This window comes from Stutzerimonas sp. LR2, assembly GCF_055755175.1.
The window spans coordinates 57,256-108,575 of sequence record NZ_JBVTRR010000007.1 but is presented as its reverse complement, the minus strand read 5'-3'; the positions used below and the strand labels follow the sequence as shown (position 1 = coordinate 108,575).

General features: G+C 62.8%; 60 protein-coding genes and 1 pseudogene (1 of these 61 running past the window's edge). 22 read left to right on the top strand and 39 right to left on the bottom strand.

The features are described from left to right. Positions 1 to 84 precede the first annotated feature (84 nt). Both ACVRRC_RS21365 and ACVRRC_RS21360 read right to left on the bottom strand, forming a co-directional pair. A pseudogene (locus tag ACVRRC_RS21365) lies at positions 85 to 315 on the bottom strand (Y-family DNA polymerase); the annotation flags it as partial. Beyond that, positions 303 to 728, bottom strand: coding sequence for a LexA family protein (locus ACVRRC_RS21360; protein WP_279647579.1), 426 nt, complete (start codon positions 726 to 728; stop codon positions 303 to 305). The gene ACVRRC_RS21360 and the pseudogene ACVRRC_RS21365, both read right to left, overlap by 13 nt. Before the next feature lie 100 nt (positions 729 to 828). Between ACVRRC_RS21360 and ACVRRC_RS21355 the strand changes: the two genes are divergently transcribed. Next, complete coding sequence (locus tag ACVRRC_RS21355) at positions 829 to 1,539, top strand: SOS response-associated peptidase family protein (RefSeq protein ID WP_472997523.1); 711 nt, start codon at positions 829 to 831, stop codon at positions 1,537 to 1,539. A gap of 66 nt (positions 1,540 to 1,605) precedes the next feature. After that, the gene (locus ACVRRC_RS21350; RefSeq protein ID WP_279639950.1) at positions 1,606 to 2,019 is read left to right on the top strand and encodes a hypothetical protein; all 414 of its coding nucleotides are present in this window, start codon (positions 1,606 to 1,608) and stop codon (positions 2,017 to 2,019) included. 10 nt (positions 2,020 to 2,029) lie between these two features. Here the strand turns inward: ACVRRC_RS21350 and ACVRRC_RS21345 are convergent, their stop codons facing one another. From ACVRRC_RS21345 to ACVRRC_RS21335, 3 genes are all read right to left on the bottom strand, one after another. Next, on the bottom strand, positions 2,030 to 2,824 hold the full coding sequence (locus ACVRRC_RS21345) for a DNA adenine methylase (protein ID WP_472997522.1): 795 nt from the start codon (positions 2,822 to 2,824) through the stop codon (positions 2,030 to 2,032). A 174-nt stretch (positions 2,825 to 2,998) separates the two neighbouring features. Continuing rightward, positions 2,999 to 3,484 carry a DUF2514 family protein gene (locus tag ACVRRC_RS21340; RefSeq protein WP_472997521.1) on the bottom strand — a complete coding sequence of 162 codons (486 nt, stop codon included), beginning with the start codon at positions 3,482 to 3,484 and terminating at the stop codon, positions 2,999 to 3,001. Then, the gene (locus tag ACVRRC_RS21335) at positions 3,481 to 3,966 is read right to left on the bottom strand and encodes a TIGR02594 family protein (RefSeq protein ID WP_472997520.1); all 486 of its coding nucleotides are present in this window, start codon (positions 3,964 to 3,966) and stop codon (positions 3,481 to 3,483) included. Before ACVRRC_RS21335 ends, ACVRRC_RS21340 begins: the two co-directional genes overlap by 4 nt. Before the next feature lie 50 nt (positions 3,967 to 4,016). Between ACVRRC_RS21335 and ACVRRC_RS21330 the strand changes: the two genes are divergently transcribed. Further along, positions 4,017 to 4,205 (top strand): hypothetical protein, encoded by a 189-nt coding sequence (locus ACVRRC_RS21330; RefSeq protein WP_045158278.1) that lies wholly within the window; start codon positions 4,017 to 4,019, stop codon positions 4,203 to 4,205. Positions 4,206 to 4,225: 20 nt separating this feature from the next. Here ACVRRC_RS21330 and ACVRRC_RS21325 read toward each other — a convergent pair whose 3' ends face one another. The 22 genes from ACVRRC_RS21325 to ACVRRC_RS21220 all read right to left on the bottom strand — a co-directional run bounded on the left by ACVRRC_RS21325 (position 4,226) and on the right by ACVRRC_RS21220 (position 24,254). Then, entirely contained in the window at positions 4,226 to 4,402 is a 177-nt protein-coding gene (locus ACVRRC_RS21325) for a hypothetical protein (protein ID WP_285362285.1), read from the bottom strand. Between the two features lie 141 nt (positions 4,403 to 4,543). Next, on the bottom strand, positions 4,544 to 4,855 hold the full coding sequence (locus ACVRRC_RS21320) for a hypothetical protein (protein WP_472997519.1): 312 nt from the start codon (positions 4,853 to 4,855) through the stop codon (positions 4,544 to 4,546). A gap of 5 nt (positions 4,856 to 4,860) precedes the next feature. Then, positions 4,861 to 5,280: a hypothetical protein gene (locus ACVRRC_RS21315; RefSeq protein WP_472997518.1), complete on the bottom strand. Its 420-nt coding sequence runs from the start codon at positions 5,278 to 5,280 to the stop codon at positions 4,861 to 4,863. Between the two features lie 2 nt (positions 5,281 to 5,282). Next, complete coding sequence (locus ACVRRC_RS21310; protein WP_472997517.1) at positions 5,283 to 6,812, bottom strand: hypothetical protein; 1,530 nt, start codon at positions 6,810 to 6,812, stop codon at positions 5,283 to 5,285. After that, the gene (locus ACVRRC_RS21305) at positions 6,812 to 7,273 is read right to left on the bottom strand and encodes a hypothetical protein (protein ID WP_472997516.1); all 462 of its coding nucleotides are present in this window, start codon (positions 7,271 to 7,273) and stop codon (positions 6,812 to 6,814) included. Before ACVRRC_RS21305 ends, ACVRRC_RS21310 begins: the two co-directional genes overlap by 1 nt. A gap of 2 nt (positions 7,274 to 7,275) precedes the next feature. Further along, a complete protein-coding gene (locus ACVRRC_RS21300; protein WP_472997514.1) occupies positions 7,276 to 9,000 on the bottom strand; it encodes a hypothetical protein in 1,725 nt (574 codons plus the stop codon). Beyond that, on the bottom strand, positions 9,001 to 9,513 hold the full coding sequence (locus ACVRRC_RS21295; RefSeq protein ID WP_472997513.1) for a hypothetical protein: 513 nt from the start codon (positions 9,511 to 9,513) through the stop codon (positions 9,001 to 9,003). It abuts the gene before it with no gap. Between the two features lie 44 nt (positions 9,514 to 9,557). Further along, positions 9,558 to 12,365, bottom strand: a complete 2,808-nt coding sequence (locus ACVRRC_RS21290) for a tape measure protein (RefSeq protein ID WP_472997512.1) — start codon at positions 12,363 to 12,365, stop codon at positions 9,558 to 9,560. A 101-nt stretch (positions 12,366 to 12,466) separates the two neighbouring features. After that, a complete protein-coding gene (locus tag ACVRRC_RS21285; protein WP_423567474.1) occupies positions 12,467 to 12,748 on the bottom strand; it encodes a phage tail assembly protein in 282 nt (93 codons plus the stop codon). Between the two features lie 584 nt (positions 12,749 to 13,332). Next, positions 13,333 to 14,076: a DUF4145 domain-containing protein gene (locus ACVRRC_RS21280; protein WP_472997511.1), complete on the bottom strand. Its 744-nt coding sequence runs from the start codon at positions 14,074 to 14,076 to the stop codon at positions 13,333 to 13,335. A gap of 319 nt (positions 14,077 to 14,395) precedes the next feature. Then, positions 14,396 to 15,190, bottom strand: coding sequence for a phage tail tube protein (locus ACVRRC_RS21275; RefSeq protein WP_472997510.1), 795 nt, complete (start codon positions 15,188 to 15,190; stop codon positions 14,396 to 14,398). A gap of 3 nt (positions 15,191 to 15,193) precedes the next feature. Further along, positions 15,194 to 15,394 carry a DUF7210 family protein gene (locus ACVRRC_RS21270; protein ID WP_279647558.1) on the bottom strand — a complete coding sequence of 67 codons (201 nt, stop codon included), beginning with the start codon at positions 15,392 to 15,394 and terminating at the stop codon, positions 15,194 to 15,196. A gap of 5 nt (positions 15,395 to 15,399) precedes the next feature. Next, the gene (locus ACVRRC_RS21265) at positions 15,400 to 15,861 is read right to left on the bottom strand and encodes a hypothetical protein (RefSeq protein ID WP_279647557.1); all 462 of its coding nucleotides are present in this window, start codon (positions 15,859 to 15,861) and stop codon (positions 15,400 to 15,402) included. Next, complete coding sequence (locus tag ACVRRC_RS21260) at positions 15,858 to 16,178, bottom strand: hypothetical protein (protein ID WP_279647556.1); 321 nt, start codon at positions 16,176 to 16,178, stop codon at positions 15,858 to 15,860. The genes ACVRRC_RS21265 and ACVRRC_RS21260 overlap by 4 nt, the downstream gene beginning before the upstream one ends. A gap of 2 nt (positions 16,179 to 16,180) precedes the next feature. Continuing rightward, positions 16,181 to 17,179 (bottom strand): major capsid protein, encoded by a 999-nt coding sequence (locus tag ACVRRC_RS21255; protein WP_472997508.1) that lies wholly within the window; start codon positions 17,177 to 17,179, stop codon positions 16,181 to 16,183. Positions 17,180 to 17,249: 70 nt separating this feature from the next. Next, positions 17,250 to 17,885, bottom strand: a complete 636-nt coding sequence (locus ACVRRC_RS21250) for a head decoration protein (RefSeq protein ID WP_472997507.1) — start codon at positions 17,883 to 17,885, stop codon at positions 17,250 to 17,252. Then, entirely contained in the window at positions 17,882 to 19,102 is a 1,221-nt protein-coding gene (locus ACVRRC_RS21245) for a head maturation protease, ClpP-related (protein WP_472997506.1), read from the bottom strand. Before ACVRRC_RS21245 ends, ACVRRC_RS21250 begins: the two co-directional genes overlap by 4 nt. Then, a complete protein-coding gene (locus ACVRRC_RS21240) occupies positions 19,102 to 20,562 on the bottom strand; it encodes a phage portal protein (RefSeq protein ID WP_472997505.1) in 1,461 nt (486 codons plus the stop codon). Before ACVRRC_RS21240 ends, ACVRRC_RS21245 begins: the two co-directional genes overlap by 1 nt. Next, positions 20,562 to 20,780 carry a hypothetical protein gene (locus ACVRRC_RS21235; RefSeq protein WP_102825519.1) on the bottom strand — a complete coding sequence of 73 codons (219 nt, stop codon included), beginning with the start codon at positions 20,778 to 20,780 and terminating at the stop codon, positions 20,562 to 20,564. The genes ACVRRC_RS21240 and ACVRRC_RS21235 overlap by 1 nt, the downstream gene beginning before the upstream one ends. 14 nt (positions 20,781 to 20,794) lie before the next feature. Then, the gene (locus ACVRRC_RS21230) at positions 20,795 to 22,765 is read right to left on the bottom strand and encodes a phage terminase large subunit family protein (RefSeq protein ID WP_472997504.1); all 1,971 of its coding nucleotides are present in this window, start codon (positions 22,763 to 22,765) and stop codon (positions 20,795 to 20,797) included. A 2-nt stretch (positions 22,766 to 22,767) separates the two neighbouring features. Further along, positions 22,768 to 23,349, bottom strand: a complete 582-nt coding sequence (locus ACVRRC_RS21225; protein WP_279639929.1) for a terminase small subunit — start codon at positions 23,347 to 23,349, stop codon at positions 22,768 to 22,770. A gap of 155 nt (positions 23,350 to 23,504) precedes the next feature. Further along, a complete protein-coding gene (locus ACVRRC_RS21220; RefSeq protein WP_472997503.1) occupies positions 23,505 to 24,254 on the bottom strand; it encodes a hypothetical protein in 750 nt (249 codons plus the stop codon). A gap of 250 nt (positions 24,255 to 24,504) precedes the next feature. On the opposite strand from ACVRRC_RS21220, the gene ACVRRC_RS21215 reads away from it, so the two are divergent. After that, positions 24,505 to 25,461 carry a hypothetical protein gene (locus tag ACVRRC_RS21215; protein WP_472997502.1) on the top strand — a complete coding sequence of 319 codons (957 nt, stop codon included), beginning with the start codon at positions 24,505 to 24,507 and terminating at the stop codon, positions 25,459 to 25,461. Between the two features lie 5 nt (positions 25,462 to 25,466). Here the strand turns inward: ACVRRC_RS21215 and ACVRRC_RS21210 are convergent, their stop codons facing one another. The 4 genes from ACVRRC_RS21210 to ACVRRC_RS21195 all read right to left on the bottom strand — a co-directional run bounded on the left by ACVRRC_RS21210 (position 25,467) and on the right by ACVRRC_RS21195 (position 29,983). Continuing rightward, positions 25,467 to 25,829: a phage holin family protein gene (locus ACVRRC_RS21210; protein WP_279647547.1), complete on the bottom strand. Its 363-nt coding sequence runs from the start codon at positions 25,827 to 25,829 to the stop codon at positions 25,467 to 25,469. Positions 25,830 to 26,106: 277 nt separating this feature from the next. After that, positions 26,107 to 26,694 carry a hypothetical protein gene (locus tag ACVRRC_RS21205; protein WP_472997501.1) on the bottom strand — a complete coding sequence of 196 codons (588 nt, stop codon included), beginning with the start codon at positions 26,692 to 26,694 and terminating at the stop codon, positions 26,107 to 26,109. 325 nt (positions 26,695 to 27,019) lie between these two features. Continuing rightward, positions 27,020 to 29,722 (bottom strand): DUF5906 domain-containing protein, encoded by a 2,703-nt coding sequence (locus ACVRRC_RS21200; protein ID WP_472997500.1) that lies wholly within the window; start codon positions 29,720 to 29,722, stop codon positions 27,020 to 27,022. Positions 29,723 to 29,752: 30 nt separating this feature from the next. Next, entirely contained in the window at positions 29,753 to 29,983 is a 231-nt protein-coding gene (locus ACVRRC_RS21195; RefSeq protein ID WP_472997499.1) for a hypothetical protein, read from the bottom strand. A 25-nt stretch (positions 29,984 to 30,008) separates the two neighbouring features. On the opposite strand from ACVRRC_RS21195, the gene ACVRRC_RS21190 reads away from it, so the two are divergent. Beyond that, entirely contained in the window at positions 30,009 to 30,332 is a 324-nt protein-coding gene (locus ACVRRC_RS21190) for a hypothetical protein (protein ID WP_472997498.1), read from the top strand. A 19-nt stretch (positions 30,333 to 30,351) separates the two neighbouring features. On the opposite strand, the gene ACVRRC_RS21185 is transcribed toward ACVRRC_RS21190, so the two are convergent. The 3 genes from ACVRRC_RS21185 to ACVRRC_RS21175 form a co-directional block, all read right to left on the bottom strand. After that, positions 30,352 to 30,573, bottom strand: coding sequence for a TraR/DksA C4-type zinc finger protein (locus ACVRRC_RS21185; protein ID WP_472997496.1), 222 nt, complete (start codon positions 30,571 to 30,573; stop codon positions 30,352 to 30,354). Next, positions 30,566 to 31,069 (bottom strand): phage regulatory CII family protein, encoded by a 504-nt coding sequence (locus ACVRRC_RS21180; RefSeq protein ID WP_472997495.1) that lies wholly within the window; start codon positions 31,067 to 31,069, stop codon positions 30,566 to 30,568. The genes ACVRRC_RS21185 and ACVRRC_RS21180 overlap by 8 nt, the downstream gene beginning before the upstream one ends. Positions 31,070 to 31,406: 337 nt before the next feature. Next, on the bottom strand, positions 31,407 to 31,631 hold the full coding sequence (locus ACVRRC_RS21175) for a helix-turn-helix domain-containing protein (RefSeq protein WP_472997494.1): 225 nt from the start codon (positions 31,629 to 31,631) through the stop codon (positions 31,407 to 31,409). Positions 31,632 to 31,684: 53 nt separating this feature from the next. Between ACVRRC_RS21175 and ACVRRC_RS21170 the strand changes: the two genes are divergently transcribed. The 14 genes from ACVRRC_RS21170 to ACVRRC_RS21105 all read left to right on the top strand — a co-directional run bounded on the left by ACVRRC_RS21170 (position 31,685) and on the right by ACVRRC_RS21105 (position 39,395). After that, entirely contained in the window at positions 31,685 to 32,395 is a 711-nt protein-coding gene (locus ACVRRC_RS21170) for a LexA family transcriptional regulator (protein ID WP_472997493.1), read from the top strand. Between the two features lie 421 nt (positions 32,396 to 32,816). Then, on the top strand, positions 32,817 to 33,722 hold the full coding sequence (locus ACVRRC_RS21165) for a hypothetical protein (protein ID WP_472997492.1): 906 nt from the start codon (positions 32,817 to 32,819) through the stop codon (positions 33,720 to 33,722). 128 nt (positions 33,723 to 33,850) lie between these two features. Beyond that, a complete protein-coding gene (locus ACVRRC_RS21160; RefSeq protein WP_472997491.1) occupies positions 33,851 to 34,126 on the top strand; it encodes a DUF1654 domain-containing protein in 276 nt (91 codons plus the stop codon). A gap of 123 nt (positions 34,127 to 34,249) precedes the next feature. After that, positions 34,250 to 34,444: a hypothetical protein gene (locus tag ACVRRC_RS21155; protein WP_472997490.1), complete on the top strand. Its 195-nt coding sequence runs from the start codon at positions 34,250 to 34,252 to the stop codon at positions 34,442 to 34,444. Beyond that, positions 34,441 to 35,244, top strand: coding sequence for a hypothetical protein (locus ACVRRC_RS21150; RefSeq protein WP_472997489.1), 804 nt, complete (start codon positions 34,441 to 34,443; stop codon positions 35,242 to 35,244). Before ACVRRC_RS21155 ends, ACVRRC_RS21150 begins: the two co-directional genes overlap by 4 nt. An 11-nt stretch (positions 35,245 to 35,255) precedes the next feature. Further along, positions 35,256 to 35,531 (top strand): hypothetical protein, encoded by a 276-nt coding sequence (locus ACVRRC_RS21145; protein ID WP_181092086.1) that lies wholly within the window; start codon positions 35,256 to 35,258, stop codon positions 35,529 to 35,531. After that, positions 35,528 to 35,893: a hypothetical protein gene (locus ACVRRC_RS21140; protein ID WP_312147090.1), complete on the top strand. Its 366-nt coding sequence runs from the start codon at positions 35,528 to 35,530 to the stop codon at positions 35,891 to 35,893. The genes ACVRRC_RS21145 and ACVRRC_RS21140 overlap by 4 nt, the downstream gene beginning before the upstream one ends. After that, entirely contained in the window at positions 35,890 to 36,147 is a 258-nt protein-coding gene (locus tag ACVRRC_RS21135) for a pyocin activator PrtN family protein (RefSeq protein ID WP_179484917.1), read from the top strand. The genes ACVRRC_RS21140 and ACVRRC_RS21135 overlap by 4 nt, the downstream gene beginning before the upstream one ends. Before the next feature lie 39 nt (positions 36,148 to 36,186). Continuing rightward, the gene (locus ACVRRC_RS21130) at positions 36,187 to 36,534 is read left to right on the top strand and encodes a hypothetical protein (RefSeq protein ID WP_472997488.1); all 348 of its coding nucleotides are present in this window, start codon (positions 36,187 to 36,189) and stop codon (positions 36,532 to 36,534) included. A 41-nt stretch (positions 36,535 to 36,575) separates the two neighbouring features. Further along, positions 36,576 to 37,415 carry a DUF2303 family protein gene (locus ACVRRC_RS21125; protein ID WP_472997487.1) on the top strand — a complete coding sequence of 280 codons (840 nt, stop codon included), beginning with the start codon at positions 36,576 to 36,578 and terminating at the stop codon, positions 37,413 to 37,415. 57 nt (positions 37,416 to 37,472) lie between these two features. Continuing rightward, entirely contained in the window at positions 37,473 to 37,958 is a 486-nt protein-coding gene (locus tag ACVRRC_RS21120) for a hypothetical protein (RefSeq protein ID WP_472997486.1), read from the top strand. Further along, positions 37,955 to 38,467 carry a hypothetical protein gene (locus tag ACVRRC_RS21115; protein ID WP_472997485.1) on the top strand — a complete coding sequence of 171 codons (513 nt, stop codon included), beginning with the start codon at positions 37,955 to 37,957 and terminating at the stop codon, positions 38,465 to 38,467. Before ACVRRC_RS21120 ends, ACVRRC_RS21115 begins: the two co-directional genes overlap by 4 nt. After that, positions 38,464 to 39,093: an HD domain-containing protein gene (locus ACVRRC_RS21110; RefSeq protein WP_472997483.1), complete on the top strand. Its 630-nt coding sequence runs from the start codon at positions 38,464 to 38,466 to the stop codon at positions 39,091 to 39,093. The genes ACVRRC_RS21115 and ACVRRC_RS21110 overlap by 4 nt, the downstream gene beginning before the upstream one ends. Positions 39,094 to 39,107: 14 nt before the next feature. Next, on the top strand, positions 39,108 to 39,395 hold the full coding sequence (locus ACVRRC_RS21105; protein WP_472997482.1) for a hypothetical protein: 288 nt from the start codon (positions 39,108 to 39,110) through the stop codon (positions 39,393 to 39,395). Here the strand turns inward: ACVRRC_RS21105 and ACVRRC_RS21100 are convergent, their stop codons facing one another. After that, positions 39,396 to 41,012 carry a recombinase family protein gene (locus ACVRRC_RS21100; RefSeq protein ID WP_472997481.1) on the bottom strand — a complete coding sequence of 539 codons (1,617 nt, stop codon included), beginning with the start codon at positions 41,010 to 41,012 and terminating at the stop codon, positions 39,396 to 39,398. Positions 41,013 to 41,036: 24 nt separating this feature from the next. Between ACVRRC_RS21100 and rimO the strand changes: the two genes are divergently transcribed. Further along, complete coding sequence (rimO, locus tag ACVRRC_RS21095) at positions 41,037 to 42,362, top strand: 30S ribosomal protein S12 methylthiotransferase RimO (protein ID WP_472997480.1); 1,326 nt, start codon at positions 41,037 to 41,039, stop codon at positions 42,360 to 42,362. A gap of 106 nt (positions 42,363 to 42,468) precedes the next feature. Here the strand turns inward: rimO and betA are convergent, their stop codons facing one another. From betA to ACVRRC_RS21080, 3 genes are all read right to left on the bottom strand, one after another. Further along, on the bottom strand, positions 42,469 to 44,142 hold the full coding sequence (gene betA, locus ACVRRC_RS21090) for a choline dehydrogenase (protein WP_472997479.1): 1,674 nt from the start codon (positions 44,140 to 44,142) through the stop codon (positions 42,469 to 42,471). A 15-nt stretch (positions 44,143 to 44,157) separates the two neighbouring features. Beyond that, positions 44,158 to 45,630, bottom strand: coding sequence for a betaine-aldehyde dehydrogenase (gene betB, locus ACVRRC_RS21085; protein ID WP_472997478.1), 1,473 nt, complete (start codon positions 45,628 to 45,630; stop codon positions 44,158 to 44,160). Positions 45,631 to 45,716: 86 nt separating this feature from the next. Continuing rightward, a complete protein-coding gene (locus ACVRRC_RS21080) occupies positions 45,717 to 47,783 on the bottom strand; it encodes a choline transporter (RefSeq protein ID WP_472997477.1) in 2,067 nt (688 codons plus the stop codon). Between the two features lie 430 nt (positions 47,784 to 48,213). On the opposite strand from ACVRRC_RS21080, the gene trpB reads away from it, so the two are divergent. Further along, positions 48,214 to 49,422, top strand: coding sequence for a tryptophan synthase subunit beta (gene trpB / locus ACVRRC_RS21075; protein WP_106155218.1), 1,209 nt, complete (start codon positions 48,214 to 48,216; stop codon positions 49,420 to 49,422). Between the two features lie 110 nt (positions 49,423 to 49,532). After that, positions 49,533 to 50,240: a tRNA (N6-threonylcarbamoyladenosine(37)-N6)-methyltransferase TrmO gene (gene tsaA / locus ACVRRC_RS21070; RefSeq protein WP_011912897.1), complete on the top strand. Its 708-nt coding sequence runs from the start codon at positions 49,533 to 49,535 to the stop codon at positions 50,238 to 50,240. 18 nt (positions 50,241 to 50,258) lie between these two features. Here the strand turns inward: tsaA and ACVRRC_RS21065 are convergent, their stop codons facing one another. Continuing rightward, on the bottom strand, positions 50,259 to 51,320 hold the final stretch of the coding sequence (locus tag ACVRRC_RS21065; protein WP_472997476.1) for a penicillin acylase family protein. 1,476 nt of this gene lie beyond the right edge of the window; 1,062 of the gene's 2,538 nt are visible here — the last part of the coding sequence; the start codon falls outside the window, past its right edge — the gene reads right to left on this strand; it ends in the stop codon at positions 50,259 to 50,261.

Here is a 51,320-nt window from a genome sequence, read left to right as displayed (position 1 = left end):
TGCTTGTGCAATGGGGTGGTGGTCATGGGCGCCCCCTGAGCGTCAACGGATTCAGCCTAGCTCAAAAGCATTCCACCTAACTTAATAGAGCTCGTAGTTACTGGAGAAACAGACCACACCCCACTCGCGCATCTGGTCGCGCCACTGGAAATACGGGGCGCCCATGGGGATGCCCAAGCGCTTGGCCTCGCGGGTGCGGGCGATCACACAGCCGTCGTTGTTGCTCAGCACTACCACCGGCACGCCGTCGAGCCATGGCCGGTAGACACGCTCGCAACTGCAGTAGAACGAGTTGCAGTCGATCAGCGCGAACATAGCTGGTGCAGATTGTGAGTGGCCACGCCCCATACGTGCAGGGACTCAGTGACGCGGAACGATCGGTAATCCGGGTTTTCTGGCTGCAGCCACACCCCATCCGGCGACACCTGCAACCGTTTGACCGTCATGCCGCCGTCGACGTAGGCGACGACGATCTGCCCGGAGCGCGCCTCCAGCGCCCGGTTCACCACAAGCACATCGCCGTCGTAGATGCCGGCGCCGACCATGCTGGGGCCCTCTACCCTTACCAGGTAGACGTGTGGCGTACGCAAGTCGACCAGCTCATCGATGGAGAGCGTGACCTCCTCGTAGTCCGCCGCTGGCGAAGGGAAGCCTGCCGGCACGCGGCTGTCGACGTACTGGAGGAACGTGGAAGACGGGCCGAGCTGGCCGAGAATCGTGGCGCGCATGATACTACTCTGCGATTACTGTATATGCGTACAGTAAACCGCGAGCACATCATGCGGTCAATGAAGAGAGGCAGCCATCCGATAGCAGGCTGGAGGGGATATGTGCGGTCGATTCACGCAGTACCGAACAGCGGTCGAGTACCTGGATGCGCTGCGCTACGACAAACCCATAGAGGGTGGCATCGATCCAGAGCCGATCAACCGCTACAACGTCGCTCCGCGTTCGCGAGTGATGATCTTCTACGAGACAGACACGGGCCTGCGCATGGCCAAGCTGCCTTGGGGCTATCAACCGTTCTGGGCTGTCGGTAAACGCCCGCCCGCGATCAATGCACGCGTCGAGACGGCAGCGACAAGCCGGTTTTTTCGGGACATCTGGGCCACCGGCCGAACGCTGGTTGCTGCAGATGGCTGGTACGAATGGGTGAAAGACCCGGCGGCCCCGAAAAAGAAGCAGCCCTATTACATTCGCCGCAAGGATGGCGAGCCACTATGGTTCGCTGCGCTCGCCAAGCTGGACCGTACCGATCTGACCGAACGTGACGGCGATGGCTTCGTGATCATCACCGCCAACAGCGACCAGGGCATGGTGGACATCCACGATCGCCGTCCGGTCGTGCTCGAGGCAGACTTGGCCCGGGAGTGGATCGAACCGGACCTGTCTCTGGAGCGCGCCGAGGATATCGTGCGCGACCTAGGGCTGCCGGTTGAGGCGTTCGAGTGGTTTGCCGTTGATCGAGCCGTGGGGAACGTACGCAATGAGGGGCCAGAGCTTATCGTTTCGACTGGCACCGAGGACAGCGAAACGTAATCACGGCAGTAGCGCAATGCCACTGCAGCTGATCAAATGCTCACGTACTAGCTTTAAGGAGTCGCCATGGCTGGCGAGGTTGGGTTTTGTGAGTGGCACGCGTGGTCGGAGCGAACCGAGCTGCCCGGGAAGAATCTGCCGGGCGTATATTTCATTGCCCGAAGCAAGAAGAAGCCCGACAACCACCGGGTGAACAATGATTTCATCATTTACATCGGCGAGACGACGGGGCAGACGCTTGCCGACCGGCTGCGGCAGTTCAACACATCCGCATTCAGCGAACGCGCTGGGCACTCAGGAGGGAATACCTTTCGGCTAACACTCCTCGAAACCACCCCGCTGGAGTATCTATGGGTGTCGACCTGCCCGGTCGATATGGGCGAGCCGTACACCACCGCCTACATCAAGCATCTCGAACGGAAGCTGCTATGGGAGTTCGTCTGCACCTGGGGCCGGTATCCGGACTGCAATCGCGCTTGACTCCTTGTGATTAGAAGAGCCCCCCGAGCGCTGCCGGCGTCCAGTTCAGAATAACCAGCTCGCCCGCTAAATCCGCCTTGCCGTTTCGTTGATTCGCAACGCTATAGCGGATATCGAGCTGCTCGAAATGGAACCCATGGAACGCTCGGCGAATGTCGGGATGGTCGTTGATGCTAACCATCACCTTGCCTTTGCATCGACGCATAAAGTCGGCCATGCGCTCGTACTCCTCGAAAGGAAAAGCAACACCGTAGCCCTCGGTCTGCCAATACGGCGGGTCCATATAATGGAACGTGTGAGGTCGGTCGTAACGCTCGGCACAGTCGAGCCATGGCAGGTGCTCGACAAAGACGCCCGCGAGACGCTGCCAAGCAGCGGACAGGTTCTCCTCAATCCGCAGCAGGTTGATAGGCGTGCCAGTCGTAGCGGTGCCGAAAGTCTGCCCGGTCACCTTGCCCCCGAATGCATGATGCTGGAGGTAGAAGAATCGGGCCGCTCGCTGGATATCTGTGAGCGTCTCCGGCCGGGTCATCTTCTGCCACTCAAAGATCTGGCGGGAGCTGAGCGCCCATTTGAACTGACGGACGAACTCCTCCAGATGGTTCTGCACGACGCGGTATAGGCACACCAGGTCGCCGTTCACATCGTTGAGCACTTCAGTCTGCGCGGGCATCGGGCGCATGAAAAAGAGCGCAGCGCCACCCGCGAAAACCTCCACGTAGCAATCGTGCGGCGGAAACAGTGGGATCAAACGATCAGCCAGGCGGCGTTTGCCACCCATCCAGGGAACGATTGGATTAGTCATAAATAGCAAGCCTTTACTGTATAAATAAACAGGTGTTAGCCTTGCCGCGCTTCGTGCACGAGGCGGGGGCCTAGGCTGGGCTTGCAGGGATCGTCTGCGGTCTGGCGGCTGCTGGGGTGTTGGCGCACCCTGAGCAGCCGCCCTCATTTTTCGCCGATTAGTACAGCGAGGCTTTCAACGTGCCGGGAGCCGGCTCGCTGCTCTTACTCCGTCATAAACCCGCTCGCAGGTGAGCCCTGCGCTACGGGCGCGGCTAGCCGCTTCCGCCATTGCTCGGCCTTCTGATTCCAGTTCTCCAAGCACGTCGGCAAACACTGCGGCGGCGTCTGCCCTTGCCTGGCGCTCGCCGGCAGTTCCGGCATTGCAGTTAGCGAGCTGAGTGGCGAGTCGACTGGCTTCGACCCGCAGCCCTGCAGCAGTAACGCCGGCGCGATCAGCAGCGCGGCGCAAACCCTCAAGTTCTTCATGGCCCTTGTGCCCCTCTGTATCGGCGATCAACTGCTGCTTGCGCTCGATCACTCGAACGACCTTAACCGTCTCCACCTGCTGCTGAGCGATACCCTCCCCCAGCCTCCAACCGTTCACCTTCCAGCCAGCCGTGAAGCACAGCGCGGCCAGCAGCCCGTAGATGGTCGAGCGCTCAACCAGCGAGGCGATCACGACTCACGCTCCGAACGCTCGGCATTGAACAGGGATAAGGGCTCAGCGATTACAGGCACACCTGCAGGCCAGCGATAGCCAGTTACGCGCGCAACTGGGAATGCCTTGATGTTCACGGCGTCCGACTGGTTACCGCCGAGAATCAGTAGATTGCCGACCTTATCGCGACCAACTGCAAAGCCGACATGGCCACGGCCATGGCGAGTAAACACCACGATGCAGCCCGACACCGGAAGCGCCAGGTGTTGTCCCCAGTCGAGATACGAACGGGCACTTTCGAATCGACTGGAACGGATTCCGACACGCTCAAGCATCGCTCCGACGAACGCTGCACACCATGGCGTCTCGTCGTCCCTGATGCCTCCGCGCTTGATGTCCCGCCACATCTGCACTATCTCAGGGTTATGATCAAGGCCATGCACCTCGTGCAGGCCGATCAGCTTGCGGGCCTCGATCACCCACTTGGGTTCGTTGCTCTGCATCTTTCCTCCAGGCACAAAAAAGCCCGCACGTGGCGGGCCGAGGGGTTTCAATGGTCAAAGCGAGTGTTCAGGCTTTCGCGGCCGGCTGGGCAGCGCAGGCGATACGTGATGCCGTGCCCACAGAAATCGACTTTGCTGAAGCAGAGATCAGGCCAGCTGACCGTTTGGCCGCCATGCGAGAATTGGAAAGGTTGGCCAATCAGCTATTGGCTGAAGCCCTGCGCCTTGAAGCGCTTTAGCTCACCGCAGGCGCACGGGGTTACAGGGAAAGCAGCTCTGAGACCTGCGGCATCGAACACACAGCCGACTCGATCATCGCCGGCAAATCCTCCGTAATATGGTCGTACGCCTGATTGATGCCGATATAGAAGCCTGCCATCGAACACGACGTGCCGAAGGCGACCACCGTGAGGATGCGTTTGATAGACGCGCGCATTGCAATTCCCTTTGCAAATGGATGAAGCGACGATCCTGCCGGATTTTTGGCCAATGACTGGCGCGCTCGATCACACATCCACACCCCGGATATGACTGATTCAGGGCAGCTACCGTGTCGGATGGATAAACTTGCAGTCAACTACGTCGGCGTCGCCGCCAGCAGGTGCCAGGACCACACCCCGTTAATGACTCGCGACACATGTATGTCGCCGTTTGGCGACATAACGAACATTGGCCCGGCTGGAGTCATGTAGTTGATATCGTCTACCGTCTCCGCCACCTCTACGGCCATCATTTGCTGCCAGCGCCCACCTGATCCCGAATCGTTTACGCGGAGATAGAAGTCGCCGGTATCGAGATCGGTGTAGTGGCTACCAATCGCTGCGGCGGAGCCGATGCCGGTCACTTCTGGCGAGCCATTCCCTGAATATGTGTGTTGCGTAATAGCCATTGCATTCATTCTCCTACCAGGTTGTACCCGGACTCATCGACCAACTCATTTCCCAACTCGTCGACCAAGGCGCCATCCACGCCCTGGCCCTGTTCGAGCTCTTCAACACGCGCGGCGAGGTCGGAAAGCAGCTGCTGCAAGATGGGAACCTGTCGCGCTTGTTGCATGAGGTACATCGCCTGCTCCGCCGTGATGTCGTTATAGATGACACTGCCAAGTGACCAGAGCTGGTCCGCTGTGCCTTCTCGCGCCCTCACTAGGGTGGCGACGCCATTCGCGACGGTTGCGTCGACGATCTCCCACTCGGTGCCGGCCGGGTCAGCCAGCGTCAGCCGGTACTCGCCATCAGGCAGATCGAGCGGGCACGACGTAGCGCCCTGCGCCAGGGTGATCTCCCGGAGCCAGTTATTTACGTAGGTCTGCATGGTCAGCACCAGGTGACTGGGTATGGATAGTTGCGGCGTATTTCGCCAGTAAGTGGGTCGGCTGAGCCGTAGAGGGTTCCCCCGCTCGCCGGAGAGTAAACGCCACCGTCGACATTGCCTCTGCAGCAGGCGTTGCCGTAGAAGTAGGCCGCCCGCGTTTCAACGAGGACATCTGAAACGCGGCGCGTATAGATCACCTCAACGCGCAGGCATTTGAGCTGCATGGAGTAGCTGTAAACGCCGACATTGATCTGCAGGCGAATCTGCGTTCCCGATGGCGCAGATCGGTCTTGAAGCGGAAACGAACCGTAGCTGCCGCCGCCGACCTGCTCCCAGTCACCCGGGAAGGCCGCGATAACGTTTGTCCCATCCAGCCTCACTGAAAAACTGCGATCGCTGGTGTTGGTCGAGTCAGAGCCGCCGGTCCCGGAAAACGACCCGGCCCCGGATGTCCAGGTTCTGTTCTGGGTGCTCTCGCTGGCCGCCTTTATCTCGAACCTCGACACGCTTGCGCCGTCCTGGATAAGCGCGACGCTGCTCGTCGACTCGAAGTTGTTGGCCTCATTGAGGAAGGATGAAACCTGTGCGCCATCGTTCGTCACGATCTGGCTGGTGACGCCCCATGAAGCGGTACGCGAATAGACATCGCGATATTCGTCCTCGCTCCAGATCTGGGCAATGCGCTCACCGTCGTAGTACCCGCCAACCACACGCCGGCGAGTAGTTGACCGCTGGCCCGAGTACGGCAATTTGAAGATGTGGCCTCCCGGAAACGGTGCGCCGGTATCGGCGCGATCAATCACGATGATGCTGTAATTGCCCTCCGTGATGCCGCTGGCGAAGGCGCCGAACTCCCAATTGCCTACGTCGTAAATCGCGGTCCCGGTCTCGGATGTTGCAATGGTTTCACCTTGAGCCACGACATTCGAGCTAACGGGTTTGATGGCCGGGTAATCCCCGGTAATGACCAGCTCACGCAGCCAGCTGCCTGGACTGCAGTACAGTGCCCTCGCGCCACTCGGGACTGCGTCCGCAAACAGCGAACTATTGCCCAGTGATGGCCCGGTGATCGGATAGCTTTCGGAGCTGACGGGCGATGACCGCCGGGCGATGATCTTTGTCTTCATCACCAGGCAAACGGCCAAAGAGACGTTGATCAGGACATTCCGCGTCGGCGTATGCAGCGCATAGTTGTACGTGGGCTCTCCGGGCATAGCACCTGTTCTGATGCCATTGGTCTGGATCACTGCATATCGGCGCCAGTCACGACCCGTGGCACCCTCCTCGTCGCCGGGCAAATCGATCGCCCGAGGATCACGGAACAGAACCGCGCTCTCGGCGGTCCGGCGCGGAAAGGTCACGCCGGCCGGGAACGGATAAAGCGTCATTCCGTTATAGGTTGTCAGCTTGACCTCGTTGCCTGGGCAGGAGGTTTTCGACTGAAGTGTCGGGAACTCAACGAAGCCGTGATACCCAAGCCCAAAACGCAGAACCTGCCCGGGCATCGACTCCTCAAGCGGGGAATCGAACATCAGACTGCCCTCACCGGTAATGCGAAGTTCATCTGCACAGCAGCGCCAGTCGCATCGGTCATAAACAGCGACTTCAGCGGTAGGACTTCCATGCTCAACAAGTAGTCATTTGAATAGATCGACTGCGATTGAGCCTCGGTGTAGTACACCCGCGACTCAGGAACCTCTGACAGCGGGCTGGCAATGCCGCCTCCGGGGGCGCCACCGGCTCCAGGGCCTGGCGACGTGCCAAGGCCGCGCTGCGGCGGCAGCGAGCCAACCGGATCGATGCGAGGCAGCGGCTTGGCCTGCCGGGGCGGCTGGACGAGGGACTGAATATCGTCGGCCACGCTCTTGCCGGTGCGGCGCGCTGTCATGGCTGCACCGCTAGCCCGCCGGCTCGCCTCCATCGCAACACCACTTCCGCGGCGGCTCGCTTCCATGGCCGCACCGGAGGCGCGGCGCCGTTCCTCATTGGTCATGGTCATAGCTCCAGCAAATCGTTGGGGATGCCGATGCGATAGAACGCTTCGGCCAAGGCGGTGCGCTCGTCGCGATACTCAGCCCCGATCTCGCGCGACTCGATCAGGAATCGGCGCGGGTAGAACTCCGCTGGCATGTTGTCGTTCGTGTCGTAGTTGCCCGAGAAGCCTGGCCGGTCTTCGTCATACGGACCGATGGGGAAGCCCGTGTACGGGTCAACCTGGCGGCCGCCGAGCTGGGTGCCCAGCAGCAATTGAGCCGACGACGTAAACGGCGGAAGGCTGGTATCTGGCTGCGCAGGGACAGCCAGCGCGTCACTGACACCGCCGCCGCGCATGATCGCAATGCTCAGAGAGGTGATCGCTTCACCGCTGCCAAGATCGAACTGGTGGACGATGCGCCGGCATTTGCCGACCGCATGAACGCCCTGGTCGGCGATTTCAAGCGTATGCCACAGGTCGATGCCCATCGCCATGCTGGTCGGGACATCCCAGGGAACCGTCGTCTCCCGGTGAGCGCCGACAATCTTCGCCTGACCAATACGCAGCGCGGTTGCAATTGCATTGCTGCGCCGGACTTCGTCGGACAGGTCCTGACTACCAGTTCCGCCACCCCGGATCGGATCGCTGCCCCAGCTCTCTGCCTGATCGCGCTCGATCGACACGGTGTAGCACGCGCGCTGAACGATGCGCGTCAGCTCTGACTCGCCGGCAGCGGTGGACAGCACCAGCTTGTAGCTCTCGGTTACGCTCTGCACCCAGCGCCTGGCACCGGTGAACGAAGCCGAAAGCCAGAGGTTGTCGAAGGTGTTGACCCAGCCCTGGCCATCGCCGCACGGGTTGGCCATGGACAGCGGCAGCTTGTAGCCGCCCACGCCACCGAGCAGTTGCTGGCCGCTTCCAGAGACGGCGCTGGCGATCATGTCCGTGTCAGGCAGCTCGGTCGCCCATACCCGCCAGTTACAGAACCCGCTCTGGCCGCCGCCCGCGTTGACGTGAGTCCAGCTGTAGCCCTCGTTCAGCTGCCAGAGGCGTTGATAGCGGTAGCTGAATTCGATCTCGACGCGGTTTGTCGTCGCCTCAAGGTCGGATTGCTGCAGGTCGATCTGCTGATAGAGCGTTGTGCCCGGGCCAAACACGAAATGCGGTGCCGTGGCATACCAGCTCGTCACGCGCAGATCGCCGTAAGCGGAACAGTCCAGGCTGGCGGTGCGCGTACTCATGCGCTCGCTGGCATAGTCCCAATGGCTGCGGCCCTCGACCGGCTCGAACAGATCTTCCGACCATCGCCCGCCGGCCAGCGCATCGATAGCCGCAATCGTCATGCCCTCGACCCGCTGCTGCAGTTGGTCGGAGCATTCGCAGGTCAGGATGCGATTGACCGGGTTCCAGTCAGCACGACTGATCTGCCCGGTGAACTTGCGCGCCTCGGTCGTTTCGCCCTGGGTCGTGCTGATGTAGTCGATCGACACCGCCCGGCCCTTCCAGTCCGGAGGCACTACGGCGACGCCTGGCGCGATGAACAGATCGAAGCCAGCGATGCCCGCAGCACCCTCTTCCCGGTCGACGGTCACCTTGCCGGTGAGCTGCGCCGTGCGGTTCACGCCGCCCACCAACACGCGCAGCGCCCACACGAACGACTGTCCACGCACGACGTATTCGGGTTCTGCAGCGGCACCGGCCAGACCATTCAGCGGCACGGCGTCGAGTGGCGAGGCGTTGAGCATTTAGGCTTCTTCCCAGGGGATGGACCAGCTATGGGTGGCCGTACCTGATGACTGCGATTCCTGTGGGTCCTCGGCGAACACCGAGAACACCGGCATGTAGCAGGCCTGATACAGCGTCGCGCCCGGCACTGGGGGCACGGTGACCACGCCATCCGCGAACGAGCACGGCACCCGTACCCAATCCCGCCCACCGATCAGCGCCTGCGCCCAGGGCGCGACGTCTGGCCGAGGCGTGCCGAGCAAGGTGAAGGTCGGGCCAGGACCAACGTGGCTCAGCGTCTTGGTGCTGCGCAGCTCCATCGGCTGGGAAAAATCCAGCCCCGCGAGTCCTGGCGGCATCCAGCCGGTACCGGAAATGCTGCCGGCCGACTTCTTCCAGTGCTGCATCTTTACGCCGGCGCCGTCACTCATGCGCAGCACGGTGCTCCCGCCAATCGGCCCGATGCTTTCCTCGGGCGCACCGGCATGCAGCACGATCGGCACGCCGCCAAGCATGATTCGTGGTGGGGACATTCAAGGCTCCAGAAACAAGAAGCCCCGCAGGTGCAGGGCTTTGGTCAGCGATGGGTGCGGCCGATCTTCCTCGCCGCGAGGCGCAGCTCGCTGGCCACCTCGCGCTCGACATACATCGTGTACGAGGCACCACCCAGGTTGAGATCGACCTGCCCGAGGTGCGGAAACTGCGGCCCAGCAGCCGCCTCCAGCAGCGCCGGGCTCGGCGCCGGAACATTCGGCGCGAAGCGCGGAACCGGCACGACGGGCCCACCGTTGGCGTAGCCGCGCAACCGCAGCTGATCCAGCGTGGCGCGAAAGCCGTTGCGACGGATTCGCTCGAGGAAGGCCAACGCCCCAGGCTCGCGCACTACCTCCTGCGGCTGCACATGCTCACCGGCGTGGACAATGCCAGCCGGCTGGTACTTGCCGCCCGGCCCGGTCCAGCCACCGCCGGAGAAGCCGGATGTGGTCGGTGAAGTGGCCGCTGATCCGCTCGTATCCGGCATCTGCAGGCGTACCGGCATCACGATCTCGGTCTGGCCGAGCTGTTGCGCCAGTGCCTGGATCTGCGACCGCACTTGCTCGATGGTCGACTCGTCGGTTTTCACCGAGACCGAAATGTCCTTCAGCTGCTTGGCCTGTTCCTCGAGCGAGGCGATCTCGCCGCGGATGGCCTGAAGCTTGGCCTCTGCGTTGGTCTGCTCAATGTCGTTCGCGGCCAGTTCGATCGCCTGCAGTTCCTTGATGAACCCTTCGAAACCGTAGGTGTTCCCACCAGCCGCGGCGAGATCCTGGAGCATCTTCAGCGCGGCTTGAGCTTGTCGCTGCGCACCAGCGACATCGCCTGCACTCAGTGCCTGCTTTGCGCCAACCTTGAGGGCCTGCGCAGCTCCGTAGGATGCCTCCCCACTGCCGCCCAAGCCAGCCAGCGCTTCCTGGTAACGCTGCTCGATCTTCAAGCGATCGTTACGGACTTTCTCAATGTCGCTGAGCGCTTTCTTCTCGTCGCTGGCCAGCTTTTTCGCAGCGGTTTCGGACGCTTTCACCTGCTCAGCCTGCAGTCGCCCCAGCTCCCCAATGTACCGGCGGTAATCGGCCAGCTTTTCAGCCTGCTGCCGGTTGGCGTCTTCGGTCGCCTGCTGCTCCAGGGCAAGCTGCTCGGCGTTCATGCCAGTCTGCTCGGTTAAAAGCAGCTCGCGCAGCGAAACCAGCGCCTGACGTTGTGCCTGCAGGTCTTCCTTCGAATACCACATGCCGGCGAGCGTCCGGTTCAGGCCAGTGCCCACAATGCTGCGGTCGATGTCTTTGATCTGCTGGTCGATGCGATCCAGTTCGGTGACAGCGCCGCTTGCATTCGCCGCGATGAAGCCGATGCGTTTGCCCAGGTCCACGAACTCGGAGCCGCCTTCGGCGGCAGTGGCGGCCAAGGTGACCAAAGCGCCCGCCAGAGCGACCAGGTTCTCCATGACGACCGGATCGGAGATTACCTGCGTGAGCCCCTCGATTGCGTTGATGAGCGGCTGTGTATCGGCCTTGCCGATCGACTCCTCCCAGGCATTGTTCAGCCTGGTTAGCGCATCGCCTACCGTTACCTGCATGCTGTCAACGGCTTCGCCGAGGCTTTCAACCTGGCCGATCAGGGCTGGCACCCACACGTCGGTAGTGAGCTCGCCATCCTTCGCCATGGCGGCCAGTTGCTCGCGCGTCTTGCCGAGCCCACGCGCCATGGCGTCCGCCAGCGCGGGCGTGTTGCGGATCATCGAGTTGAAGGCGTCGCCTCGCAGCTCGCCATCTTGCAGCGCCTGGTTCAGCTGGTTGATCACCGAAGCCGCGCGCTCCCCTTTCGCGGCGCTGGCTACCAGCCCGAGGCCGATTGCCTCGGTCAGGCCCAACGCATCTGCACTGGAGAAGCCGCGGCCACGCAGAACGGACAGCGAGCCGATGTAAAGCTCGGCATTGTTCTTCATGTCCGTGTAGGTGCGGTCGCTGATCTCACGCAAGCGCTCCATGCCCTGCGCATGTTCGGCCTGTGACTCGGACGCGAGACGAATACGGTCATCGATCTCTACCCATTGGTCGGCGGTGTTGGTGACACCGCGCAGCCCGCGAGCCAGACCGTAACCGGCGGCCAGCAGGCCGATGCCTGACAATGCACCAGCACCGCTTCGCTGCTCGGCGTTCATTTCGCGCAGCGCCTGCTGGGTCTCACGCACGCGGGCAGTCATGGTCCGCTGGGCCAACGCCAACTCTTGGGTCGTCAGATTGCCGGAGGTGCGCAGGAGCTGGTACTGGCTGCGCAAACGCTGAAGCTCGGATTGGAGCTGGCGATAACGATTGACGCCCAGGTCGGAGCGGGCCGCCTCCACATTCGCCAAGCGCTGCTCACGGGCCACCTGTGCTAGTGCTGCGGCTCGGGCGCGGATGCCAGCCACGGCCTGCTCATTGCGGCCACCCGCTGTCGCAGTCTCCAGTTCACGAGCAAGCCGCTGCTGCTCGCTGGCGAGGTTACGCGTTTCAACGCCAGCTGCTTGCAGCTCACGCCGCCGGTTAGCAAGTTCGGCCCGCGCGCTTTGCTCAACCCGCTCCAGCCGACGCAGCTCACTCACCGCGTTGCGATAGGCGGCCGACAGCTCTTTGCTCGGCTCGGCTTGTCGCGCCAGCTCACTCCCGAGGTCGCGAACCAGCTCGCGCGTCTGCCGCGACTGCTCCCCAGTTCGCTCGAGATCGTTTTCCAACTCCCGCAGCGCATTGATTCTCTTCAGCGGTTGGGCCAGGGTTCGAACGAGCTTCTGATAGTGCTTGCTGAATGCACTGATTCCCTTCGTCGCCTGTTCAACATCCGCTACCAGCCGCAGTTCTACGTCAGTCATACGTCACCCTTTCAGTGCCTGCAGGAACAGCGACCACGGATAGCCCCACACACCATGGTGGCCCAGCCGGACCAGCCGGCATGCCACATCGTCGAGCGTTTTCAGGCCGTTTTCTGCAGACTGGCCAGCTTGGCCAGCATGCGAAAAAAACTGGGGTTGGCCTCCTTGCAGCCTTCAACAAGCACATCAAGGTCGCTGGGCAGCATCTGCTCAAGCTCCTCAGCTGGTAGGCCGGTAAAAATCGGCAAGTCAGCCAGCCGCACGTCCTCGAGCAGCAGCTCGTCCAAAAGGTCACCGCCACTGTTCTGCTGCAACAGGCCACGTACCTGCCCAACGGTCAGCTCGCTACAGACGACACTGCGGCCTCCGACCTTCTTGATCACCGACTTACCTACCGCGCTCCCGCTCATATGAATCTCCAGGCAATAAAAAACCCGCCGAAGCGGGTTGAAGATGTGGGTTCGATCAGCCTCGGCCTATCTCACGCCGTGCCCGCGGCGAACCCACGGAATGACATCAGGGCTGAGGCATGACGGGCAAACGTTTTGCCGCGCCGAAATGCGCCAAACGCTGTAAATGATTCCCGGCACTAGGAAGCAAAGCCACAGGATCAGCTCGACCAGCATCGAGCCACGGGTATGCGAGATACCACCGCTGACCGAACCGCACCGCGGGCAATACAGATTGGCGCTGCGCTTGGCTCGACCTTCGGCTACCGCCGCCTTGGCACCTTTCAGCCCACGGGCGAGGCGCTGAGCTGCCGTCGGCGCACGGTAGGTTGCGTAGTTCGCACCACACCGGACGCAGTCAGTTGAGCTGCACTGCATTTCAGCCATTGTTGGTTCGTAGCTGCACTTTGGGCATTGCATAAGGGGTCCCTCCCGTAGCATTCGAGGGCCATCTATCAAAAGGCCGGCACACCTAGGGTTCCGTGCAGGAAGCTTGAAGTAAGTCTAATCGGCACCTATTACTTCTTATAATGTTTTTCCTGAAGTTTATTAGCCAATATCGTGACGCGCGTTGCCCGCAGATCGACAATCTCTTCCAATGCATACTCTAGAATTTCAAACGCGTCCAAGAGGTCTTTCCTCGTAACCAACGAATCGTGAGCGCCGGTATTTCCAAGCCACTTTAATGCCATGAGATGAGCACCTATGGCCTGACTGTTCAGACTGAAGTGTTCGATTCGATCATGCAGCTTCATCTGCCGCCGCTTCTGACCGTCACCAGTGATCTCTTTTGGTACGCCGATGTGGTCCATAAGTAGCTCAAGCACCACACGCAGTCTTCCAGCGCAAGCTGCCCGATGGCTCCAAAAGAGCGAGAACGCTGATTTGAGTTCCTCTTGGATATTACGTGGACATTTGGAAGGGATTTGGATGATCCAAGGCATCGGATAGCAATGCTTCGGGAGGAAATATTCATCCCACTCTAATCCGTCTTCGACATAGGTCTCGCTGATACCTCCTTTTCCAGCAATGCAAAACCGTTGTCCGCACCGGGAATTGGTGCAGTAAGCCCACGCAGTGAAAGCAAAATCGATCCAGTCGGGGTCCCATGCCTCGTCGTTCCGCCACCTGAGCGAATCAATAGTTTCCTCAAACCTGAACGTTCCATCTTCAAGATGGGTATGTCCCACTTTGCATATTGGACAACGCCACGCAGGAACAGACGTTTGTGTTATTTGCTGGTTCCAGACTTCTCGATCCATCGCAATACACTCCTCTTACGATTTAAAACATCATCCATATTTTTACGCTCATCAGAAACCTACCTCGAGCCCCTACGCTTCGGCTTTTTCACGTAAAGGTGATTCAGGCTCTTGGCTTGACCCTATTGCCTATGGTGATGCAGATGCCTTCTAGTCGTTTACGTGGGCCAGCGCCGTTAAGCGAAGCGACCATGACTATTCTGGGGCACGCCAAGGACACTCGTCATTCAGATACATCGGACGAGGGTATTGGTGGCCAGCTATTGTCTGTTCCAAACCGGCTCGTGGAAAGAAGAGCCGGTCTGCGTTTCGTCAGAAACTAAACCGTCCCCGGCAGCTCCTTCTTGATTCGGAAATACTTCGATTTGCCGATCCCTACCCTGGTCGGGTCGCTGATGACCTTGCAGGTAGACTCGGCGCCCATGAAGTCATCGACGCTGAGCCAGTCCTGCGAGCTGGCGGGGTTGAGGCGGCATTTCCAGAACCGCGCTTCGATGCGCTTCTTGGTGCCAGCAGCGTTCTCGCCTTCGAACAGCAGCTCAAGTTCCAAGCCAGAGTTGGTCAGCGCCTCAACCACATCCACCGCGGCAGACTTGTAGTCGACCGAGACGCTGTACGGGGTGCCTGGTGCCGCGGCGAGAATGGCCTGCTCCAGCGCGCCACCAGCGACCACTTCAATGCCTGAGCCGGTCATGACCCAGTCATCGAACTCTTCGAAGGTGACAGTACCAGGGGCGCCGTCCACTACGTTGGTGACGCCGTCGATCTCGAGCGGCATCTGGTCCAGCGCGATGGTACCGTCCACCGCGGCCACGTGCTGCTCGTCGGTGTGAGTGGCCGATGGCACCGTGGTGACATCGCCCCAGAGGATGCCGGCCAGCACCGGCGTGAAGAACTCGCGGAAGTTGATCGACAGGCCCACGCCAGTGATGCGGTCGACAGAGTCGTACTCGCCGCCCTGCGGGGTCGTCGTATCACCCAGAGTCAGGTTGTTGGTTTCGATGGTGGTCTGGATGGTGGAGACCAGGCCGCACTTTTGAAATGGCAAGCCGCTGCCAGAGCGGCGCATTTTGAGGTGGCCGCCAATGACGAAGGTTTCTTTTTGGACTGCCATGGATCAGGCCTCCTGAGAGCCGGCGACAATGCCGCGGGCGATGAGGGTTTCGCGCTGGGCCGGTGTGATCTTGAGCTTGTCGCCCTCGACATACGGCTTGCGCTGGTGGGTATGTGGCTTGGCCAAAGTGACCTCGACCAGCTCCGGAGCTTTTTTCGGGGTAGCCGAGCCCCCTGCCGAGGCGGCAGTAGCGTTGGTGGTCATGTGCGTTACCTTTCGATGATGGTGTGCAGGTGCACCGGAATCAGCACACTGGCGGCTCGCTCGCCTTTGCCAGGCGGAAACTGCTCGGGCGCTCCGACGGTGATGCCTTTGATGCCACGCGGCAGCCAACGAGGAAATTGACCCTCTGTCGGCATGAGCACGCACAGCAGGTCATGCTCGAGGTCGTCGAGCGCATCCTCGTAGCCGTCCAGGCCGACATCGACCGCGCCAATGACGTAGAAGCCATTGAACTTGATTAGCGCTTCCGCAGCGGCTTTCGGCGGAAGGTCTTTGCCCTTCTGCAGGCAGATGATCGGAAAGCCGATATCGTCCGACTTGAGCACCTCGTTGAACCAACCGGTGCGCACGTTGTGCCCGGCGTTGGTCGCGCAGCCATTGGCGACGGTGACCGTGCCCAGCTGCTGTACCAGAGCCTTGCGGCCGAGGGTGAGTGGGTTGCGGTTCATTTCTGCTCCATGCAGGCGGCAGTGGCCATATGGCCGTCGTCTTCGAGGATGTCCTCGATCAGATAGCGCCGCTTGCGGTAGACGAAGATGCCGCCACGCCCTACCGCGCATGGCACCGAAGCTCTGCGCCAGGTGATGCCGACTGCATCACTGCGATACAGGCCCTCCGGCCCGTTGATCTGCAGGTGGCGGTCGAGCATTAGCGGGACGTTGCGGGCGACCTGGCCGTCGGGGTGGAAGAACTCTCCTTCGCCGTCGCTCAGGGACGCCATGATCACGGCGTCCATGTCGGCGATGCAGTCACCGAAGCCGGCCATGCTCAGATCTTCAGTTCGCGCACGGACGCCGGGCGGGTGCACAGGTGCAACGGGTTGGACTGAGCCTCACCTTCGACGCCCTTGTCGAACTTCATGCGCTCCAGCTTGGCGTAGTAGGGCATGCCCTCGGTGTTGACCGTCTCCGTGTAATCGGCCGGGGCGAAGGCACTGATGAAAAGCTCCGGGACGCCGGTCGGGACCACGAAGGCGCGGTCAGCTGGGACGAAAGCATTGCCATTCAACTGCCCCTTGTAGCGCTCCCAGGTGATCCCGCCGAACTCGAACGGCACGCGGCGATCGCCCATCAAGGCAGCAGCTGCCTGCCAGCCGAGGTAGGCCTCGCGAACCTTCGGATGGCCGATCAGCTTCGCCCAGAACTGCTTACCGCAGTATGCGTGCGCCCCCGTGCTGGTGACAGCGCCCAGCGCATCCTCCTGCGCGTCCAGCACCTCGACGCATTTGAGGCTGACATCGGTATCGTCGTTGCTGAGCTCCATGCTGAATGCAGCGGGCCGCTTGATATCGAAGCGCTGGAAGATGTCGAAGAGCACGCTCGAGCCGTCAGCGTCCACAACCTTGCCCATGATTGCGCCAATGCGCTGGAACTCGTGGGTCAAGTCGAGCTGCCGGCGAGCCTTCTCGACACGGCGGGCTACGTATGCCTGCACCTGCATCAGTTCGGTGAGGCTGCCAACAGCACGGATGCCCTGGATTTCGTCCGCCAGAATCTGGAACGTCTGCGGCAGATGCACGGTATTGAATGGAATCAGCGACCGCTTATTGCCGGTCACCGCCTGACCGGGTGCGCCACGTGCAGCTGCCTTTACCAGCGCGAGGGTCATGCCGTCCTTTTCGATCTGTACGACGGTGCCGGGGACGCCCTGCTCCTCGAACAAGCCGGCGGCAGCGATCTGCCCCGGCAGGACGTGGTCTTCGTTGATGACGGTGAGCAGCGCGTCGACGCCGAACGCCTCGTCCTGAAAAATGGTGATTTCGGCCATGTTGGGCTCCTAAAAATGCCGAGCCCCGCGGTCGCGGGGCTTTGGGGTGTTGGGTTACTGCGGTGGGCGATCAGGGGCGGATGATGATTCCCTTGGCCAGCAGGTCAGCGCGGCCGTTGGTGTCCAGGCCAGTGAGCAGGCGCTCGATCACCTCGGCGTCACGCATCACGCCGACGGCGCGAACATCGTTCACCGAGGCGTCCACCGAGGCGAACAGAATGCCGCTGGCGGCCCGGCGACCGTCGTCGGTGCCGTCGTCGTCATAGGCGGTGTACTCGCCCATGTTGGCCAGCACGGTAAGGGTGAAGCTGTCACCGACCGCGAAGTCGGTGGAGCCATCGCTGAGGGTGAAGGTCAGGCCACCACCGGTGAATGCTTGCCCGACGTTGCCATTGCCCACCACGGCGCCGGTCGGGTCGACCAGCTCGAACTTGCCGCCGTTGGCAGCCGCCTCGGTGATGGTGAGGCTGTAGGCGCCGCTGATGGCCGCACTGGTGACGGTCACCGAACCGACAGTGCCGTTACCGGTGTTGCCGGCATCGGCCGCTGGGGTCAATGCGGTGGTGGCGGTGATCAGAGCGATCAGCGTGCCAGCCTTGAGGATGCCGGAGCCGGCGGCGATGACCACCTCCTCGCGGCTGCGGGTGCCGTTGGCCTCCGAAAGGAGGAACTCGCCGGCGTACACGCCTTCGGTTTTGATGGTCATGCTTGTTTTCCTCCTTTCGAGGCTTGGTTGCGACGTCGGGCGTAGACCTCACTCGGCGCCGGGGGTTGGTTCGCGCTGGCTTGGGGGCCATCATCCAGCGGTGGCAGGTTGCTGATTTCCACCTGGCCGCTTTTGTTGGCCAGCTTCTCGAACAGCTTCGCCTTGGCCTGTTCGCCGGTTAAGCCGGCCTCGATCAGGGCCTGAGCTTCGTCAGGGAGCTTGGCTACCAGGCAGGCGGCGCGAACATCCTTGGCGCGGTTGAAATGAGCTTGCACAGCCTCGCTGCTGGCCAGCGCGCTGGCACGAATCAAGTAGCTGACGCAGTTGCTCAAGCCCGCTTGCGCGCAGTCCGCCGCAAGCTTTGCGGCCAGCTCCGCAGCTTCCGGTGTCTGGGGTTGCGGCTCGGGTTCCGGGGTCGGTTCCGGCTCGGGCGTTGGCTCAGGTTGTGGCTCGGGCTCGGGGGGCTGGTCTACTTCGCCCACCAGGCGCAGCGCGGCCTCTGGCACGTTGCGGTAGCGATTAAGGATTTTGCCGAGCGGTGCGTTGTTCACCAGGGGCTCCGCCTCACCAAAGACTTCATCGACGAAACCATGGGCCTTCGCCTCGCTGGCAGTCAGCCAGGTGGTGTCGTTGATCATGCGGCGCAGTTCGCCGTCATCGATGTTCAACGCCCGATGCTGGTAGCTGGCAACGATGCCTTCGAAAGCCTTGTCCATCATGTCGGCCATCTTGCGCAGCTCATCGCTGTCACCGGCCATGAAAGTCCAGGGGTTATGGATCATGAACATGGCGTTGTCCGCCATGGTCACGCGGTGAGCGCCGCACACCGCCACGCTTCCAGCACTGAAGCACGCGCCATCGATCTGGCCGGTGCAACGCTCGCCCAGCGCTCTCAGCGCGTTGTGGATGGCAATACCGTCGAAGAGGTCGCCACCCACGGTGTCGAAATGCACCAGCACCTGCGAGACGCCGTCGTCCACTTCCTTGAGGTCGCGGATGAAGTCTCCCGAGGTCACGCCCCAGAAGCCGATCTCGCCATAGATGTAGACCTCGATCGGCTTGCCGCCCTCCTCGCCGGCGGACTGGATGCTGTACCAGTGTTCGGCGTTGAGCTGCGGCGCGCCTTCGGCACGGTTGAAGATACGCGGCTGTTCCAGGGTGCTGATTCCCAAGCCACCCAGCATGACCGCCAGCGCGAGGCGGTTGGTCATTTTCATCATCGGGTTTCCTCTTTATCGCCCGCCAGCGCGGCCGTGTCGGTGGTGTAGTCGAGGCCGAGCGTCTGGGCCCGGGCGTTGTCGTCGGCGTTTTCCTGGTCAATGACCTCTGCGTCGTAGCCGCTTCGCAGTGCGTGTTCACTGCGGCTGGCCAGGCCTCCCTTGATCTCGAGCAGCTTGCCCTGCACGTCCTGCACGGGGTGCATGTAAGCCCAGCCTTGCGGTACCCAGCGGGTGCGCAGATAGTCGCGGCGCTTCGCCTGGTAGTCCGGCAACGCGATGGCACCGGACAACCACGCAGCGTCGAGCCATGCAGCCCGCACCGGACGGCACAGCTGGAACACGTACACACCGAACTGCAGCTGCTCGATGCGGCGGCGGAACTCGTTCAACAGCACGCGCAGGACGCGGTCGCTGATATCCGCCATATCGCCGGTCAGCAGCTCGTAGGGCAGCTCGATACCGGCCGCAGCGGCCATGAGCTGTTGCCGCATGAAGTCGACGTAGGTATCACCCGCTGAGGGCGGGTCGGAGAACAAGACTTCCTCGCCTTCGAGCAGCTCCTGCATGGTGCCCGGTTCCATCGCCACCATCGGGGTGCCGTCGGTGTCGGTGGTGAAGGGCTGACCCGTAACCGGGTCGACAGTAGGCGGGCCGTCCGGGCGAGGCTTGGTGATGAAGCCGGCGAAGAGATTGGCCACTTCCTGACGGAAGAGCACCGCGTCGTCGTAGTTGTCGAGCGACTTGAGCCGCAGCAGTACCGGCGCCAGACGCGGTATGCCACGCAGCTGACCTCCTTCGAGGGGCTCGAAGATATGCAGCACCTCGGTTGCCGGGATGCGATGCAGTGCGTTGTAAGTGGTTCCGATGGCCCGCGCATCGCCGGGGTGGTTCTTCCACATCCAGTACGCCACGCGGCGCCCGACCTGGTCGAACTCGATGCCAGCCCGGACCACGTTGCCCTTGCGGGTAACGAAGTTGCGGTCCAGCGGGACGAACTCAGGCGGCAGGATCTGCAACTGCAACGGCACCGCCAGGCCATCCTCGGGCTTGCGGTAGCGCAGCCTGACGAAGCACTCACCAGACTCTTCGACCATCCGCGCGATGACGCTCTGCTGGCCGTAGAAGTCGGTCAGGTTGTCGGCATCCGACTCGTCGGTCCAGTCGCTCCAGAGCTCGTTGATGGCGCTGCGCAGCGCAGGGTCCTTGATTTGCGCACGGGGGGTGATGCCAGTACCAATCAGGCTGCTGACCCGTTTGGAGATTCCGCTAGCGGCCCAGGGGTTGTTGCGCACCGCGGCCTTGGAGCGCTTGCGCAGCGCTGGCAGTGCTGGAATGGCGACAGCGTTCAGCGCTGCCTCCGGCGCGTCCCAGCCTTGAGCGCGGCGACCATTGCCGGCGCCCTCGTAGCTGTTGACCACCTGCAGACGGGGTGACTTAGCACGGATTCGATAACCCATCACGCCCCCTTGCCACGACTGTAGAGGCGAATCTGCCGGGGCCGGCCGTGGCGGGATTCCCGTGCGGCCTCGACGGCGTACTGGTCCTCGAGCATGCGCAGGCTGGCGAGTGATGCACGATCCAGACGGCGATCACCCTTGCTGACGCTCTGCCCTTTCTCAAGCAGTTCCTTGATCGACGCCCGGACTTCATCCAGGCGCTGTTGTGCGCTTGCCATGGGGCGCCCTCGTTTCATCGTTTCAGGTAGGCGCTGCGGGATACCCGGCGCGCGGTGGGTGATGGTGCGGGCTTTGCGAGAGGTGGGCTGGCTGTTTTCTCGGCATCCTCCTGCAGGGCAGCGACGTTGCTGCTCGCAGCTGGATGCGCGAACAAGCTGCCCTGGCTTACTGCAGCGCGCAGCCTGTCCCACTCGGCTTGGTGATAGCGGTGCAGCCCCAGGAACTGGGCAGCAGCCTGGTTGTAAACCAGCAAGTCGAGTACTTCGTTACGCTCGGCCTTGCCCTTCACCCAGACGGTACGCTTGTAGCCCTTCACGTAGACGGTGATTTTTCGCTCTGCCACTGCTTGGTCGTAGAACTCGTCGGGCAGATCTTTCGAGAAGTGCAGCGCGCCAGGGCCGTCGGCGAACGGGTAGCGGTTGTAGATCCAGTCCTTCGCAGTGTCGGTACCGATGATCCAGAGCTCTGCGCCCTGTTTCTCAGTCTGGCCGTTGTGCTTCACGTCGACCTTCGACGGGCGCTGAGCCAGAACCGGCCGGCCTGGCTTGCTCGCGCCCTTCACCGCGAACACGTTTCGCCAGCGGCGCAGGCGGGTGAACTGGTAGACCTCGTCGGTGTGGTGACCGCCGGAGTCGATGGCGGTGGCACAGATGCTCATTTCAACGCCCGACATATGCCGGTACCGGCGCTTCAGTTGCTCATCGAGCGCCTGCCAGGTGCGCGGGTCGGCCGGGTCGCCAGGCACCACTGCGAAGTCGACCACCCAGCGCTCCAGCCCTTCGCCCCACCCGATCACCAGCAGTTCAAGGCGGTTGTGCTGCACGTCGACGGCGGCGGTGAGGATCAACGCGCCAGGCGGCACCGTGCCAAGTCGGTAGTCCTCGGCGCGGGCCTTAAGCTCACTGGCCTTGGTCATCTCCTGCGCGGCGTCCCACACAAGCGCGAGGCGGGTGTTGTAGAACACCTGCATAGGCTCGTTGTCGCCGCGGTCCGCGGCCTGCTTGGCCTTGTCGTACTGCTTGGCGAGGCTATGCCAGGACAACCACCCAAGCGGCGAATAGAGCGCGTTGAGGTGAAACCCTACCGTCTCCCCATCACCCTGCGCCGTGGCGCGCCATTCGCCAGCGGCGAGCATGGCGGTCTTGTGGTGCTCCTCGATCAGCGCACCGCATTGGTCGTTGCTGCAGAGGTAATCGACACGTTTGTAATCATCGGTCCACTTGAGGCTCGTCCACTCCAACACCTGATGCTGCCCGCAGTGCGGGCACGGGACAAAATAGCGGCGCTTGTCGCTCTGCTCATACAGATCGTCGATGCGCGAGGCGCCCTTGACCGTCGGCGAGCTTGAGAAATAGAACTTCGCCTTGCGACCGAACGTGGTGCCGCGGGCCTCGGCCAGCTCGATGGGGTCGCCTTCGCTGTCGACGTCGACATCCCAGCGGTCAATCTCATCGCCGTAGATGTAGCGCGCGGCCAGCTCTGCCAAGTTGGCCGCAGAGCCGGCGGTGGTGCAGTAGAGCGTGCCGCCTTCGAATTCCTTGGTGTCGAGGGTGTTGCGGGCATCGCGTGAACGCGGCTTGGCGACGCGCTTGCTGAGTTCCGGCACCGCCTTGATCGTCTTGTCGATCCGGCTGGAGACCCGACGCGCCAGCTTCTCGCTGGGCAACAGCGCCAGAATGTTCGCAGGCGCCATATGGATGTTGCCGCCGATCCAGTTGAGCGCGATCTGCGTCTTCATCATCTGCGAGGCGACCATCGTCACCACGCGCTTGCAGGGGTGCAATGGCGACAGGCAGCGCATCGGCTCGCGGGCGAATGGCGTGCGGTCGGTGTGGTACTTGCCGGGCTCTGCGGCCCCAGTGTCCTTCGGGATGCGCTGGTATTCGTCAGCCCACTGGTCGATCCAGAGTTCGGGGTCCAATTGTAGGCCCCGCAGGTATGCCGCACGGTACGTGGCGGCACCGTCGGCATACGCGTGTTGCATGGCTAGTTCGGCTCCTTCGCCCCCTGCTCCAGCTCGGCATCCAGCTGCACGAGGCTCGCGGCATCCTCAAGGACGTTGCGCAGCAGCTCGGTCAGGCGACGTTCCATTTCCCAGGTGTCGCTGATCGCGACCAGCTCGCCAGCGACCTTCGGCGGCAGGCCCAGAATCAGATCGCGAAGTGTGCGGGCGGTGTTGAATGCTGCGAGGTCGACGGCCTTGCGCTCGACCAACTCTCCACGGCCCTTGAGGAATTCGTCTTCTGCCAGCAGCGCGAGGAAATGTTCCCTGTGCGCGCGAGCTTTCTGGTAGGAATCGCCGCCACCTGCTGGCGGCATGCTCGACGGCGGTGCGAGTGGGGTGACCAGCGCATGTACACCCTTCTCGGCACGCTCACGCTGGTGGCGTTCAGCGACACCAGCCTTGCTCGGGTCTGCGGTTTCGCCCAGCAGCGCGAGGGTGGCTTCAACGTCCACCTTCTTACCGTCTTCGGTCAGCACCAGGCGACCTTGCTTGCTCAGCTTGGAAACATACGGCCGAGACCAGCCGCGGCTATCCGCGAACTCAGCCTTTGTCATGACCGTCATGCATTCACCTGTTAACCGAAAAACAGCACGAGGGTTAACCGATTAACCCCTATTAACTAACTTCCAGCCCCACCCACTACCGCGAGAGCGGGGCTCGAATTACCCGTGGTGGGATCGACGGCCAAGGGGCCCCCGGCGCATCGCGCGGGTGGGTATCACCTACGGCGTGTGGCCAGCGCCCGCGCCATGGCTTTCTCGAACTCGATTGGCAGGACGTCCTGGGCAACAGCCTCAGCAGTGCCGAAGAAGTCGAAGCGCTTGCCGTACGACGGGCGCCGACCGAAGACCAGCACCATGCGGATGTTGTTGCGACTGCCCTTGCCCCAGCCCAAGCGCTCTGCGATCCCGATCGGGCTCCGCCCTTTGCGGACCAGGAAATACCGGCGATTGCCCTTGCGCCGGCTGCGCGTGCTGTCGGTGGCGTTCGCGTCATAGCCCTCTTGAGTGAAGAGGCCAGCTCCAGACAGGATCTTCGTCAGCCTCCCGCGCCCGATGTTGCCGTGCCGGTCCAGCTGCAGCTTGTCGCCAGGCAGCACGTACCGCCCAGACCCGAGCGCGCCGCGTCGGTGGAGCATCTTCTCGGTGCCCTTGTAGTCGCGGCCACCGCCGTAAATCTGCGGCGCGAGGTACTCGGCGGCAGGCGTTCCGCCGGCGTCCGGCTTCTCATCCTTCAGCCAGACCCGCGCCTCCATCCGTTCCTTCGTCGCCGGCTCGATGAACACGCTGTTCAATGTCCACCGCGTCGGCCGATCGAACACCGACTTCATCTCCTCGACCAGCGCCTTCTTCACCTCCTGCGCAGCGGCAGTCAGCGACAGAGCAGCCGCGAAAGGCAGCTGCTCACGCTCGAGTCGATCCAGCGTCTGCAACCGCTCACGCATTCCAGTGAAGGTCACCTTGATCATCCGAACGTCTCACCTCACCGAACCTGCCCGCAGCGGCTGCTACGACCGCTCTGCCATACCGCCCAGGCGAACACCGCCAGCCGGCCATTAGCAGCTTTGACCGTCGATCTTCAAAGCGAGTGGTGTTGAGCAGCTCAACCTGGCAAAAAACGCGGGGGAGGACCCGTTCCACTTCTTCTCTCGGAGAATGACTTGCAAAGTCGAATAGAGGACTACACTCAAGTCACTCCTCACCAAGGACGGATCTTCTATGAAATGCGCCGGCTCATTGTTGGTAGTTTCTGCGTTGATAATGGCAGGTTGTTCAACCGCCCCCGTTCAGACCCCACGAGCTACGTCAGCTTTCTCCAGACCTGATGCGATAGCGTCCACTCCTGCTGCGCAGGCTCACAATGCGGCATCTAAATTCTTCCTGAATGCGTATTTGAAAGCGGAACGTTCTGACGCTGCTAGCGACTTCCAAATGAAAGCGAATGGATTGTCCATCTTCGCAGTAGCTCTAGCTGCAGGAGGAGCGCTTACAGGGTCGAAATCAAAGCTATATAAGACGGCGGGCGCCCTGCTGGGTTTAGGGATGGGAGCTAATCAATATTTCAAACCTAAAGACCAGCGCACAATCTATTTCAATTCTGCAGAAGCCGCATACTGCTCCGGCATACATATGACCACCCTTGCTCAACACTTGACCGGCATCGACATTATGACTATCTCGAACGCCAAAGAAAAAGTAAGGAGCAACAGCGTTGAAATCAAGCAAGCCATTTACTCACAGAACTTATCTTCGCTCCCAGCACTTCAATCGGCTTCAATTGTTACTGCGGCAATTAACTCCGACGCAGACGCCACCGCGCAGCTGGCGGCATTGAACTTTATAGCATCACCTTACTTGCAAGCACACAATCGCAATCTCTTGCTCCTAAAATATGAACTCAGCGAGATAAACAAGACCGCCTTTAATATTGACGACACATTAGGAACAATCGCGAAATTATCAGTTTCACCGGCCGATGCACTTAACGCGCTGGACACCTTGAAGCAGCCTGCAGACATTGCAATGGTGCCGGGCACAAAAAATGAAACTAGCAAAAAACCCACCGAAGAAGAAAAAGTAACTTCGCTACTGATACTGCTTCCCGAAATAATCCAGACCATTTCAGACTTCAGTGCATGCACCAACGTACTTAAGCCTGTCACTACTGGCACATAGCATTCTTAGCGCAGGTCAGAACTCTCGGCCGCGGTTTTAGATACCTCATCACACACACCCGCCCGCCGCGCCAGCCAGCGCGCATAAAGCCCGCTGGCCACATCTGCCCCTAGGCACGCGACCACGCTTCCCAGCGCTGCAGAGGTCAGCAGGCTCGACCCCCAGGCCGTTGCCAATAGCACGGTCGCCAGACCGAACACCGCCGAGGCACCGAAGCGCAGCAGAACGCGCTTGATGAGCTCACCCACCGCCATGCCAGCCGCATCGGCCCGCCACATCTCGCCGGTAAGCCCTGCTAGCGCCACCAGGATCAGCAGCCACGTCGGAAGATCGGCCAGCGACTGCTGCACCTGTTGTTCGGTAGACATGCTTGACCTCCAGCGGCACAAATGAAAAAGGCCCACCGTTTGGGGTGAGCCTTGGAATGGGTGCCCCCTTGCGAGGGCTGGCCTGCCGGGGAACAGGCCGCGACACAGCACGTCGCTCGGCGGTTATCGCTGCGGGCGCAGCTCTACAACCATGGGCACTTTCTACAGCCGACATGCAACGCCCGCAACCGCCCGTTTTTCGCGGCGCTGTTCAACACGGTTGAGCACACTTGAGCACGGTTGAACGCCGTTCGCGCCAAACCAACCCGACGAACGGTCATCCAGCGGCGCCGACTTTCCGCAACTCCGCTGCCGCCTTCACCGCCCGAGCAGCGGCCTTGCGATCGGCCACCCGCTTGCGCTCAGCCCGTGCGTTCTCCCGGGCTACGTCCCGCGCCGCACGCGCACGCTTCACCGCCGCCGCATGCGCATCCGTTCCCCGCTCCGCCGCCTGCAACCTCGCCAGCGCCACCGGCCACTCCGCCTGTAACTCCGCATGCAGCTCGTCCACCTGCGCCCGATACGACCGCATCGAGATACCCAGCCGCGAGCACTGCGCCGCCACGGCGACCGCCTGCGGCCCCTGGCAATAGCGCACATGCGCCAGCCGCTGCAGCACACGGCCACGCGATCCGAGGCCCAGCGGCGCATCCTTCGCCATACCATCCAGCGCCATGCTCACCGCCTGGCTCGCCCGACTGATCGCCACCGCGCACTCCACCAGCGACAGGCAGCGATGCCCGCCCACACCGCCCGGCGCATCGTCACCCATCCGCCCCAGCGGCGAGGCGATGGCCACATCCAGAGCGGGGTTCACAACCTCACGGCCCCACGCCTGCAACAGCACCTCCATGGCCTCGATCATGCTCTGCCCCCCAACCCGACACAAAACCCGCAACCCAACACAAACCCAACACACTCAAAACCCTTATAAATCAATGCCTTCAAAGCAACTGTGTTAGGTGTGTTGGGTTTGTTGGTTTTTTCGGTCCTCGCGTAGCAATTTTTTCCATCCGCATCAGCCCCGTTCAGAGGCTGCAATACAACACACGCACGCGCGCGCGCGACATGAAACCCAACACACCCCCCACAGCCCGCGCAAAGCCGCGCAGCTGCTGGCCTCTCGCTGTGCCGGGTGCGCAAACCAAACCCAACACAACCCAACACACCCAACACACTTTTCGCCGTTCTCATGCCGCAGCCCCCTTCAAATGCTCCCAGCCGTCCACATCCCAGCCCGCCAATTTCGCCCTCGCCCGCCAGGCAGCCACATGCTGGCCAAGCGCAGCCGCGCTCATAGATGGGGGCAGGGAAGAGTCAGGGTCACTGGGAAAGAAGAAGGCCCCGAAGCGCCGGTTCGCCCCCTCCGTCCAGGGGATCGACCGCGTCTTCTCCACCTCGGAGCTGATGAACAGGCTGAACTTCGTCTGGCTCATCGCGTGTTCACGGTTGCGCTGGCACCACTCGAGGAACAGCGCATAAAGGTCCGTCGAAAGGCACGCACCCCAGAGCTTGTGCCCCAACTCGCCGTGCTGCCACTGATGGAGGAAGGTCTGCCAACCAGCCCGCGACAACGCCACCAGCCGCTGCCGGGCATCCGTATGCGGCGGACGCGTGCGCTCATTGAAGTCGCCCAGGTCCACATCCAGCAGCCAGCCGTAAAGCGCAGCCACGCCACCGTTCGCCAGCTCCGCGCCGATCGCCTTCTGCCTCGCCGGCGGCAACGTCTCCTGCGGCCACACCACCAGCATGCGCCGGTCACTGTCGCTGATCGGCCACGGCAGGATCTCGTTCGAGAGGAAGACGGCATTCATATGGTTCGCCTCCTCCCAACCGTTGATGAACTTCGACTCCATCCGCACCGTCTTGCCGGTGATCAGATGCTTGATCTTGCCCACCTGGTTGTAACGCTGGTCCCGCGACACAACCTCCTCGAACACCGCCCAAAGCTTGCGGCTCTGCCACGCGTTGAAGGATGACTCCAACTGCGTCTGCCCGACCGTCGCCGCGTACAGCCCGAACAACTGGCCGAACGCATCGGCAAAGAGCAACGACTTGCCCGAGCCCTCAGTGATCGAATGCGCCAACACAGCCGTGTCCATTTTCGCGCCCGGGTGCTGCAACGGGTAAGCCAGCCACTTCTTCAGCCAGTCGAAGGCTTCTTCCTCGTGGTTGCACAAAAAGGAGATCAACCAGCGCAGGTTCTCGCACGCCGCGTCATCGCGCACCGGCTCCAGCGGCAGCCCCTCGAACGTGTTGATGTACACGGCCGGGTCCTTCGTCATCGTCGGGTCAAACACGATGTGATCAACATCCACTGTCCGCCGCTCAGCGCTGTTCAGCCACAGCGCATAGGCATCGCCCAGCGCCATCTTCACCGCGCCTTCCGGAATGCGGCGCTTCTTCTCGCGGTCCCACACATCCTTCGTCCCGTCGATGTACACATACCGCTCGATGGGCGTCATCCCCAGCGCCGAGGCCTTCTTGCCAGCCATCCGCCGCGCCTGCTCCAGCTCGCGCACCGTATCCGCGCCGATCAGCTTCTTGGCCACGTCATCCAGCCAGGCCTTGGCGAGCGGCTTGCTCACCAGCGCCTCGAACGCGGTCTTCTTCATCATCGCTTTCTTGTCTTGGTCCCAGATGTGCGTGGTGCCTTCCACCAACGCAAACCGCCGCAGGATCTGCTCCGCCGTAAAGCCCGCCCCCTGCCCCCCGTTGTCGGAGGTGCCGGCCGGCGCAGCGCCTTCGTCATCAGATGGGGTCGGGGAAGGCTTGCCAGCAGCCACCGCAGCGTCGAGCTGCTGCGCTACCGCATCCAGCCCCCACGCCACATGCACATCGTTCCAATCTTGCCCCGCCTCGCCTTCGGCCGGCTGGGTCGGGAAGGCAGCAATGCCGCCCACCTCTCCCGCCGCCGCTTCCGCCTTCTTGCGGCCCGGGTTGCCGGGCTTCGTCGGGTCATCGTCACCGGCAACCAACAGCAGCGCATCCGGGCATTGCGACGCCAGGTCACGCGCTACCGCCGGCATGTTGCCGGAGTCCAGCGCCATCGCCACCGGCCAGCCCTTCGCCATATGCACACTGGCAGCCGTCGCATAGCCCTCGGCTTCGCCGATCACCGCCGCGCCGTCCAGCTCGCCCAGCACATGCCGGCAACCCGCCTTGCGCCCGTATTTCGGGAACAGCTTCGTGCCCTGCTCGTTGATCGCCTGCAAGCTCCACAGCTTGCCCGTCGCATCGCGCAGCGGAATGGCAATGCTCCCCGCCTTGAACATCAGGAACGACAGCGAATCCGGCCTGGGCTTGGGCATGGCCGCGAAGAACTCGCGCGTCTCGCTCCCCACCCACACGTCGCAGCGCTGCCGCTCGTCATCGATGGCCAGCACAACCGTGTAATGGAAATAGCCAACACCAAAAGCCCCCACCTGCTTGCGTTCCAGGTAGGGGCTTTCGCCTTGCGGCTTGCAGTGCTTCGTCCAGATCAACTCGCAGGCAGCGGCCACGGCTTCGCGCATCACCTGCGCCCTCGCCTCGTCCGCCTCGATCTCCGCCTGCCGCATTGCCCGCCGCGCTTCCGCCTCGGCATTCAGCCGTCGCTTCTCCTCGGCGGTGATCGGCTCCCGGCGTGGCCGCCAGCCGTTGTCATGTGCCAGCTTGATCACCGTGCCCATGCCCGTGCCCGCCTTGCGGAACGAGCGCCATACCGTCTTCGCATCCGCCGTGCTGTAACTGTCAGCACCGGCACTCCAGGTATCCCAGGCATCGAATCCGTTATTGCCGAACTCCGCCTTGATGCCCATACCCACCAGCAACCAGGTGTCGCGGTCATCGGCGGGGATGTACTGCAGCAGCTCGGGGAGATCGGCCAGGGTGAGAGGTACGCGTTCAGACATGTCTGTGCCCTCCCACCATCAAACGGAGGCTCAGGCGGCCAGCTGCGCTTCGCTCATCGCCTGCGCTAGGGACAACACCCGCGCTCGCTTCGGCGCTTCGAACGTGGTGCAGTTGGTCAGCGCAAGGTCGCCGTCCTCGAGCCGCGCTCGGCCATCCCAGTTGTCCACGATTCGCTCGCAGCCCAACGCTTCCTTTAGCGCTGTGGCATTCGTGGTCTTGCCCGCGCCTTGTGGCGCAACGATGATGATCAACTTGTTCATGGACGGCCTCACTGGAGAAGAAAGCATGTTGAAGGGTGAACTGCGCCAAACTCACTTCCCCTACTGTCTCGACCGCCTGGAAGACGGCAGCTACGTGTTGCTCAACCGCAACTACAAGCCAATCGGGTTCATGACAGGCGAATGGATCAACTACGAAGAACACCCCATAGGCATGAGGCTCCCTGGCCTCACTGAACAACTCGCCGCCGAGCTGGACGCCCGCGGCCGAGCAAATCTGGATCGCATCTACTTCTACAACGATGGCTGCGTGCCTACAGACGGGAACGAAAATATGCAGGCCTACCTGGCACGGCTTGCCAAGCTGATGGCGCTGCGCATCGCGGACTGACGCAAAACGGGGGTGAGCATCAACCACGCCTCACCCCCGCATTCCGCTTGTCCTCGTCCGCCTGGCAAGCGATACACAGCCGGCCCCCCCTCACCGCCTCGCGCCGCGCAGGCGGAATCTCGTCGCCGCACTTCTCGCACTCACTCAAGCTCACGCCCACGTAGCCCACACGGCGGGCAATCGCCGCCTCCCGGTCTTCCAGCTCGCGCTGTTGCGCCAGTTCGAATGCGCGCTCATCCATGGGCCACCTCCCCGCCTGCCCTGGCTTCGGACATCGCCAGCTCAGCGCCGGCGACAATGCCCAGCACATGGCCGATCACGCGGTTGGCGTGGTAGCGCAGCGCCTCGACTTCGTGCGGCAGCCAGACATTGTCCGCAGCGCCCTCATGCAAGCTCGCCACAAAATCCCCTTCCGCTCGTAGCAGCTTGCCCAGCGCATTCAGCGCAGCATGCGTGGCCGGTACCGGCGCGGGCACGTAGGCCACCGCACCGGCCGGGCGCACCAAGGCCGCCAGCAGGCGCGGGTCGCGCGTGGCCGCAACGATTTCTTCTAGGAACTCAGGGTGAATGGGGCGATTGCTCGTAGGGCTGACGCGCTTGTTCAGCTCGTCCGGGTCCATCCCGATGGTCAGCGCCACCGCGTTCTGGCCCCCTGTTGCATCGCGTGTGGCGCGGTAGAGCGCCTGGCGGGTGTTCAGCACCGGGCCCTTGCCCGGTAATAGATCCTTGCGGCTCATAGCGTTAATGCCCCGGTAACGCTGTAGCCAGCCGCAGGGCAGTTGCCCTACAGTTGGCGCACAGCTCGCGACCCTTCCCGATACGTGCTGTGTCCTCGGGTCGCGGGTTGAGGTAGTCAGGGGTGGTACCCGTCTACCGGAACGCTGGGTCAAGGCTGCTTTACTTTGGTGAGTGGGCGCCTTGATTCCAGCCTCTACATCCACCTGCCGCCGTGGCGTCAGGTTTAGTGCTCTTGGCCCTTGGGCCTATGCCGACCCAGGTCTGCTGGGTAGGCTCCCGGAAGCGGCCTCCGCTAATACTGGAATGTGCCGTGTCCCGGCGGGGTTGATGTCGAAATCAGACAGCAGATTTATGGAGAGCCGCCGCCGCGCTCACTGCTACAGACAAACCGCCAACCTTCTGCGCATAGAGCGACTCGATCGCCTTGCCTGTGGTGTAGCGAATATCGGAGCCATTAAGCGCGCGGTGGATCGTAGGCTGGGTGGCGCCCACCGCCTCGGCGATGGAGCCTTGGGTATAACCCAGCTCTATCAGCCCTTCGATCATGTTCTTGATGGTCATCGTCAAATCCCATGCGCACTCGCATTGGAACAAATAATACGCATACGTATTGAATGAATCAATACACTCGTCAATACGTTTTTGGATCGGACGCAACCATGCATATAGGCAAGCGACTTGCCGCAAAGCTGGAAGAGCTTGGCTGGTCGGAGGGCGAGCTGAAACGCCGGTCAGGGGTATCGCAGCCGACCATCCACAGGATCATCACTGGTGAGTCGCAAGACCCCCGCCAGAGCAACGTCGAGAAGATCGCCAAAGCGCTCGGCGTAAAAGCGCACTGGCTCCGCCACGGCGGACCGGACGCCGAAAGCATGAACGAAGGATCGGGAAGCTACGATCTGGAAATGGAACCGGGACCAGAAATCATCACCCCCTATCGCCCGATCAAAATCGTCGGAACCGCACAACTGGGTAACGAGGGTTACTGGCACGCGCTAGATGGAGGTGACGGAATGGTCGACGTGCCCTCTCGCGATCCGGATGCCTACGCATTGCGCCTGCGCGGCGACTCGATGGCCCCGGCGATCCGATCCGGCTGGATCGCCGTCTGCGAACCAAACCATTCATGGGTACCAGGTGAGTACGTGTTGATCTGCCTCACCAGCGGAGAAAGCATGGTCAAGGAACTGCTCTACGCCAACGACACCGAGGTCAGCGTCATGTCCGTCAACGACGCATTCGGCCGCCGCACCATCCCGGTCGAGCAGATCGAAACCATCCACTACGTCGGCGCCATCCTGCCGCCGAGCAAGGTCAGGGTATAGCCGTACTGGCAGACTCGAATAAGCGGTACGATGTGCAGCGCAACTAACTTCCAAGGTCGGAATAGCAACCATGCCGAGCGATACACGTGAAGCGCTAGAGTCTCTCGAGGTTACCTCTGGTGATCTGGTCCGTTTTCTTGATGCGACCAGAGAGAATGGTGCTTGTAGAGAATGTGGTCATAAGCAGTGGGTACTCCACGCTGACATTGAGGGCCCGCGAGAAGGGGGAGATGAACTCGTAGCTGAACTCGACACTGAAGCGAAAGTAATCGTTTTTGAGTTGGAAATCGCGAAGCTCACGGCATTTCAACCCTGCGCACTCATCCATTGCGCTTTCTGCGGAACGATGAGCCTTATCAATTATGCTGTTCTTGCAAGGTGGGTGAAAAAGAACCCAGTGGCTGAGAAGGATTAGGAAACAATGGAATACAGTTCCTACCTGATGGCTAATAAGACCCTTGAACAGCTAGATAAAGAAGAGAAGGCAGCCAAAACCAGGATCGTTCGTCGAGCCGGTACCGGCCAGTACATTTTTGAAACGGGCGATTTTTTTGGGGCGGAACGTGATCCCGGCTTCATTGTAGTGGCGGCCGATAGGCCTTATCTATCTGTGGAAGAGCCACGGTTGCCCCATGATTTAATCGGAGGACTGGCTACAACCCATCGTCCGCACCACGCCTACTACCCATTTGGTAAACTAGGACGTAGGTTAAGTGAAAGCTCCAAACCAGAAGAACCCAAAGCGAATCGAGAAAGCGAATCCGAACCCACCATGACTGATGCTCGCAGCGACAATTTCGAACGCGCTTTGCAGGCGATCGAGGACAGGATCGACCGGCGCATTGATCGCATGGAGAGATCTGAATCAGCTCGTGCTGACGCTTATAGACGTGAGCAGGAGGCGCGTGATCGTCTCTATACTGAACGGTTCGAGGCTACCAATCGTCGAATTGAGGATCGTGAGCAAATCATCGACACAAAGCTGTCGGCAATGAGCAGCTCGCTTGCAGCCATTACCGAGAAGGTCAGCGGCTTTGAACGCAAACTGGAGGAGACGGTCGATCAGGTCAAGTCCGACAACCGTGACAATTCGCGTCATCTCTCTCAGCTATTGCTGGCTGCGGTCTTAGGGTTGTTGGCTGTCAACGGCACTATGATTTTCGGGGCAAAAACCTTTTTTGACTCGGGACGAGAGGCCGCAGCTATTCAGTCGAGCATTGAGCAACTCAAGAGGAGCATAGAGGCGCGGCCAATTGCGTTACCTCCAGCGAACTCTGATACCACCAAAGCCTCAAGTCCATCGCCTGACTTACCTGCTGGAAAGTAGAAGTACGATTGATCAGTGGCCCTCCGCAACGAGGAGCCACTAATCCATGACCCCTCTGCTTTCTTTACATATCAATCGCGGCGTTCGTCCATCAGTTGCCAGGCTTACCCGCTCCGTATACTGTCTAAATGAACAGTATAAAGGAGGCTTTTATGCAAGGGCATGCTGCGCTATCCCACCCCTCTCACTTCTCGACCTACCACCGCTTAGTGCGGCGTGTAAATCGGGTCATCAGTACGCCGCGCGCCCAGCGAGAGCGGCAGGCGAACCTCGCGCGTGAGCCGGATGATCGCCCTGAGGACTGGGATCGACTCCTCGACGAGATCCAGCAGGCCGATGGCGTTGTCCTGACCAGGTGCAGTGACGGGAGCGTCTACGTTACTTGGCGTTCAGCCGATCTGTAACTCCAGGATCGTTACCACTCATTCATATTCGTCTAGCCGTGCATTTGATTCGCTAGCGTATTGACCAGCCCAATACGCTGACGTATTGTTCTCCGCGTACCCACTCACCACGGGATCGCGACAATGGACACAGCACAGCACCGCAGCACCCGCTGCCCGGTCTTTTTGCACCCGGCAGCGGCATCCAACCCCTTCACCGTACGCCGCATCGAACGTGAAACAGGCCTGACCGCTCACGTCACCCTGCGCACGGCTCAGCTCAAGCGCCACACCCTGCCCGCCTTCGAGGACTTCGGCCCGTTCGGTGGCGCAGCATGAGCACCTTCTCCCTCACCAGAGGCAGCGAAGCAGTCCTAGGCATGCTCGCCAGCCAGGCCGGCACCGAAACCCTGCTGCTCACCCAGCCCGCCCGCGAGCTGCGCGCTGAGATCAGCATCGAGCCCTTCGCCAGCGAAAGCGGCAACCAATTGCTGGCCGTGCTGTTCATGCGCGAGCAGCGCCACAGCATGACCCTCCAGCGCAACGACGGCGCCAACGTCCAGCATCTGGCCGATTGGATCGAGGCCGTCGCCAACGGCACGGTGGATACGGCCGAGGCCATTCCGCAGCGCGAATCGGGCGCCTCACTCGAAGAAACTGACCCGCTCGCCGCACCTGATGATCTCGAAGCGGCCACACTGGCGTTCAACGGCGCTTCTCTCCAGCTGCAGGGGGCCACTACCGAGCTCCAAGCCATAACCAACAGCGCTGCGGAGTGCCCAGACACGTTCGAAATCGACGGCATCAAGGTTCGCAAGAACGATGTGGGCGACTGGGAATACCTGAGCGAAGGCAACCAAGGCGAACTGGTTGCTTGGAATTACTGCGCCGACATCTTCGGGCCATTTGGCGGCAGCGGAATTGAAATGCTGCTGGACGCCTATGCGCAGCTCCTCGGCGAACGTCAGGCCGCCACCACCCCAGATGGATGGCAGTTGGTGCCGATGGAGCCGACGCAGGCCATGCGCGAGGCGTTCCACGCGGCAACCGAGCGCTATGAAGACGGCTTTGGCGAAAGTCCGGATAGCCAGTGGCACGCCATGCTCCGCGCCGCCCGGGCCACCAGCCCCGCAGCTTGAGGCCCGCCACCATGAACCGCACCCTCGACCAGGCCGCCGCCGTGCTCGGCATTGGCCCGCGCAAGCTGCGCGCTCGCATGCGTGAGCTGGGCCTGCTCAACCACGCAGGCGAGCTCATCAGCAGCGAGCGCGGCCAGGGCCGGCTGTTCGTCGACACCCGCAGCCGCTGGAACCCGGCCATCAACAGCTACACGCACTACGGCGTCGTCATGGCCACCGAGGCCGGCATCGCCTGGCTGGCCGATCAGCTGGGCATCACCGTCACCAAGAAGGACGCCGCCGCATGACCACCTCTGCCACCCAACACGCGATCGGCGCGCTCAAGCTCACCAGCCTGCACCTGGACCACCCAACGGTGGTACCCGCCAAGGTGCTGCGCGGCGCCTGCTCGGAGGCCATCGCCCACCTGCAAGCCAACCAGCCCTACGCGGACGACCTCGGTCGCCTCTGGTGCGCGTTGTTCGCCGTGCTGCCGTCAGGCTACCTGCCGCACGTCACGCTCACCCCGGAGCAGGCCGCACCGTTCGGCTGCGTGATCACAGACGGCACGGGCAGCGTGGTCGACCGGCAGGCTGGCAAGACCATCGAAGGCATCACCGAACTGATCCGCCTCCGCCTCCCGGCGGGGCGCGGGGAGGTGCAGCCATGAAGCCACAGCCGCAAACCACGCTCGACACCCTGCGCAGCCGCTACCCCGGCAACTACATCACTGCCGAGCAGCTGCTCGCCGACCACCTGCCGCACATCACCACGGTCAAGCACCTGCGCCGCAAAGTTCGCGAAGGCCAGCTCAACCTCAAGATCCGGCAGCTCGACCCGAGCTCCAACCGCAGCCCCTGGGTCATCTACCTACACGATCTGGCCGACTGGCTGGATCAAACCGCCGCCGCGCAAGCGGCATAACCCGCCCCCACCAAGGGCAACAAAGAGGCACAGCACGCCATGAAACCCACCGACACCAGCGAGTTCATCAACTCCCTCAACGCCAGCGTATTCGCCCAGCAGGTCGGCCGCGCGCTCTCCGACGTCGCCGCCGGCGTGGTCGACCACGGCAAGCCCGGCGAGGTCACGCTCAAGTTCAAGCTCAAGCAGATCGGCCAGAGCAACCAGGTCACCGTCAGCCACACGCTGGACTTCGTGCAACCCACCAAGCGCGGCAAGAAGCGCGAGGACACCTCCCTCGACACGCCCATGTACGTCACCGAGAACGGCCTCGAGCTGTTCCAGACCAGCCCCACCGACCAGATGTTCACCCGCGAGCAGGCGCCAGTAGTGCCCCGCGAAGTCTGACCCGCTTCACCAAGCCCCACTCACCAAAAGGAAGACACAGCATGTCGCTGAGCAAAGAAGCCATCCAACACATCGAGTCCCAGGCCGTGATCGCGGCAGCCAAGCCGATCACCATTGCGGACGGCACCACCGTAGCGGTACTGCCAGAGGGCATTCGCATGCAGTCGCTGGAAGTATTCCAGCCGATGCGCGACCGCTTCCGCGGGACTATGGCTACCCACTCCCTGCAGGACTTCATCAAGTACACCGAAAGCCATGACGTGGTGGATGACAACGCACCGGCCGCCGCGCGCGGCTTCATCGATCAGGACGCCATGCGCGCCGCCGTCATCTTCAACCTGGGCGAACCCGGGGCCGCCGGCCATGGCGATGACGTAGCCGTGCTCACCCTCAAGCCGACCGCCGCCTATTCCGCCCTCCAGGCTGTGCTCGGCAAGCCGCTCAGCCAGAAGGAACTCGCCGAATGGTTGGAGGATTGGCTGCCCAACCTGGAGGCCCAAGACGGCGAGGCGACTCTGCCGATGCTGCAGGCCATCAACGCTGTGCGCCGCATGGTCATCAAGGCCACCAGCCAGCGCGACAGCAACGTCGGCGACTTGTCCGCCAGCCGCTCGGCCATGGACGAGATCGAGGCCAAGAGCCAGGACACCCTGCCCTCCGCCTTCATCTTCACCACCGTCCCGTTCGAAGGGCTGGACGTGGCAGATATCAAGCTGCGCCTGTCCGTCATCACCGGCCGCGACGAGCCACTCCTGAAACTCCGGTGGGTCGGGGAGGAAGCCCAGCGCGAAGCCTTCGCCCAGGAATTCAAGGACGTGCTCGAGCAGGAAGTCGGCGGCCTGGTGCCACTCACCATCGGCACCTTCTCTCTCGGCAAGTAACACCAACCACCACCCCGCCGGCCTCACCAGCCGGCGGGCTCAAACGGGACACAGCACATGAACTTCACCACCATTCAGATCATCGCCTTCATCGGCGCAGTCGCAGGCATGGCCATCGTGTTCGGCCTCGGCTTCTATGAAGGCCTGCGCAAGGGCAAGCGCGAGGCCTTCGACATCGGCTACCAGCGCGGCCTGCACGCCCACCGCTATGAACTCACACAGGCTCGACGCGACATCGAGTCAGCCAAGCACAGCTTCACCATCAGCCGCCTCAACGCCGCCCAGGCACTCGAAGCCAGCACCGCTGAGCTGGACGACTGCCGCGAACAGATCGCCAACCTGCAAACCCGCGTCATCACCGAGGACGACGCCAACCAGCTCGTGGCCATGGCCGACAAGCTCAGCCTGGCAGCCAACACCTTCGCCGGCCTCGGCTCGCACGACCAGGCACAAATCTGCCGGCGCCTCTCCGAGCGGGCCCGCGCCCTGTTCGACCGCTACTGGCAAACCCTGCCGGTGAAGGAAGTGGAGGTGATGGCATGAGCCAGTCGACCGTATGCCTGCGCGCGCGCCGCGCCGTACCTCTACAGAACATCATCGCCACCAGTGGCGAGTCCTTCATTTGCGTTGGCTACCACCACCCCAAGGACCGCAGCGTTTCGCAGGATCGCTTCTGCCACTGCTGGAAGAACGACTCGGTAGACGAGCACAGCCACTGGGACCGCCGCGACATCACCGACACCATGTCAGTGATGGCTACGGCGCTGAGCATCGACGCCAACATCATGGCCTCGGAGAAAATGACCGAAGCCCAGATGAACAAGGCTGACCTCACCGCGCAACAGCCCGAGGAAGACCTGCCACCAGACGCCGCCGTCGTCGCCATCGCCTACGCGCTGGACCAGCGCACCGAGGAGGGGATGGAGTTCCTGCGCCTCTGGAACCAGGGCGACTTCGACGAATGCCGCAAGCACTGGCCAGACGCCCCGGACGAGGTCTACATCGGCGCCGATCCGCTGTTCGAGCCGGCAACGCAGGAGGGCCAGCCATGACTTGGATTCTCACCCGCTCCGGCCGCCGCTTCGACCTGCTCGCGCCCAACGCCGACCAGGTCTGCACGCTGGACATTGCCCACGCCCTGTCGCAGCTCTGCCGCTTCAACGGCCACACCAGCCGGCACTACTCAGTCGCGCAGCACAGCCTGCTGGTGGCCAGCATCGTCCCGGCCGAACACCAGCTCGCCGCCCTGCTCCACGACGCCACCGAAGCCTACGTCGGCGACATGGTGCGCCCGCTCAAGCTGGGCATGCGCGAGTTCTATGAAGCGCAGTGCCTGGTTTCGCTGTACGACGAGGTCGAGCGCAAGGTCTGGCAGGCCATCTGCGAACACTTTCACCTCGAACCGGAACTGCCCGCCTGCGTGAACGAGGCCGACATGATCGCCTTGGCAACCGAACGCGCTCAGCTCATGCCGGAACACCCCGGCGAATGGAACTGCCTCGCCGGCGTAACGCCGCTTAACAAACCGCTGGAGAACTGGACGCCCTCACGGGCATTCCTGCACTACCACAACCGCCTGCTCGAGCTGATGCAATCCACCCACCGCGCCCGCGCTCGCTCCACCTGGGAGCGCGTCGACGCCGAACACACCGGCGCCGCTGCGCCGCAGTGCTTGTAGGGAGGGAAGCGGCGATGAAAGACTTAGTACCAAACCCGCAGCTGCAGGCCTCCCGCATCAGCGCCACGGTCAGCGAAGGCTTCACCGTCACCACAGCAGATGGCAATCCGGCCCGGCTGGCCATCATCGACGAGGCGGGCAACGTTATCGAGGCCGGGCCGGATGTCGCCTGGGCGGCCTGGAAGGTCTGCATTGAGGTTCAGGAGAACTACTGGGAGGGGATGGGCCACCTGGTGGTGCACAGCAGCCCACCCGGCGACCCGGCGCTGGCGGAAATCCTGATCGGGAAGAAAGCCGCCTGATCAACCGCGGCGGTCGTTGCTGGCCTTCCAGGCTCCCGACCGCCGTTCTATATCCAGCGCCACGCGCCGCCCTGCCCGCGACACCAGTACTAGGTGAATCGTCTTGCTGTCCGGATCCGGCACAACACCCCGCATGTACACCACGACCCGGCTGAACGTATCGAGCACCAACTGCCGCAGCGCCTCGCGCGCCGGGCTGTAGATGTCCTGTGAGTCGGCCGCCAGCGCCGCCCATTGTTCGGCAGCGGCGGGCGTCTGCCCCTTGCCCTGCACCGCCTGTTCCAGCTCAAGCCGCTCGGCCTCAGCCTTAAACTGTTGCAGCTCGGCTTCCAACTCCCGCGCTTTGCGCACGAACGCCAACGGCGCGGCACCCTGATCGTCGGCCAATAGCGCCTCGGTCACGCGGGCAAGCTGCCGCTCCACCTCACCCTGTTTGCGCACGCATGCCTGCAGGCGCTGGCGTATCTGCTGGCCATCGTCTGTCGGCTCCATCAAGCGCGTGAGGTTCATCTGGTCCGAGCAGTACGCGAGGAGCGCCTTTTCCACCGGCACCACACTGCAGCTCGCGGCCTTGCAGCCCGTGCTGTTGGAATATGACGTGCAATGCAACCGGCGGTGGCCGTCCGCCAGAGTGCCGTCTTCGCGAGCCCGTCCCAGCAGGTTCTGCGCGACCACGGCGGTGCCACAGTAGCCGCACCAGGTGATGCCGATGCCGGTGAGGATGCCAACAATGTCACTGGCGCCGCGGCGTCCGTGCCGCTGACTCGTCGCTGCCTGCAGCTCGCGGTATTCTTCGTCTGTCAGCAGCGCCGGATAGTAGCCCTCGAGCAAGTAGTCTTCACCGTCCACGCTGATGCGCTTCGCGCCGCGTAATGCAGGTAGCTTGATCAGCCGATAGATCTGCTGGCCAGCCAAGCCCCATTCGCTGAGCTCATACCCGCGCTCCACCATCTTGCGCACGGCCCGGGTTGCGCCTTCGCCCTTCTTGTACAGCTCCAGCGCATACCGCACCGCCTCGACCCGCTCCGGTATTAGCTGCCATGCCTGGCCATCCCAGCGCAACCACTGCGGGTCGCGGCCGTTTCGGATCAGTCCGCGATAGGTGCCGGCCTGCCACCCTTCGCAGAGCCGCCGAATCGACGCCTTCACCCGTTTGCTCTTTGTGTCGGACTCTTCGTGCGCACGAATCATCACCAGTAGCGAATACACTAGGTCCATCGGCTGCGCCTTCAAACCGGCGCGGTTGTATTCTCGGCCATCGCTCGCAGTCACTACGGTGATGCCGGCATTAATGATTTGCGCCAGTTGCGCCTGCGCCTGGATGGGCTCAGCCCGGCTCAACCGATCCAGCCCCTCGACGATGAGCACCGACCCGCTCGGAATCCGCCCCTCGTCCACCGCCTTCAGAAACGCCCCGAGCGCGCCTTGCTTCACGTGCTGCTGGTGATAAGCCGACAACCCCTCATCGCGCAGCGACAGCGACTCATCGAGCACAAGCCCCCGCTCCGCCGCCCACTTCTGCGCGTACAGCAGCTGACGATCGGCGCTGCTGCCAGTCGCTTGCCGGGGATCGGAAAACCTCAGATAGCTGTATACTCGCGCGCTATTTTTTTTCATGCCGTAGTGCCGAGGCGGCCCGCAATGTCGAAGAAAGTCGGAAGTATAGGGTTTATTTCGTTAGGGTGCCCCAAGGCGACCGTCGATTCCGAACGCATCCTCACTCAGCTGCGCATGGAGGGCTACCAGATCGTGCCGTCCTATGAGGATGCCGATGTGGTGGTGGTCAATACCTGCGGTTTCATCGACAGCGCCAAGGCGGAATCGCTGGATGCCATCGGCGAGGCGATCGCCGAGAACGGCAAGGTGATCGTCACCGGCTGCATGGGCGTGGACGAGAAGAACATCCGCGGCGTGCATCCCAGCGTGCTGGCGGTTACCGGCCCGCAGCAGTACGAGCAGGTGGTCAACGCGGTGCACGAAGTGGTGCCGCCGAGCATCGAACACGATCCCTTCGTCGATCTGGTGCCGCCGCAGGGCATCAAGCTCACCCCGCGCCACTACGCCTATCTGAAGATTTCCGAAGGCTGCAACCACAGCTGCAGCTTCTGCATCATCCCGTCCATGCGCGGCAAGCTGGTCAGCCGCCCGGTGGGCGATGTGCTCAGCGAAGCCGAGCGCCTGGTCAAGGCCGGCGTGAAGGAAGTCCTGGTGATCAGCCAGGACACCAGCGCCTATGGCGTCGACCTCAAGTACAAGCTGGACTTCTGGAACGGCCAGCCGGTCAAGACGCGCATGCTCGAGCTGTGCGAGGAGCTGGGCAAGATGGGCGTCTGGGTGCGCCTGCACTACGTCTACCCCTACCCCAACGTCGACGACGTGATCCCGCTGATGGCCGCCGGCAAGATCCTGCCGTACCTGGACATCCCCTTCCAGCACGCCAGCCCGAAAGTGCTCAAGGCGATGAAGCGCCCGGCGTTCGAGGACAAGACTCTGGCGCGCATCAAGAAATGGCGCGAGATCTGCCCCGAGCTGACCATTCGCTCGACCTTCATCGTCGGCTTCCCCGGCGAGACCGAAGAAGATTTCCAGTACCTGCTCGACTGGCTGACCGAAGCCCAGCTCGACCGCGTCGGCTGCTTCCAGTATTCGCCGGTTGACGGCGCGCCGGCCGAGGCCATGAACCTGGAGCCGGTACCGGACGAGATCAAGCAGGATCGCTGGGACCGCTTCATGGCGCACCAGCAGGCCATCAGCGCCGCGCGCCTGCAGCTTAAGGTCGGCAAGGAACTGGATGTGCTGATCGATGAAGTGGACGAGGACGGCGCCATCGGCCGTTCCTGGGCCGATGCCCCGGAGATCGACGGCATGGTCTACGTTGACAGCGAACAACCGCTGCAGCCGGGCGACAAGGTGCGCGTGCGCGTCACCAATGCCGACGAGTACGACCTCTGGGCCGAAGTGATCTGAACTGCTCCGCCACAGGAAAACGCCCCGCACTAGCGGGGCGTTTCATTTCTGCGCAACCAGTCCTCGACAGCCTACGGCGAGACCTTCTCCACCGACTGAAGAACCGTCAACGCTGCGGTGGTTGCCGCACCGGTGCGCCGTTGGCGACGTAGTAGCTCGCCGTGCTGCGCGGCAACGGCTCGCGACCGCGAATCCGGTCGGCGATCTTCTCGGCCAGCATGATGGTGGTGGCGTTGAGGTTGCCGGTGATGATCTGCGGCATGATCGAGGCATCCACCACGCGCAACCCGTCCACTCCATGCACACGGCCCTGCCCGTCGACCACGGCCATGTCGTCGGTGCCCATCCTGCAGGAGCAGGACGGGTGATAGGCCGTCTCCGCGTGCTCGCGGACGAAGGCGTCCAGCTCGGCGTCGCTCTGCGCCTCCACGCCCGGATTCAACTCGCGACCACGGTAAGGATCGAGCGCGGGCTGCGCGATGATCTCGCGGGTGATGCGGATGGCATCGCGAAACTCGCGCCAGTCCTGCTCGTGGGCCATGTAGTTGAACAGGATGCTGGGGTCGACCCGCGGATCGGTGGAGCGAATCTCGATGCGCCCGCGACTGGGTGAACGCATCGAGCCGACGTGGGCCTGGAAGCTGTGGCCGTCATGGGCGTTGCTGCCGTTGTAGCTGACCGCCACCGGCAGGAAGTGGAACTGGATGTTCGGCCATTCGAACTCGTCGCTGCTGCGGATGAAGCCGCCGGCCTCGAACTGGTTGCTGGCACCGATGCCGCTGCCGAGGAACAGCCACTCGGCGCCGATCGCCGGCTGGTTCCACCACTTGAGCGCCGGGTACAGCGACACCGGCTTCAGGCACTCGAACTGCAGGTACATCTCCAGGTGGTCCTGCAGGTTCTGGCCTACGCCGGGCAACTCCTGCACCAGCGTGACGCCGAGCTTCTTCAGCAACGCGCCAGGGCCGACCCCCGAACGCTGCAGGATCTGCGGCGAGGCGATGGCGCCGCCGCACAGCAGCACTTCGCGGCGCGCGCGCGCAACGTGGGGCCGCTCGCTGCCGCGCAGGTAACGTACGCCGACGGCACGCTTGCCCTCGAACAGCACGCGGTCGGTGACGGCATGGGTATGGATGGTCAGGTTCGGCCGCTCCTTGGCCTGGTCCAGATAACCGCGCGCCGTGCTGGCGCGCCGGCCCTGGGGCGTGACGGTGCGATCCATCGGGCCGAAGCCTTCCTGCTGGTAGCCGTTGAGGTCATCGGTACGCGGATAGCCAGCCTGCACGCCCGCTTCCACCATGGCATGGAACAGCTCGTTGTTGTCGGCCTTGGGCGTGGTCACGCTGACCGGGCCGTCGCCGCCGTGGTAGTCGTTGGGGCCGATGTCGCGCGACTCGGCCTTGCGGAAGTACGGCAGGCAGTTGAGGTAGGTCCAGTCCTCCAGCCCCGGTGCCTTGGCCCAGTTGTCGTAGTCCAGTGCGTTGCCGCGGATGTAGCACATGCCGTTGATCAGCGAGGAACCGCCCAGGCCCTTGCCGCGGCCGCAGTCCATGCGGCGATTGTTCATGTGCGGTTCGGGATCGGTCTTGTAGGCCCAGTTGTAGCGCGTGCCCTGCAGCGGATATGCCAGCGCGGCAGGCATCTGGGTGCGGAAATCCAGCCGATAGTCCGGGCCGCCGGCTTCCAGCAGCAGTACGCTGACCTCGGCGTCCTCGGTCAGGCGCGCGGCCAGCACATTACCGGCCGAACCCGCGCCGATGATGATGTAGTCGTATTCCATGCGTCCTCCTTTCCCTCAGAACACCGAGGCGAACTCGCCCAGCTCCACCTGTACCGATTTGACCCGCGTGTAGTACGCCAGCGAGGCGATGCCGTTCTCGCGGCCGATGCCTGACTGCTTGTAGCCACCGACCGGCATCTGCGCCGGCGATTCGCCCCAGGTATTGATCCAGCAGATGCCGGCCTCGAGGCGATGGATGATGCGGTGCGCCCGCGCCAGGTCAGGGGTGACCACGCCCGCGGCCAGGCCGTACTCGGTGGCGTTGGCGCGACGGATGACCTCCTCTTCGTCCTGGTAGTCGAGCAGGCTCAGCACAGGACCGAAGATCTCTTCGCGCACGATGCTCATGTCGTCGCTGCAGTCGCTGAAGATGGTCGGGGCGACGAAGGCGCCCTTGGCGTACTCGCCCTCGGTCACCCGCTCGCCGCCACACAGAACGCGCGCGCCGGCGGCCTTGCCCTGGGCGATGTAGTCGAGCACCTTGTCCATGTGCGCGAAGCTGACCAACGGCCCGAAGTTGGTCGCCTCCTGCTGCGGATCACCCAGGCGAACGCGCTGCACGCGCTCCAGCAGCTTGGCCTCGAACGCCGCTTTCAGGCCCGTCGGGACGAAAACCCGGGTGCCGTTGGTGCACACCTGGCCGGAGCTGAAGAAGTTGGCCATGACCGCGATATCGGCTGCGCGATCCAGATCGGCATCCTCGCAGACGATCAGCGGCGACTTGCCGCCCAGCTCCATGGTCACCTCCTTCAGCGACGACGCCGCCGCACTGGCCATGACCTTCTTGCCGGTAGCCACGCCGCCGGTGAAAGACACTTTGACGATGCGTGGGTGCTCGGTGATCAGTGATCCGACACCGGCACCACTGCCGGTCAGCACGTTGAACACGCCATCGGGCAGCCCGGCCTCGCTGAAGATTTCCGCCAGTTTGAGCGCGCTCAGCGAGGTGACTTCGCTGGGTTTGAAGATCATCGCGTTGCCGGCGGCCAGCGCCGGAGCCGCCTTCCACAGGGCGATCTGGATCGGATAGTTCCAGGCGCCGATGCCGGCGACCACGCCAAGCGGCTCCCGTCGGGTGTAGACGAAGCTGCTGTCGCGCAGCGGAATCTGCTCACCCTCGATGGCCGGGGCAAGGCCCGCGTAGTACTCCAGCACGTCGGCGCCGGTGATGATATCAACGCTGCGGGTTTCGCTCAGCGGCTTGCCGGTATCCAGGGTTTCCAGCAGCGCCAGCTCGTCGTTGCGCTCGCGCAGCAGATCGACCGCTCGACGCATGATTCGCGCCCGCTCGATACCGGTCAGTGCAGCCCAGATGTGCTGGCCCCGCTCGGCGCTTTCGACCGCGCGCTCCAGGTCGGCCGCACCGGCCTCAGCCACATCGGCCAGGACTTCGCCGTTGGCCGGGTTGATGCTCTGGAAGGTCTGGTTGCTGCTGGCGTCGACGTAGCCGCCATGGATATAGAGTTGCTGCCGTGGAAAACGGGCCATGTTCTAGCTCCTGTGATCGAGGCGACAGCGGATCGACGCTGCCGCGACGTGAATGGAACGCCCGGGGATCGCCCGGACGTGTGTGGTCAGGGCGTCGGTGTCGCTCCCGGGTTGGGCATGCCGCTTTCACCCCCACCGTTCTCGCGCTGCAGATGCAGGAAGTGCATGTGGTGTTCGTAGTGGTCGAGGACGTCCTCGATCAGCTGGCGCCGCGAGTAACCCATCAGGTCGTAACCCAGGCTGCCCTGACGCAGGTGCACCTCGAGCCGGTAGTAATCGGCCTTGCTGCTCTGGGTGCGCATGGCGAACGACGGCATGGTGCTGCGCACCGGCCAGATCTGATAGGTGAAATCCTGTTCGCTGCCCAGGTTGACGTTGAGGATCAGATGCTCGTTGCCCGGCTCGCCCTCGAGAATCTCCACCGGTACGCCCTTCTCGCCTAGCGCCTTTTTGATCTCTTCCATGGCCGGCCTGCCGACCTCCTTCAGATAACGGCGAATCTGCGACAGGCTGGGGAAGCTCATCGCCCGCGAAAGACGCTGGCTCCAGTTCATGTGGGCGTGCTCCAGCGTGGCTCGCCCGGACAGATATCCGGCAAGGCTCTTCTGGTAGCTGTCGGCCATTACCCCTTCAACATGCAGGGCCTTGAACAGCCCCACCATCATGAACAGCAGCACGATGGAGAACGGCAGCCCCATGATCACCACGGTGCCCTGCAGCGCCGTCAGGCCACCGGCGATCAGCAGCGCGAGGGTGAGCACGCCGATGATCGCGGCCCAGAGAATGCGCATCCACACCGGCGCATCGCTGTTCACATCCTTGAGGATGGAGGTGAAGTTCGACAGCACCAGCGAACCGGAGTCGCCCGAGGTGACGAAGAAGACGATGGCCAGGATGGTCACCACGATGGTGGTGATACCCGACCACGGCAGGCTCTGGAGGAACAGGTAGATCGATGAGCCAGGGTTGTTCATGGCCTGCTCGCCGAACTCCAGCGCGCCGCCCATGACCATCTCGATGGCGCTGTTACCCATGATCGACATCCAGGCCATCATGAAGGCCAGCGGCAGCAACAGCGTGCCGATGACGAACTCACGAATGGTCCGGCCGCGGGAAATGCGCGCCAGGAACAGCCCGACGAAAGGCCCCCAGGCGATCCACCAGGCCCAGAAGAACACCGTCCAGGCGTTCAGCCAGTCGGTCGGGCGCTGGTAGGCGTAGGTGTCCAGCGACAGGCTGATGAAGTTGGAGAAGTAGTCGCCGACATTCATCACCAGGGCATTGAGCAGGAACACCGAGTCGCCCACCACCAGCACGAACAACAGCAACAACACGGCCAGCAGCATGTTGAACTCGGAAAGCCGGCGAATGCCGCGCTCCACGCCGGTGGCCGCCGAGATGGCCGAGAACACCACGATCAGCACCACCAGCACGGCCTGGGTCAGGGTCCCTTCGGGGATGCCGAAGATGTAGTTGAGGCCGAAGTTCAGCTGGATGATGCCGATGCCCAGACTCGTGGCGATGCCGAAGATCGTGCCCAGCACGGCCGCGCCATCCACGGTGTGGCCGATCGGTCCATGGATGCGCTTGCCGAAGATCGGATACAGCGCCGAGCGGATCGACAGCGGCAGCCCCTGGCGAAAGCTGAAATAGGCCAGCGACATGCCCACCAGGGTGTACACGCCCCAACCGGACAGCCCCCAGTGCAGGAAGGTCAGCTCCATGGCGTGGCGTGCCGCCTGGGTGGTGCCGCCCTCACCTACCGGCGGCTCAAGAAACTGGGTGATCGGCTCGGCGATGCAGAAGAACAGCAGGTCGATGCCGATCCCGGCGGAAAACAGCATCGCCGCCCAGGTCACCACGTTGAATTCAGGTTTGGAGTGATCCGGCCCGAGGCGGATCTTGCCGTAACGACTGGTGGCGACGATCACCACGAACAGCAGGTACAGCAGCACGGCGAGAAAGTAGAACCAGCCGAAGCTGTTGGATATCCAGCCGAGTACCGTGTTGATGACCGCCAGCGAGCGATCGGTGAAGAACATCGTCCATACGGCGAATACCACGATGGCGATGGCGGAACCGTAGAACACTACGGGATTGATTCGATCAGCGGGCGCGTCGGAATCATTGGGCGAGAGCTCAGCCTCGTTCATCAGTTCTATCTCCTGAACTTGTTCTGGCTTTACGACATCGCAGTGCGACGTATTGCGGCAGGTAGCGTGCAATTCCATGGAAATTGCGCGGGCCTGATGGCGGGGCGGGCATGCAAGACGTGCTGTGCTGATGACAGCCATACCCTTCGGCGACAAGATCGCCGACAAAACAAAAGCGTTGATTTGCTCCGATCAGATGAAATAAGCGAGGCATCCTACACGATAAATGCCAATCCCGCGAACAAACCGAACCACCCACAGCCTGCTCGGTGCCGGCCAGCGCCTTCGCTACCCCGGCGTTCGGCAACGCGCAGCAGCGAACCGGTGAGCATCGCGGCGTGGCTGCGGCTGCATTTTCAGCGGTACAGACGCTGGCTTATGATCGGCCCCGCGTAACCAGGCGCTCCCTTCAACCTGCAGAGATGAACCTATGTCGTCCGATCCTCGTTTCACTGCCATGCCCGACGCCAACGGCTACTTCGGCCCCTACGGTGGCCAGCTGGTGCCGCCGCACCTCAAGCAGGCGATGGACGACATCAACCTGGCCTACGAAGAGATCCGCCAGCGCGAGGATTTCCAGCAGGAACTGGCGGCCCTGTTCGCCGACTACGTGGGCCGGCCGAGCCCGATCTTCCATGCCCGGCGCCTGTCCGAGCAGCTCGGTGGCGCGCAGATTCACCTGAAGCGCGAGGACCTGAATCACACCGGGGCACACAAGATCAATCACTGTCTGGGCGAGGCACTGCTTGCCCGGTTCATGGGCAAGACCAAGGTGATCGCCGAGACCGGCGCCGGCCAACACGGTGTCGCCCTGGCCACCGCCTGCGCGCTGGTGGGCATCCCCTGCGAAATCCACATGGGCCAGGTGGACATCGAGAAGGAACATCCCAACGTCACCAAGATGAAGATCCTCGGCTGCAAGCTGGTGGCGGTCACCCGAGGCGCGGCGACGCTCAAGGAAGCGGTGGACAGCGCCTTCGAGGAATACCTGAAGGATCCGCAGAACTACCTCTACGCCATCGGCTCGGTGGTAGGCCCGCATCCGTTCCCGAAGATGGTCCGCGATTTCCAGTCGATCATCGGTCAAGAGGCGCGCGGCCAGTTTCTCGCCAGGCATGGTCGCCTGCCGGACCAGGTGGTCGCCTGCGTCGGCGGCGGTTCCAATGCCATGGGCATCTTCACAGCCTTCCTGGAAGACGCCGCGGTCGAGCTGGTGGGCATCGAGCCGGCCGGCGAAAGCCTGGACAAGCCCGGCCGCCATTCGGCCACCCTGTCCAAGGGCAAACCCGGTGAACTGCACGGCATGGCCTGCTACGTGCTGGAAGATGCCGAGGGCAACCCGTCCGCAGTGCACTCCATCGCCTCCGGCCTGGACTATCCCGGCGTCGGCCCTCAGCACAGCTACCTCAAGGACATCGGCCGGGTGAACTACCAGACCGCGACGGACCAGGAGTGCCTGGATGCCTTCATGACCCTGTCGCGCGTCGAAGGCATCATCCCCGCTCTGGAAAGTGCCCACGCGGTGGCCTGGGCGATTCGCACCGCGCCGAGGCTGGGCAAGGACAGCCACATCCTGGTCAATCTGTCCGGCCGCGGCGACAAGGATGCCGACTACGTCGCCAAGCTGCTCGGCCTGTAAGCCTCTGGCGCCGGGCCGCCACCTCCCGAGAGGACGCGGCCCGACGTCGCGCAGCGCGGCGCCATAGCGGGTAAGATGCGCAGCCGCCCGTCCGTATCCAGGCCTGCCCCATGCAACACAGCGTCTCGCCGATCGGCTACGTCCGTTCCTGCTTCAAGGAAAAGTTCGCCATTCCGCGCCAACCCAGCCTGGCCCCGGCCGCACGCGGCGTGCTGGAACTGCTGCCGCCGTTCGACAAGGGCGATGCGGTGGCCGGACTCGAACAGGTCAGCCATGTATGGCTGCTGTTCCTCTTCCATCAGGCGCTGGAAAGCACACCACGTCTCAAGGTGCGACCGCCGCGCCTGGGCGGCAATCGCATGGTCGGCGTGTTCGCCACCCGCGCGACGCATCGCCCCAACGGAATCGGTCAATCGGTGGTCAGGCTGGATCGCGTCGAAGCGGATCGGCTGTTCATCTCCGGCATCGACCTGCTGGATGGCACGCCGGTGCTGGACATCAAGCCCTATGTTCCCTACGCCGATGCCCTGCCGGATGCGCGCAACGACATGGCTGCGGACGCGCCGACACTGATCGAGGTGCAGTGGACCGAAAGCGGGTTGCTGCAGGCCCACCGCGAAGCGCTGCGGCTCGGCGAGCCACTGCTGGAACTCATCGAGCAATGCCTGGCGCAGGACCCGCGCCCCGCGTACCAGAAGCCGGAGCCCGAGCGGCGCTACGGCGCGCAGTTCTGGGATGTCGACGTGCGCTGGCACTACCCTGCGCCGGACACGATCCGCGTGCTCGAGGTGATACCCGCGACGCCGCGACCGACCTGAGGCCGGCGCGGCGCGACCTCACTTGCCAGCCGGGGTCAGCAACAGACGCTGCGTGCCATAGACCTTGTCGAGATTCCCCGTCTTGAACGGGAAGCTCAGGTACTGCGCCTTCAGCCACGCCTCGATGCCGTCGGCGTAGTGCGGGCTGGCCGGGTTGCCGGATTGGCCCGAACTGTTCAGCCCGATCATCGGTTCGTCCAGTCCGAAGTCGACGATGATGCGCATTGCCGGGATCAGCCAGGTATCGAAGTCCGTGCCCAGGTGATAGGCCGAGGCATTCAGCGTGCTGTGATCGCCGCCCATGGCATAGGGACCACGATCGAGGTAGTTGCCGATGGCGTGGATTCTGCTGCGCTGGCCGGCCGCCATGTGCGGTGCCAGCTGCGTCGCGCCGGAGGTCCAGCGAGCGGTATGCAGCTTGCCCCATTGCCAGGCGCTGCGCTCGTTGCCCAGACGGGTTTCCAGCAAACTCACCGCAGCGGCCAGGCTGCGCGCCAGGATCGCCGGTTTGTCTTCGCTCTGCGCGGTGCGCTGGTCGTTCCAGAACGGGCTGTCTTCGCGGCCGAGCAGATGGTCCGCCTGGGCCGAATAGGAAGTGTTGGCGGTCTGTACCAGCGCACGCCAGGCCGGCGAGTCCTCAGGCCCCAGTTCGTCGAGGAAGATGTGCCGCGCACTCTCGTGCAGGAAGGCGCCATACAGCGCGGCGTTGGCCGAATCGGCCGCGAGCTTGCCATCGAAGGCGAGCAACCGATCCAGCGCCTCGCGCGCCTTGCTGCGTTCGGCGGCCGGCAGGCCATCGATCGCCTGGCGCAGCGGCCCGGCCATGCCCGGCGCCTCGAACATCGCCCTGAGCTTGGCAGCGAACGGCGTGACCTGGTCGTACTGCATGGCGATGGTGCTGCGGGTGTCATGCTTGCCCCGCCCGGCCAGCTCCGCCAGTCGCTCGTAGCGCTCCGGGCCGTACCAGGAGCTGGACAGCTGCATGCCATAGCCGCGCGGCACGCTGCGCTGGTTGGCGGTGCCTAGCCAGCCCTGGAACGGGTCCTGGTCGTAGGGATGCAGCATCGGGTCGGCATAGCC

Excerpts from the sequence above, each read along its gene's own strand:
- ACVRRC_RS21360 (WP_279647579.1), bottom strand. The coding sequence starts at position 728 with ATGCGCGCCACGATTCTCGGCCAGCTCGGCCCGTCTTCCACGTTCCTC.
- ACVRRC_RS21355 (WP_472997523.1), top strand. The coding sequence starts at position 829 with ATGTGCGGTCGATTCACGCAGTACCGAACAGCGGTCGAGTACCTGGAT.
- ACVRRC_RS21350 (WP_279639950.1), top strand. The coding sequence starts at position 1,606 with ATGGCTGGCGAGGTTGGGTTTTGTGAGTGGCACGCGTGGTCGGAGCGA.
- ACVRRC_RS21345 (WP_472997522.1), bottom strand. The coding sequence starts at position 2,824 with ATGACTAATCCAATCGTTCCCTGGATGGGTGGCAAACGCCGCCTGGCT.
- ACVRRC_RS21335 (WP_472997520.1), bottom strand. The coding sequence starts at position 3,966 with ATGCAGAGCAACGAACCCAAGTGGGTGATCGAGGCCCGCAAGCTGATC.
- ACVRRC_RS21330 (WP_045158278.1), top strand. The coding sequence starts at position 4,017 with ATGGTCAAAGCGAGTGTTCAGGCTTTCGCGGCCGGCTGGGCAGCGCAG.
- ACVRRC_RS21325 (WP_285362285.1), bottom strand. The coding sequence starts at position 4,402 with ATGCGCGCGTCTATCAAACGCATCCTCACGGTGGTCGCCTTCGGCACG.
- ACVRRC_RS21320 (WP_472997519.1), bottom strand. The coding sequence starts at position 4,855 with ATGGCTATTACGCAACACACATATTCAGGGAATGGCTCGCCAGAAGTG.
- ACVRRC_RS21315 (WP_472997518.1), bottom strand. The coding sequence starts at position 5,280 with ATGCAGACCTACGTAAATAACTGGCTCCGGGAGATCACCCTGGCGCAG.
- ACVRRC_RS21310 (WP_472997517.1), bottom strand. The coding sequence starts at position 6,812 with ATGTTCGATTCCCCGCTTGAGGAGTCGATGCCCGGGCAGGTTCTGCGT.
- ACVRRC_RS21305 (WP_472997516.1), bottom strand. The coding sequence starts at position 7,273 with ATGACCAATGAGGAACGGCGCCGCGCCTCCGGTGCGGCCATGGAAGCG.
- ACVRRC_RS21300 (WP_472997514.1), bottom strand. The coding sequence starts at position 9,000 with ATGCTCAACGCCTCGCCACTCGACGCCGTGCCGCTGAATGGTCTGGCC.
- ACVRRC_RS21295 (WP_472997513.1), bottom strand. The coding sequence starts at position 9,513 with ATGTCCCCACCACGAATCATGCTTGGCGGCGTGCCGATCGTGCTGCAT.
- ACVRRC_RS21290 (WP_472997512.1), bottom strand. The coding sequence starts at position 12,365 with ATGACTGACGTAGAACTGCGGCTGGTAGCGGATGTTGAACAGGCGACG.
- ACVRRC_RS21280 (WP_472997511.1), bottom strand. The coding sequence starts at position 14,076 with ATGGATCGAGAAGTCTGGAACCAGCAAATAACACAAACGTCTGTTCCT.
- ACVRRC_RS21275 (WP_472997510.1), bottom strand. The coding sequence starts at position 15,190 with ATGGCAGTCCAAAAAGAAACCTTCGTCATTGGCGGCCACCTCAAAATG.
- ACVRRC_RS21270 (WP_279647558.1), bottom strand. The coding sequence starts at position 15,394 with ATGACCACCAACGCTACTGCCGCCTCGGCAGGGGGCTCGGCTACCCCG.
- ACVRRC_RS21265 (WP_279647557.1), bottom strand. The coding sequence starts at position 15,861 with ATGAACCGCAACCCACTCACCCTCGGCCGCAAGGCTCTGGTACAGCAG.
- ACVRRC_RS21260 (WP_279647556.1), bottom strand. The coding sequence starts at position 16,178 with ATGGCCGGCTTCGGTGACTGCATCGCCGACATGGACGCCGTGATCATG.
- ACVRRC_RS21255 (WP_472997508.1), bottom strand. The coding sequence starts at position 17,179 with ATGGCCGAAATCACCATTTTTCAGGACGAGGCGTTCGGCGTCGACGCG.
- ACVRRC_RS21250 (WP_472997507.1), bottom strand. The coding sequence starts at position 17,885 with ATGACCATCAAAACCGAAGGCGTGTACGCCGGCGAGTTCCTCCTTTCG.
- ACVRRC_RS21245 (WP_472997506.1), bottom strand. The coding sequence starts at position 19,102 with ATGAAAATGACCAACCGCCTCGCGCTGGCGGTCATGCTGGGTGGCTTG.
- ACVRRC_RS21240 (WP_472997505.1), bottom strand. The coding sequence starts at position 20,562 with ATGGGTTATCGAATCCGTGCTAAGTCACCCCGTCTGCAGGTGGTCAAC.
- ACVRRC_RS21235 (WP_102825519.1), bottom strand. The coding sequence starts at position 20,780 with ATGGCAAGCGCACAACAGCGCCTGGATGAAGTCCGGGCGTCGATCAAG.
- ACVRRC_RS21230 (WP_472997504.1), bottom strand. The coding sequence starts at position 22,765 with ATGCAACACGCGTATGCCGACGGTGCCGCCACGTACCGTGCGGCATAC.
- ACVRRC_RS21225 (WP_279639929.1), bottom strand. The coding sequence starts at position 23,349 with ATGACGGTCATGACAAAGGCTGAGTTCGCGGATAGCCGCGGCTGGTCT.
- ACVRRC_RS21220 (WP_472997503.1), bottom strand. The coding sequence starts at position 24,254 with ATGATCAAGGTGACCTTCACTGGAATGCGTGAGCGGTTGCAGACGCTG.
- ACVRRC_RS21215 (WP_472997502.1), top strand. The coding sequence starts at position 24,505 with ATGAAATGCGCCGGCTCATTGTTGGTAGTTTCTGCGTTGATAATGGCA.
- ACVRRC_RS21210 (WP_279647547.1), bottom strand. The coding sequence starts at position 25,829 with ATGTCTACCGAACAACAGGTGCAGCAGTCGCTGGCCGATCTTCCGACG.
- ACVRRC_RS21205 (WP_472997501.1), bottom strand. The coding sequence starts at position 26,694 with ATGATCGAGGCCATGGAGGTGCTGTTGCAGGCGTGGGGCCGTGAGGTT.
- ACVRRC_RS21200 (WP_472997500.1), bottom strand. The coding sequence starts at position 29,722 with ATGTCTGAACGCGTACCTCTCACCCTGGCCGATCTCCCCGAGCTGCTG.
- ACVRRC_RS21195 (WP_472997499.1), bottom strand. The coding sequence starts at position 29,983 with ATGAACAAGTTGATCATCATCGTTGCGCCACAAGGCGCGGGCAAGACC.
- ACVRRC_RS21190 (WP_472997498.1), top strand. The coding sequence starts at position 30,009 with ATGTTGAAGGGTGAACTGCGCCAAACTCACTTCCCCTACTGTCTCGAC.
- ACVRRC_RS21185 (WP_472997496.1), bottom strand. The coding sequence starts at position 30,573 with ATGGATGAGCGCGCATTCGAACTGGCGCAACAGCGCGAGCTGGAAGAC.
- ACVRRC_RS21180 (WP_472997495.1), bottom strand. The coding sequence starts at position 31,069 with ATGAGCCGCAAGGATCTATTACCGGGCAAGGGCCCGGTGCTGAACACC.
- ACVRRC_RS21175 (WP_472997494.1), bottom strand. The coding sequence starts at position 31,631 with ATGACCATCAAGAACATGATCGAAGGGCTGATAGAGCTGGGTTATACC.
- ACVRRC_RS21170 (WP_472997493.1), top strand. The coding sequence starts at position 31,685 with ATGAATCAATACACTCGTCAATACGTTTTTGGATCGGACGCAACCATG.
- ACVRRC_RS21165 (WP_472997492.1), top strand. The coding sequence starts at position 32,817 with ATGGAATACAGTTCCTACCTGATGGCTAATAAGACCCTTGAACAGCTA.
- ACVRRC_RS21160 (WP_472997491.1), top strand. The coding sequence starts at position 33,851 with ATGAACAGTATAAAGGAGGCTTTTATGCAAGGGCATGCTGCGCTATCC.
- ACVRRC_RS21155 (WP_472997490.1), top strand. The coding sequence starts at position 34,250 with ATGGACACAGCACAGCACCGCAGCACCCGCTGCCCGGTCTTTTTGCAC.
- ACVRRC_RS21150 (WP_472997489.1), top strand. The coding sequence starts at position 34,441 with ATGAGCACCTTCTCCCTCACCAGAGGCAGCGAAGCAGTCCTAGGCATG.
- ACVRRC_RS21145 (WP_181092086.1), top strand. The coding sequence starts at position 35,256 with ATGAACCGCACCCTCGACCAGGCCGCCGCCGTGCTCGGCATTGGCCCG.
- ACVRRC_RS21140 (WP_312147090.1), top strand. The coding sequence starts at position 35,528 with ATGACCACCTCTGCCACCCAACACGCGATCGGCGCGCTCAAGCTCACC.
- ACVRRC_RS21135 (WP_179484917.1), top strand. The coding sequence starts at position 35,890 with ATGAAGCCACAGCCGCAAACCACGCTCGACACCCTGCGCAGCCGCTAC.
- ACVRRC_RS21130 (WP_472997488.1), top strand. The coding sequence starts at position 36,187 with ATGAAACCCACCGACACCAGCGAGTTCATCAACTCCCTCAACGCCAGC.
- ACVRRC_RS21125 (WP_472997487.1), top strand. The coding sequence starts at position 36,576 with ATGTCGCTGAGCAAAGAAGCCATCCAACACATCGAGTCCCAGGCCGTG.
- ACVRRC_RS21120 (WP_472997486.1), top strand. The coding sequence starts at position 37,473 with ATGAACTTCACCACCATTCAGATCATCGCCTTCATCGGCGCAGTCGCA.
- ACVRRC_RS21115 (WP_472997485.1), top strand. The coding sequence starts at position 37,955 with ATGAGCCAGTCGACCGTATGCCTGCGCGCGCGCCGCGCCGTACCTCTA.
- ACVRRC_RS21110 (WP_472997483.1), top strand. The coding sequence starts at position 38,464 with ATGACTTGGATTCTCACCCGCTCCGGCCGCCGCTTCGACCTGCTCGCG.
- ACVRRC_RS21105 (WP_472997482.1), top strand. The coding sequence starts at position 39,108 with ATGAAAGACTTAGTACCAAACCCGCAGCTGCAGGCCTCCCGCATCAGC.
- ACVRRC_RS21100 (WP_472997481.1), bottom strand. The coding sequence starts at position 41,012 with ATGAAAAAAAATAGCGCGCGAGTATACAGCTATCTGAGGTTTTCCGAT.
- rimO (WP_472997480.1), top strand. The coding sequence starts at position 41,037 with ATGTCGAAGAAAGTCGGAAGTATAGGGTTTATTTCGTTAGGGTGCCCC.
- betA (WP_472997479.1), bottom strand. The coding sequence starts at position 44,142 with ATGGAATACGACTACATCATCATCGGCGCGGGTTCGGCCGGTAATGTG.
- betB (WP_472997478.1), bottom strand. The coding sequence starts at position 45,630 with ATGGCCCGTTTTCCACGGCAGCAACTCTATATCCATGGCGGCTACGTC.
- ACVRRC_RS21080 (WP_472997477.1), bottom strand. The coding sequence starts at position 47,783 with ATGAACGAGGCTGAGCTCTCGCCCAATGATTCCGACGCGCCCGCTGAT.
- trpB (WP_106155218.1), top strand. The coding sequence starts at position 48,214 with ATGTCGTCCGATCCTCGTTTCACTGCCATGCCCGACGCCAACGGCTAC.
- tsaA (WP_011912897.1), top strand. The coding sequence starts at position 49,533 with ATGCAACACAGCGTCTCGCCGATCGGCTACGTCCGTTCCTGCTTCAAG.